This window comes from Paenibacillus caseinilyticus (genome assembly GCF_027533645.1).
Taxonomy (GTDB): Bacteria; Bacillota; Bacilli; order Paenibacillales; family NBRC-103111; genus Paenibacillus_G; species Paenibacillus_G caseinilyticus.
Map to the genome: position 1 here is coordinate 1 of NZ_JAQAGY010000029.1, position 57,671 is coordinate 57,671.

Below are 57,671 nucleotides of genomic sequence, written 5' to 3' on the forward strand. Positions count from 1 at the left end.
AAACCGTTTGGTGATGATGGCGGAAGGGAACCACGCGTACCCATCCCGAACACGAACGTTAAGCCTTCCAGCGTCGATGGTACTTGGACCGCAGGGTCCTGGGAGAGTAGAACGTCGCCAAGCGGATCTTAAGATCTACACTTATGTTGTAATATTCCCTGATAGCTCAGTTGGTAGAGCACTCGACTGTTAATCGAGTTGTCACAGGTTCGAGTCCTGTTCGGGGAGCCATTTGCTTCCATAGCTCAGTAGGTAGAGTGCATCCATGGTAAGGATGAGGTCACCGGTTCGATCCCGGTTGGAAGCTCCAGTAAGGCCCGTTGGTCAAGGGGTTAAGACACCTCCCTTTCACGGAGGTAACAGGGGTTCGAATCCCCTACGGGTCATTGTTACTTTCTAGTAACTTTAGTGTGTGGAGGCTTAGCTCAGCTGGGAGAGCATCTGCCTTACAAGCAGAGGGTCGGCGGTTCGATCCCGTCAGCCTCCACCATACGCCGCTGTAGCTCAACTGGTAGAGCAACTGACTTGTAATCAGTAGGTTGGGGGTTCAAGTCCTCTCGGCGGCACCATGATTCATTGGGGATTAGCCAAGCGGTAAGGCAACGGACTTTGACTCCGTCATGCCTAGGTTCGAATCCTAGATCCCCAGCCATTTTGTACGAGCCATTAGCTCAGTTGGTAGAGCACCTGACTTTTAATCAGGGTGTCGTAGGTTCGAGTCCTACATGGCTCACCATCTACACTCTAAGTCAGCAACTCAGATGTTTTAAATTCATGCGCGTATGGCGGAATTGGCAGACGCACCAGACTTAGGATCTGGCGGGCGACCGTGGGGGTTCAAGTCCCTCTACGCGCACCAATTCATTTTGCGGAAGTGGCTCAGCGGTAGAGCATCGCCTTGCCAAGGCGAGGGTCGCGGGTTCGATTCCCGTCTTCCGCTCCATTATTTTGTTCCCTTAGCTCAGCTGGATAGAGCGTTTGACTACGAATCAAAAGGTCGGGAGTTCGAATCTCTCAGGGAACGCCATTATTTCATCATTAGTCGGGACGTAGCTCAGCTTGGTAGAGCACCTGGTTTGGGACCAGGGGGTCGCATGTTCAAATCGTGTCGTCCCGACCATTTTTGCGGGTGTAGTTCAATGGTAGAACTCCAGCCTTCCAAGCTGGTAGCGTGGGTTCGATTCCCATCACCCGCTTCATTCTTTAACAAAGAAGCCTCGTAAGCCATAAAGCTTACGAGGCTTCTTTGTTTTATTTAATGTCACCCATGGAGCAAAGACTCGGCCCCATCAATATAGATTTCGGTTCCTGTAACATGGGAGGATTCCTCAGAGGCCAGGAATAACACCAGATCTGCAACCTGTTCAGAGGAACCGGATTCTTGTTTTAGCGGCTGGTCCCCTTCAGGGAACTCTACTGGGATCCGAATTTGTTCGACTTCTGGTTTTCGTTTCGTATTTTCATCGATATTCGTCGAAATGGCACCTGGGCAGATAGCGTTGACCCGAATTTTGAACTTTGCTAATTCCAAGGCAGCCATCTTCATAAAGGCCACCTGTCCGGCTTTGGTCGTGCTGTAGGCACTAAAGCCAAAATTGGAGAATACCCGGTTGCCGTTAATCGAGCTGGTGATAATAATGCTGCCGCCCTGCTCTTTTAGATAGGGAATAGCATATTTTACCGTAAGGAAAGTTCCTTTCAGATTTACGTCTACTACCTGCTGCCACTCCTTAACCTCCATGGCTTCAATAGAAGTCAATACTCCGTTAATTCCGGCATTCGCAAAGACGATATCCAGGCGCCCCCACTGTTCGGCAGCTTTTTTAAGGCTTTTCTCCATTTCTCCAGGGATGGAGATATCAGCCTTCAAGCTGATTACTTCACCGCCTTGCTCTTTAATGATTCCTTCAACCTCCTGCAGTTCCTCTGGATCTCTGCCAAGGATGCAGACTTTGGCTCCCTGTTCGGCCATTCGAATGGCTGCGGCTCTTCCGATACCAGATCCGCCTCCCGTAACGAGTGCTACCTTGTCTTTAAGGCGCTTAAAGCCTTGCTGGGACTCTTTATGGGTCAATGTCATCGTATATTCCTCCTAGAGTGAAATGGTTTTAGACATGCAATGTCGGCCTAAATCGTAGCCAGATAATTTTGAGCACCATGTATACGGGGATAGAGAGAAGCATGCCAAGAATACCTGCTACTTCAGCCGATACCAGCAATAAAACAACCACGGTCAAGGGATGGAGATCCATCCGTTTGCCGAATACTTGTGGAGAGACCAGGCTGTTATCCGCCACTTTGGCAATGAAGAAGATCACCAAGACCCACAAGGCCATTCCTGAAGACTCCGTAAAAGCGATCATCAGACAAGGAATCAAACCGATGATCGGCCCAATGAAAGGAATAAAGTTCATAATGAGCGCAAAGATAGCGAGCAGGAGAGGATAGGGCAGGGAGACGAGCAGAAATCCAACATACATCATCGCTCCTACAACCATACAAACCAGGATCCGGCCAATCATAAATTCGCTAAGTACCTTATCCATGTCGTCCAGCATATCGCGAATGGGAGATTGGTAACGCTCAGGGAATAACTCCAGAAATGCCTCCATCGCTTTGGGCCCATCCGAGAGCAAGTAATAAAGAATAATGGGAATAGCAGTAATGATCAGCAGGGCGCTGGTCATTACGCCGAGTGCATTCGTGAGATAGTCTGTTGCCAGATTGATGCTGGTGCTTATCCACTCCGCTAGCTTGGCAGATAGGCTCAGCGTATCGCCAGCGAAGTAGCCTGAAAGCCATCGGGTCCGCTCCATCTTCTCCACTTGTGCCGTAAGTCCCTCAAGCAGTTCGGGAATGTTTTTTAGAAAGAGGCTCATTTGGCTTTGCAGCATAGGACCTAATCCCACGACGATAAGTGCTGCCAGTGCCGCCAAAAGTATGTATAAGATCAAGGTGGCAGACGGCCGGCGTATCCCCCGGGATTCCAGCATATTGACGAGCGGGCGCAGCAGATAGTAACAGAATCCGGAGATGATAAAGGGAATCAAAATGGTCCTGGCTACAGTGAAGAGAGGAGAGAAGAGAAAGCTGACCCGAATGAATAAGTTTAATATAATGAGGATCAGCAGGATCCCGAGACAGATCCGAAAAAAACGACTTTGCGGCAAACCGACCACTCCACTCTTCCCATTACTTGATTCAAGCTCTGCGCCATCGGACAGAAAAAAGATTTGCCACCGGTTCGGCAAATCTCTCTGCGATGCCGCATGCCGGCGCCTTACCGGCTCCCCGTAGCCAGAAGGACAATCTTGCCGTCATCGAGTTCCTGTTCGAGTCGTTCGGCCTCGGCGTCAGGGACATGCAGTGCCTTCAGTTTGGCCCGCAGTTCATCCCCTTGGGAGCGGAACATGTTGGCGATACTGTTCCATATGCCCTCCTGCGATAATCCGATCTTCTCCGCATCGGAATAATCAGCTACAAGATCGGTCCTCGCCTCATCGTGAGCGAGAACATAGATCTCCTCTTTGTTGTACCCCTGGAGCACCCACAGCCGTACTTGATCGCGGGCCTCATTGGCATCATGAACAACGCTGACACGCGGTTTGGTATCCATAGCCGGACTCCTCTCTTTAGTTTTACTGGTTTCCTGAAATGTCATTACCTGTATGGTTCTGCTTTGAAACACTAGAGCCAACGATATAAAATCCGGTAGCCGAGCGGATCCAGCTTAATATTCATATTGCCGTTCTCGGGTACCACATCTTCTTGAGAAAGGGCATCTTTCCAATCGTCAGTTTCCATGGGATGAGTCAGAACGGTTTCTTCCTCGGTATTGTTCATCCAGACCGTAAAGTGCATTTTGTCGTCGATCCGTTCGTAAATAATACGGGAATCGCCGGAATCAGCTTTCAAGAAACGGAATCCGCCCTGCCGCAGCACATCATAATCTTTGCGGAGTGCAATCAAGAGCTTGTAGAAGTCATACAGCTCGTTGTCTTGGTGTTCCGGCTCCCACACCATACATTTGCGGCAATCCGGATCGCCGCCGCCTGTAAGGCCGATCTCATCACCATAGAAGATGCAGGGGGTTCCGATGTAGGTCAGCAAGAACACGACGCACAGCTTCAGGCGGCGTTTGTCTTCTCCCACGCACGTTAGCACACGGGGCGTATCGTGGCTGCACAGCAGGTTAAAGACCACCTCATTGGTCTGCTGCGGGTAGCGCATGAGCAGGAAGCCCATGCTGTTCGCGAACGTATAGCCGTCCATATAAGAGCTTGCGAAAAACTCTAGTACCTTGTTGGAGAACGGATAGTTCATAACGGAGTCGAACTGATCGCCGAGCAGCCACTTCAAGGAGTCGTTCCATACCTCGCCGACGATGTACGCTTCCGGATTGGCTGTCTTGACGATCTTGCGGAAGTCGCGCCAGAAATGGTGATCGATCTCGTTGGCCACATCGAGCCGCCAGCCGTCGATCTTAATCTCCTTGATCCAATATTCGGCTACGTCGAGCAGGTATTCTTTGACTTCCGGGTTAGAGGTGTTAAATTTAGGCATATGTTGGAAGAAACCAAACGTATCGTAAGAAGGGATTCCGTCTTTCACTTCAATAGGGAATTCACGGACATGGAACCAGTCCGCATATTTGGACTTCTCCCCATTCTTGACCACATCCTGGAAAATTCCGAAATCCTCGCTGCAGTGGTTGAACACCGCATCCAGCATCACGCGGATATCACGCGCATGACAGGCTTCCACCAATTCTTTTAGTTTGGCGTTGTCACCGAACTGGGGATCTACCTTCTTGTAATCGAGGGTATCGTACTTGTGGTTGGAGGGAGATTGGAAGACGGGTGTCAAATAGATGGCGTTGACGCCCAGGTTGACGATGTAGTCAAGTTTGTCGATAATCCCCTGCAGGTCACCGCCAAAGGTGCTTGTTGTAGTCGGCGTGCCGCCCCATGGCTCGGTCCCTTCGGGATCGTTCTCCGGGTCTCCGTTAGCGAACCGGTCCGGGAAGATCTGATAGAAGATCGCCGATTTGGCCCATTCGGGAGCGGCAAACAGATCGACTTCATGAATATAAGGAAAATCGTAGTAGCCGCCTGGCGGGTGAGGTTGTTCGTCGTAGACACCGGTCTCTACCATCCAAACCGTTTCGGTCCCGGCGGTGATCCGGAATCCATAAGTAAGGCGCTTGTATTTGGGTTTCACGGTCGCTTCCCAGTAATCAAAGTAGGCGTCGGAAGCAATGCGAAGCATAGGGTATTCCTTGTATGTACGGTCCCAGTCGTATTTATCCCCTGTTACAGCGGCAATATCGGTGACATCGTCACGCTTCGTACGGAAGCGGAGGTGGATCTTTTCTTTGGTATAAGCGTAGGCCCAGTTGCTGTTGGAAACATGATAAAAGCACTCCCGAAGCATAACGTCAGCTCCTTCATTAAGGCAGAATGTGAGACTTATCCTCCTATTAACCTTTCACTAGTTCTGGTAAACAAAAGGAAGGCGGTTACAGTAAAAAGGAAAGAAAAAGGGGAGAACAGGGGCTTTAGAAGGGGAAAGCAGAATAGTGAATGAGAAAGTGGATGCTATGATAAAGAGCTTAACGTGGCTTCTATGAACCGAGTGGAAGAAGAAGAAGAAGGGAGCAAGATAAGACCATGGGGCGAAGAGAGGTGACGGAGATGTGAGTGCACAGAAAAGGCGGATGGAGCTGAAAGGGCTAGTTGCGAGGTACGGTCAGGGAAGAGAGCGAGAGAGTAAGAGCAAAGGGAGAGCCTACGGGCAAGGATGAGGGCGAAGTGGAGAGTGGTAAAAGGGGCCAAATGAGGAGGGGAGGAAGCATAAGAGAGAGAGCATAAGGAGAAAGCATAAGAGGGGAGGAAGCATAAGAGAGAGCATAAGAGAGGGAGCATAAGAGAGGAAGTATAAGTGAGACGCTGGACAAAGGTGAGCCCAAGAAAAGAGCGGGAAGTAATATGGAGTAACACCAAGAGAGGAGGCTGAGGTAAAGGCGAGCTCTCGCAAGGAAGCCAGGATTCGGGTGGTGCGGCATGGGCGAGCGGGTTAGGGGAAATGGTGGACACACAAGGGGCGTTGCTTGAGACGGGAAACAAATACCCCCGGTTCCCATCGAGCCGGGGGTTTACATCTATCCTCGCTTAGAGGAGCTGTATATCTCCATACGGACCGGGCGGCTGTGGCTCCTGGCAATCTAAGCATCTGGTGTAAGCCAAGTTTGGAGCATAGCGATGAGCTTCGGAACATCGACGGGCTTGCTAAGGTAATCGGATGCTCCCGCATCCAGACACCGCTCCCGGTCCTCACGCATCACTTTGGCCGAGAGGGCGATGATCGGGAGCCGGCGGAACAGCGGAAGCGCACGAATACTGCGGATGGTCTGTAAGCCGTCCATTTCCGGCATCATGATATCCATGAGCACGAGATCTATATCGGGGTTGCGTTCGAGCATGTCCAAAGCTTCCTTGCCGTTCTCAGCAAAGATTACTCCAACCCCATATTTCTCGAGAATATTGGAGAGGGCAAAAACGTTGCGGATATCATCCTCTACCAGAAGCACCTGCTTGCCCTCAAACGTAAGATCCGGCAACTCGGGGGCGGCGATCGTCTCGGCATAAGCTCCGGAGCGGGCTCCCTTCTCTTCCCTAGGCTTGCTCAGCATCAGTCTCGTTTCGGCGAGAAGACGCTGCTCGAACTCCTTATCGATCCGCATGAGCCGGTCTGTATAGCTGCGCAGCAGATCTTCTTCCAGTGCGGACAAGGCCCGGTCCGTATAGAGTACGAAAGGCGTAGTCTGCGTGCTGCGCAGGCCGTCGACCCATCCCAATAACTCGGGCAGCTGCCGGCCGGCCGTATCCAGGTTGACGATCAGTCCGTCATACCGGGATTCCTCCAAGGCCCGGACAGCCTCCCCTGCACTGGCCGCAGCCAGTATGCTGACCTCTCCGCGGCCGATCAGCTCGAGGAGCTCCGCCCGGCGCAGCACATCCTTCTCTACGATCATTAGCCGCTTGGAGAGGATCTGCAGCGTAGACAGCGGCTTGGCTTCAGCAGCAGCGGCGGCTTCCCCCCGCGGGGAAGCCGTGTCAGTGATAGCGGACTCCTCGAACCGCTCAGGCAGGTATAGGGTGAAGCGGCTGCCCGCTCCCGCGGAGCTCTCTACCCGGATACTGCCGCCGAGCAGGCGGGCAAGCTCCCGGGAGATGGTGAGCCCGAGGCCGGTTCCCCCGTAACGGCGGCTGGTTGTGCCGTCTGCCTGCTGGAATGCTTCGAAGATGAGATCAAGCTTGTCTTGCGGAATCCCGATGCCCGTATCGATTACGGAGAAGGCCACGGCTGGCAATGGCGTGCCGTCTGCACTCCGAAGGACGGCATGATTCCGATCTATCCTTAGAGCGACGCTGCCTTTTGAGGTGAATTTGAATGCATTGGACAAAAAATTACGCAGAATCTGCTGAAGTCGATGGCTGTCCGTGTATATCTCTTCCGGCACGTCGGGATGCAGTGCCATGTGAAAGAGAAGCCCCTTCTTCTCCGCGAGAGGTTCAAAACTCCGCTCCACCCAGGTGAGCCAGGAACGGAGAGGAAGCACGTTTGGTTCGATTTTCATGCGACCGGCTTCCACCTTGGACAAATCCAGAATCTCGTCGATCAGCCGCAGCAGGTCGCCTCCGGAAGAATGGATCGTATGGGCGAACTCCGCCTGTTTGGCGGTTAAGTTGCCGTCCTTATTCTCAGCAAGCAGCTGGGAGAGGATCAGCATGGAGTTCAGCGGCGTCCGCAGTTCATGCGACATATTGGCGAGAAACTCGGATTTGTACTTCGAGATCGCGGCCAGCTCCTCCGTCTGCTTCTCCAAGGTAAGCTTCTGCCATTGAAGACGTTCTTCCGACTGCCTCAGCGCATCGTTCGAGTAAATAAGCTCTTCATGCTGGGAGTGAAGCTCTTCGGACTGGGCCTGCAATTCTTCGGTCTGCGTCTGGAGTTCCTCGGTCAGGACCTGGCTCTCCTGGTACAGCCGTTCCACTTCCATTCTGCCGAGGACGCTGTGCAGGGCGATGCCAAGCGTCTCACAGATGCGGCGAAGCAGCTCCGTATGCCGCTTCTCGAACGGTCCGAAGGAGGCGAGTTCAATGACGGCCTGGGTATGACCCTCGAAGGAGACGGGGAAGACGATAAGAGAACGAGGCTGGGCTTCACCCAGTCCCGAACCGGCGCGCAGGTACCCGTGAGGTAACTGATCGAAGACCATCATGCGCTGTTCGGCTGCGGCTTGACCGGCCAATCCCTCACCCGGACGGAAGGCGGCGTTGAAGTGGGCTTCCCCGAGTTCGGCGTAGGCTGCGGTGCGGACGAACTTCAGCGGATATGCTCCTTCATCCCTAATATAAAAGGCGCCGTAGGCAGCTCCAACCTGCTTAGCGAGCCAGTTCAGCGTCTCTTGGGCAAAATCCCGTACGTGGACATTCCCTTGATAAAGGGCGGCCATGTCGGCGGTGCAGGTCTTAAGCCAGTTATCTTGTTCTACATACGAAAGCAAAGCGTTCGTGGCCTCGGCCAATTCAAAAATCTCGTCATGGGTCCGAACGTCGATGCGGGTAGTCAGATGATCCTGCCCGTCCGCGATCCGCCTTATCGTACCCGTGACGAGCTCCAGCGTGTGGACAATGGAGCGGGAGAGCATCAGCAAAACAAGCAATGCTATGAGAATAGCGGCAAAGAGCAGGAGATACAATTCGGCTTTCAGCATCACATGGCCCTTGGCCAAGTCAGCGGTCCGCATGTCCGTTTGCTTCTTCTCGGTCTCGCGGAATTCGGCCAGCAGACTGCGCAGATGGTCCACTTCCTTCTTGCCCGGGTCGTCTGCGAAGAGCTGCTCCAGCTCCGCGCTGCGGTTCGACTCCTTGAGGGCGATGGCAGGCTCGCCGGCGGTTTCGATCCAATGTTCGATCGAGGTCCGAATCTGCTCCAGAAGCTGCAGCTGCTCGGACTGGTCGGCCGCGAGCCGTCTCAGCTCCAGATAGTCCCGTATCCATTGGCTCTTGCCGCTGCGGTACGGTTCCAGATAAGCGGAGTCTCCCGTAAGGAGATACCCGCGCTGTCCGGTTTCCATGTCGAGGATGCTTTTCTCTATCGCGTAGGCTTTCTCGTAGATCTCCATATCATGGGAGATGATATAATTCATTGCCTGCTGCTGGGAATAGATGCGCTGGGTCAGCACGAAGGTGGAAATTCCGAGGCAAATGAGGACTGCTGCAAATCCGGCGGCGATTTTGACTCGGATGCTGGATCGGATGAAAGAGGGCAACGGCTTCACTTCTCCTCTGTTGATGGCTTCATCTTCCAATATTGTACCCGGCTGGTCTTTAACCTTCAATGTTTATATGGATAGACGTCTTTTTTCGGCTTTAGTGCACAAAAGGATTACATGACAAGGAACCTTGTGATAAAATAGTCGATATGACCTTGCTTTGTCAGGATGGAGGAGAACCATGTCGGATTCAGTCAGTTTAGTTCACAAGAACACGTCCAACAATCTGCTTCGCCGGGATGTCCGGTTTTTGGGGCACATTTTGGGTGAAGTGTTGGTTCATCAGGGAGGCAACGCGCTTTTTACCGTCGTAGAGAAAATCAGAGAGATGAGTAAAACGCTTCGTGCCGACTACACGCCGGAAATGTATGCGGAGCTGAAGGAGACGGTGACGGGACTTGCGCCGGAAATCCGCCACCAGGTGATCCGGGCTTTTGCCGTGTACTTCCAGCTCATCAACATTGCCGAACAGAATCACCGGATCCGCCGTAAGCGCGACTACGAACGGACGGCGGGCGAGAATGTACAGCCGGGCTCGATCGAGGATTCCGTGCGCGAACTGAAAACGCTGGGGATTTCTTCGGCGGAGGTGCAGGAGATGATCCAAGGGATCTCTCTCGAACTCGTGATGACGGCTCACCCGACCGAGGCTACGCGCCGTGCAGTACTGGACATTCATCAGCGCATCGCGGGTGATGTCATGGAGCTGGACAATCCGAACCTGACCTTCAGGGAGCGGGAACAGCTTCGAGAGAAGCTCTTGGGCGAAGTCATCACGCTCTGGCAGACCGATGAGCTGCGGGACCGCAAGCCGACCGTCATCGACGAGGTCCGCAACGGGCTGTACTACTTCGATGAAACGCTGTTCGATGTGCTGCCTCAAGTCTATCAAGAGCTCGAGCGCTGTCTGGACAAGTATTACCCGGAAGAGGACTGGCACGTGCCGACCTTCCTGAAATTCGGCTCCTGGATCGGTGGAGACCGCGACGGAAACCCTTCGGTAAAGGCCACCGTTACATGGGAGACCCTTACGATGCACCGCAAGCTTGCCCTGGAGAAGTACGCAGAGGAGCTCACCGCACTTGTCGAACATATGAGCTTCAGCCGAGGCATTGTCGAAGTGACCGAAGAACTGCTCGAATCTATCGAGACCGACCGCCGCGAGATCGAGATTTCGTCGGATAACGAATGGCGCAACCTGAAAGAACCTTACCGTGTCAAAGTGAAATATATGATCGAGCGTATCCGCAATACGGGGAACCCGAATGTGGCCGCGAAGCGCAAATACAGCAATCCGGACGAATTCCGTGCCGACCTGCAGATTATCGAGCGGAGCCTGCGCAACCACTACGCGGATTTCATTGCCGATACGTACGTGGAGAAGCTGGTTCGCCAGGTGGAGCTGTTCGGTTTCCACCTCGCAGCACTGGATGTGCGGCAGCACAGCAAGGAACATGAAGCGGCGATGACCGAGATTCTTGCCAAAATGAGCATCTGCGAGAATTACGCGAACCTGCCGGAGAACGATAAGATTGAGCTGCTCACCGGGATTCTGAATGATCCGCGGCCGATTACCTCGCCTTATCTCCGGTACAGCGAGTCGACGCAGGAGTGCCTTGACGTATACCGCGTGATTCAGAAGGCCCAGGCGGAATTCGGACGCAGCTGCATCTCCAGCTATCTGATCTCGATGACGCAGGGCGCAAGCGATCTGCTCGAGGTGCTGGTATTCGGAAAAGAAGCGGGATTGTACGTCCACGAGAACGACGGCTCCGTGACATGTACGCTGCAGTCCGTGCCGCTGTTCGAGACGATCGATGATCTGCATGCGGCACCGGAGATCATGTCGACGCTCTTCCAAATCCCGGCCTACCGGAACTCGCTCGTATCGACGAATCACCTGCAGGAAATCATGCTGGGGTATTCCGACAGCAACAAAGACGGCGGCGTCATCACCGCCAACTGGGAGCTGCGGGTAGCCCTGCGCGGCATTACGGCGGCGGCGAAACCATTCGACGTCAAGCTGAAGTTCTTCCATGGCCGCGGCGGAGCGCTGGGGCGCGGCGGCATGCCGCTCAACCGCAGCATTCTGGCCCAGCCGGCTGATACCGTGGGCGGGGGCATCAAGATCACGGAGCAGGGGGAAGTATTGTCTTCCCGCTACTCGATGAAGGGGATTGCTTACCGCTCCCTGGAGCAGGCAACCTCGGCTCTGATCACAAGCGCCCTTCAGGCGCGCAACCCGCAAACGGATGCTTCCGAGCCGGAGTGGGAGTCGATCATGCGCGGCATCTCAGAACAGGCACAGACGAAGTATCAGGATCTGATCTTCCGGGACGAAGACTTCCTGACGTTCTTCAAGGAGTCCACGCCGCTGCCTGAGATCGGTGAGCTTAATATCGGTTCCCGTCCTTCCAAGCGGAAGAACAGCGACCGTTTTGAGGATCTCCGTGCGATTCCATGGGTATTCGCCTGGACGCAGAGCCGTTATCTGCTGCCGGCTTGGTATGCAGCCGGTCACGGGCTTCACAGCTTCTACGGCGGTAAACAGGAGAATCTGGCGAAGATGCAGGAGATGTACCAGAACTGGTCGTTCTTCCGCTCCTTGATCGATAATCTGCAGATGGCGCTGGCCAAAGCGGATCTTATCATTGCCAAGGAGTATGGAAGCATGATCCAGGATCAAAGCATCGCCGATCGGATCTTCGGCTTGATTCAAGAGGAATACGGCCGTACATCGGATCTCATACTGAGCATTACCGGGCAGCAGGAGATTCTGGATAACGTTCCGGTGATTCAGGAGTCGATCCGGCTGCGTAACCCTTATGTCGATCCGCTGAGCTACATGCAGGTGGGCCTGCTCTCCGAGCTGCGCGCGCTGCGTGATCAAGGCGATGAAGATGCGCTCCTGCAGCGCGAAGTGCTGCTCACGATCAACGGCATTGCCGCAGGGCTTCGGAATACGGGCTGATGCTTGAGGCTTCGCCTGCGCTAAGAAGAAACTGATTTTCACGATAGCTGTAACGTTTCTCTGCCTGGTCAGAAAACGTCACGGGAGGACCTGACGAGGATCGTCAGGTCCTTTGTGTTGTATCGCTGACCCTAAGTAGGAGAGGGCATTGGTTTACGGAGGGCCCGGCCCGCTTCTCAGCTCTGCGAAACCAACTGCGGGGAGCCAACGTAAAAAGAAAAGTCGGCTCTAGGACGATGAAGACCCGTTTCTCTGCCAGGGGGGAACCCGGAGGGGGCGGCGAAGTAGGAGGAAGGCCGGCAGACACATTGGCTTCTCCTGGGAGAAGCGCAGCCGCGGGCTGAGGCTTCACGCTGCTTGCGGAACCTGAAGTACGCAGGCAGAGGCTTGGCGTGTCCAAGCGTTGCTGCATCGCACATTCTCTTACGCGAGGCTGTACACGGAGGGCCGAGGTTTGGTATGCTTTGCATAATAACAGGGAGGTCTTCATGCAGAAGACACCGTCCTGTACAATCCGGGCCGGTTGTGCCTTGCAATGGAGGCCAAGAGGCGGACCCGGAGGTTGGAGGTAGGCTGGTGAATGAAATGGACACCCGGCTCGCGAAGCTGGCACGCGGCGGAGACCGTGCGGCGTTTGCCGAGCTTGTGGAGCTGTACAAGGATAAAATTTATCATCTGGCATACCGGATGCTGCGAAGCAGTCATGAGGCCGAGGAGATTGTCCAGGAGACTTTTCTGCGGGTATATATGAACTTGGACCGGTATGACGAGACGCAGAAGTTCTCGACATGGATCTACCGGATCGGGACGAATCTGTGCATCGATCGGCTTCGGAAACGGAAGGTGAACTATTCGCTGGATGCGGAGATGGGAGATGGGGAAGGCAGCGATTGGTATTCCACGCTCGCAAGCCAGGACCCTTCACCGGACAGCCAGGTGCTTCTTTCGGAGACCCAGATGCAGATCCGCGAATCGATCGAAACACTGCCGGAGAAATATAAAGCGATCGTGATTCTGAGGTATCTGCAGGACTTGTCCCTGCAGGAGATCAGCGATGTGCTGTCGATGCCGGTAACTACGATCAAAACCCGGCTGCACCGCGGCAGGGAATTCTTGCGTAAGAAACTGGAAAAAATTCTATGATAAACCGCCGGCAAGTTTTTGAAACATGTTGTGAGCCACTACGTATTGTATAGCACATTCCGATTATGGACAGAAGAAAGGAGCGGCTCAAGATGAATTGCAACGAAGCCCTCCCACTGCTGCATGAATATATGGACGGGGGACTACAGGGGAGCGAAGCGGTGGTGCTGAAGGAGCATTTGCTCGGATGCACCGATTGTAGAAGGCGCCTGCAGGAGTACGAGAAAGTGGAAGCTCTTGTGGCATCCTGGCCCCACCCTCCCGTGCCGGACGGTCTCACCGAGCGAATCATGGATGCACTGCCTCCGGCCAAACGCCAGAATCGTGGTTATCGCTGGATTCGCAAACATCCGGCAGCTTCCGTAGCTGCGGTGTTTTTTGCTGTGATGCTGTCTTCTTTCATGACCGCGTGGGATAACGACCAGGATCTCATCGTCAAAGGGACGGATCTGGAATCCGTCGTGATTCAAGGCCACACCGTTCACGTGCCGGCCGGCAAGAAAGTGAGCGGCGATCTCACCGTGGAAGGGGGAATCGTTCAAGTGGACGGCGATGTGGAAGGCAATGTCGTGGTCATCGACGGTTCCGTGATTCAGGCTTCCACCGCCCACATCTCCGGACAGGTGAAGCAGATCGACGAAGCTTTCAGCTGGATGTGGTATAAGATGAACCAGTGGTTCGAGTAGGTCTCGCAGTCCCCTAAATCCGCCAAGCTTTGAAATTTCCAAAAATCCTCCCCAAACCGTCTTGGAAGGGGAGGGTTTTTTGCTGTAAATATGGTATGATTTAAAAAGAGTACATACTACACTAGAGACAAACATCACCGCGGCAGGGACTTGGGGGCACTCGCGATGGATTGGATTACCGATTGGATTACAGAGATCCGGATCAAGGATATTATCGATATATTGATTGTCAGCTATGTCATCTATAAGCTTATTCTGGTCGTCCGGGGAACGCGGGCGATCCAGCTGCTGAAGGGCATACTCGTGGTCGTTGTGACCTGGGCGCTCTCTTCTTGGTTCAAGCTCAACACGCTGCAGTGGATGATGAACCAGATGTTCACGTTCGGGCTTGTCGGCGTATTCATCATCTTCCAGCCGGAACTGCGCAGGGCATTGGAGCAGCTGGGCCGGGGGACGCTGTTCTCGCGGACTAACTCCGAAGAGGACCAGGATGTGAACCGCCGTATCAATGAGGTGCTGAAGGCCGTGAACTACATGGGACAGCGAAAGATCGGGGCACTCATCGTTTTTGAGCGGGAGACCGGGCTCAACGACTATGTAGAATCGGGCATCGGCATGGAATCGAAGATATCGTCGGAACTGCTCATCAACATTTTCGTCCCGAACACGCCGCTGCACGATGGAGCCGTCATTATTCGGGGAGGGCAGCTCATGGCTGCCGGATGTTATCTGCCCCTGTCGGAGAATCCATTCATCTCCAAGGAGCTGGGGACCAGACACCGCGCCGCGATCGGCATGACGGAAGTATCTGATGCCATGTCCGTCATCGTCTCGGAAGAAACGGGACAAGTCTCGCTTGCGATGAACGGGCATGTCCTGAGGGATATCAAAGAAGACGCGCTCCTGGCGAAGCTCTTCGAAGAACTCAAACCAAAGACGAAAGAAAAAAACAGCAGCCCCCTGTGGAAATGGAGGCGGCGGTAACTTATGGATCAATGGCTGCGCAATACTAATGTCGTGAAAGTCATCGCCCTGGTCATTGGAATTCTGCTGTGGGCGGTTGTCCGCTCCTCGGATGCCGGCACGGTCTCCGGCACATCCGGCAGTGCGATTGGGGAAGAGAATATCGGGAATGTGGCGGTTACGCCAAAATATGACAAAGATAAATTCTATGTGGAACTGCTCGAGCCCGAACGGGTGACCGTGACCCTCTCCGGCCGGGATTCCGTCGTCAAGAAGGTTATGTCTTCCGGCGGTTACTCGGTCGAGGTAGACCTTACCCAGGTCGGCAAAGGAGAGTATACGCTGCCTCTCACGCCCGTCGGATTTCCCGCGAACGTATCGGTTAAGGTGACGCCCGCTACCGTAAAGGTGGGTGTCGACGAGAAGCGTAACAAATCGATGCCGGTGACGGTCAATGTGACGGGCATCCCGGGCGTCGGTCTGAAGGCAGGACAACCGGTAGCGAGGCCGGCCCAAGTGACGGTGTCGGTACCAAGCCGGTTCTATGATCAAGTCGAATCGGTGCGTACGGATGTCAGCGTGGAGAAGGCGACATCGCCGGTATCCGACCGTAAAGCGGTATTGGCCGCTTACGACAAGAACGGCAAGAAGATCGAGACGGCGACCATCTCTCCGAATGTCGTGGACGTGGAAGTGCCGATAACGAGTCCGTTCACGATGGTGCCCCTGCAGGTGAAGCTGGTGGGTGAGCCGCCGGCAGGCTATGCCGTAGCCTCCATTCGTCAAAGCGCCGACAAGGTAACGGTATACGGACCTCAGAATGTGCTGGATAAGCTGGAATTCTACGAAGGACCTCAAGTGCAGCTCAATGACTTGAAGGAAGATACGGAGTTTACCTTGGGCATCCCGCCCAAGGAGAATGTGAATCAGCTCGATCCCGACAAAGTGGTAGTCCATGTGTCGATTGTGCCTTCCGTCACGAAGACATTGGAAGATATCAAACTGTCGATCATCGGACAGAACGATATTTTTAACACCAAGGTTGTCCGTCCGGCAGGCGGCGTCGTCGATCTGAAGGTGGAGGGCGCTCCAATCCTCGTCGATAAATTAAAGCCGCAGGATGTTCAGGCGATTCTGGATGTAAGCAATCTGCCGCCGGGAACGCATGAAGTGCCCGTGACTTGGAATTTGCCGACCTTCGTGAAGAAGAGCACCGGCCAGGAGTTCAAGATGGCGGTGGAGATTACCGCGAAGACGGCGGCTCCTTCGGTTCCGCAGACCCAGACACCGGCCAAAGAGGAGCCGGCGGCTACGCCGCAGGCGAGCGCTCCCGAAGCCGGAACGCCTCAGCCGAATCCGGCGGCGCCGGCACCCGCGGACCAGGCGGCAGAGCCTTCCGTACCTGCTTCGTCGTCAGAAGCAACGCCGGCCGCCCCATCGGGGGAATCGGTGCCGGACCAGGAACAGACACCACCCGTAGGACCTCCTTCCCCTTAATGGGGGAGGGGTCCAATAGTTGGATTTGACCGGCTGTAAGGAATCCGTAATAATGAGAATAGTTTGTTACATAACTTGGGATGCCGGATAGACCGGCGGCATACAGTGAAAGTAAGCAAAGATGATCCATTCGTAATGGTCAGCAGAGGAGAGACAACAGAACTATGGGGAAATATTTTGGAACGGATGGGGTCCGTGGGGTAGCCAATCAGGGACTCACTCCGGAGCTTGCGTATCAAATCGGCCGCTGCGGCGGCTATGTCTTGGCAGGTCAGGTGGAGAAGCCGGTGGTCGTGATCGGCCAAGATACCCGGATCTCCGGTCCCATGCTGGAAGCATCGCTTGTAGCGGGACTCTTGTCGATCGGCGCCAACGTGATCCGACTGGGGGTTATTTCGACACCGGGCGTTGCTTATTTGACGCGGCTCTTGAAGGCGGATGCAGGAGTAATGATCTCGGCATCGCATAATCCCGTTGAAGATAACGGCATTAAGTTCTTTGGGGCGGACGGGTATAAGCTCACGGATGAGACCGAGTTCGAAATCGAGAGGCTGATGGATGCCGAGACGGATGAACTGCCGCGGCCTGTTGGCGGAGAGATCGGCACCGTAACGATCAATGAAGAGGCCAAGTTCTTATACATGGACTATATCCAGTCGACGGTGAAGTCTTCCTTCAAGGGCTTCCGTGTGGCGCTCGACTGTGCCAACGGCGCCGCTTATGAGCTCGCTCCCAAAGTGTTCGAAGCGCTCGGGGCGGAAGTCATCACGATCGGTGCAGAGCCTAACGGCCGCAACATCAATGACCACTGCGGATCTACCCATCCGGAGAAGCTGCAGAAGCTCGTTGTGGAGAGCGGCGCTCATATTGGTCTGGCTTTCGACGGAGATGCGGACCGGTTGATTGCTATCGATGAGAAGGGCGAAGAGATCGATGGGGATTATCTTCTCAGTATCTGCGGCCATGCGTTGAACCAAGCGGGCAAGCTTCGTGAAAGTACGATCGTCACGACGGTGATGAGCAATATCGGTTTCTTCAAGGGCATTGAAGCTGTGGGACTGAAAGCAGCCAAGACGGCCGTCGGCGACCGTTATGTTATGGAAGAAATGCGCCGCGGCGGATACAACCTGGGTGGAGAGCAGTCGGGTCATGTCATCTTCCTCGACTACAATACGACGGGCGACGGGATTCTGACGGCCCTGCAGGTCATGGATACGCTGGTGCAGTCGGGCCAAAGTCTCAGTGAGCTCAAAGGGATTATGCGCAAATATCCTCAAACACTTGTCAATGTCCGGGTAGCGGATAAGAGCAAGTTGAACAATAACGCAGCCGTAGAGGCAGCCATTCGTTCAGTGGAAGACGAGCTTGGCGACAACGGCCGGGTCTTGGTCCGTCCGTCGGGTACGGAGTCCCTGATCCGTGTCATGGCTGAAGGGCCGGATGCGGCACAGGTAGAAGCTTACGTCAAGACGATCGCCGACGTCATCGAGCGTGAGCTCGTATAAGCGAGCAAGAAGGCGAGGCAGAGCGAAACCCCCGAAGCTTCCAGCTTCCGTGGGTTTTTCGCTCTGCCTCTAAGAGAAGATGATGGGAATAGCATCATGAAAACATGGTGAAAATATCAGTTGCACTTCCCAAGGGAATTGAATAAGATGGGTATATGTCTTTACTCGGAAATAGGAAGGAGGAACGAGGTTCATTGGTTCGACAAGCGCCAGAACTGGGTCTATCATGGTCTCAAGTATGGTTTTTTGCTGCGTATCGGTCTTTGATTCTGAGTCTATGGAACTAATCCGCTGACCAGACTCCAACTTACTCCCTAGACGGCGCAGGCAAGAAAACAACGGGGAATGAATGGTTCAGTTGACGAGGTGAAGGTGTTCGAAATATTCGGCGGGGGCCTTCCGGGAGCGATCCAGACCGTGAAGTCGAAGAGCAAAACGTCCGGGCGACCGGGCCGACAAGTATTCGACAGGGATCAAAAGTCATTCAAGTATCATACAGCTTCATACTTTCAGGAGGTACGCTCTTATGTGCGGTATTGTTGGTTATGTGGGGAAACGCGATTCCCAGAATATATTGATCGAGGGATTGAAGAAACTGGAGTACCGCGGCTATGATTCGGCCGGTGTGGCTGTCTTCACGGGCGAAGGGCTGCAGGTGAAAAAATCGAAGGGGCGTCTGGCCGTACTGGAGTCGAAGCTGGAAGAAGCTCCGCTGAGCGGAACGATCGGCATCGGGCATACCCGCTGGGCTACGCACGGCAAGCCATCGGACGTGAACTCCCATCCGCACACGGATAACTCCCATAAGTTCTCCGTGGTGCATAACGGAATTATCGAGAATTATATCTCGCTGAAGGAAGAATTGGCGGCCCAAGGCCGTATATTCGTATCGGAGACGGATACGGAAGTCATCTCGCATCTGATCGCTTCGTTGTATGAAGGCGATATCGTCAAAGCGGTACAGAAAGCCGTTACCCGCATGAAGGGTGCATTCGCCCTCGGCGTCTTGACGGAATTCGAGCCGGATAAGCTGGTCGCCGTGCGTTTGGCGAGCCCGCTGATCATCGGTGTCGGCGAAGGGGAGAACTTCATCGGCTCCGACATCCCGGCCATCCTCGAATATACGCGGAACGTGTATATTCTGAACGACGGCGAAATGGCGGTGCTGACACGTGAAGGTGTCGAATTAATGACACTGGAGGGGAATTTTATTTCCCGGGAATTATTCCATGTCGATTGGGACATTGTGACGGCGGAAAAAGGCGGATACGATCACTTCATGTTGAAGGAAATCCATGAGCAGCCAAAGGCCTACCGGGATACAATGGGTGCAAGAATCGACGAAAGCGGCAAGAAGGTTCTTCTGCCGGAAATCGGCATGACAGCGGATCAAGTCCGCAGCATTCGCCAAGTGCATATCGTCGCTTGCGGAACCGCCTACCATGCCGGTCTTGTGGGTAAGACGGTGATCGAGAAGCTGGCTCGTATTCCGGTAGAAACGGACGTAGCTTCCGAGTACCGTTACCGCGCTCCGATCATTACGCCGGAGACACTCGTGATCGTCGTCAGCCAATCCGGCGAAACGGCCGATACGATGGCTGCTCTGCGGGAAGCGAAGCGCTGCGGTGCCCGCGTACTGGCCATTACGAACGTGGTCGGCAGCTCCGTATCCCGTGAGGCGGACGACGTGATCGTCACCTGGGCGGGACCGGAGATCGCGGTCGCTTCCACGAAGGCTTACACATCCCAGTTGATCGCATTCTATCTGTTGGGCCTGTATCTGGCACAAACCTTGGGTTCGCAGGACGAAGCGTACATCGCCGAGGTCATCGAAGGCCTGCAGGCGCTGCCTGAGAAAGTGGAGCAAATCCTGGCTGGCGCGGATGCGATCAAAGAAGTGGCAGAGCAGATCTCTACGCACGATAACCTGTTCTTCATCGGTCGTGGTCTCGATTATGCCGTTGCCCTCGAGGGTTCGCTGAAGCTCAAAGAAATCTCTTATATTCATTCCGAGGCTTACGCCGCGGGTGAGCTGAAGCACGGTACCTTGGCCCTGATCGAGGAAGGAATTCCGGTGATCGCGATCGCTACACAGGAGGACCTCTTCGAGAAGACGGTCAGCAATATCAAGGAAGTGACGGCGCGCGGCGCCCACGTGATCGGGATTCACAATGAGGGGGAGACCGAGCTCGGTAAAGTAGCTGAAGCCGTCTACTCCATCCCGGCTACGCTGCCCCTGCTGACACCGGCGCTGTCCGTTGTGCCTCTGCAGCTGCTGTCTTATTACGCATCGCTGGCCCGCGGCAACGATGTCGACAAGCCGCGCAACCTGGCGAAGAGCGTTACCGTAGAGTAACTCATATCAAAGCAAATCAAGTAGTTGTTGTATCAAAGCCGAGTAGATCCAGGATGATTTCCTGAGATTTGCTCGGCTTTTTTTAGAGTAAATAGAATAGGAGTGGAGGGGGAGGGAAAGCCGGAAAGCCTTGTGGAAATAAGAATGGGATGAATTGCGGGGTGGGAAAAGGGGCATGGCGAACTGATTTGCAGGATGACCCTCCCCCTGTTCCCTAAGCCTAACCGTTCTACCTGCTTGCTCTTGATTTCTTCATCAGCTCTTCCAGTCGCTCCTTCTGAGGGGACTCTACCTGCTTCAGTACCGCTAATCGGTTCTTCTCACTGCCGAATATCCGATGCAGGGCGAATTCCCGCTGGTGGTCTTTCTTGTCTTCAAGCGCCAGGATCAGAGCATCTACCAGATCCGGTGTATCTATCGCCACGCCCTTTAGAGGCTTAGCCATATCGCTGCCGCCAAGAAGGATGGAGACGAAAGTAGGCATGGTCCCGGCATTCAATCCATGACGCTCTACAAAAGCCTCGGCGTAACTATCCTGTGCGGACTGATGTTCACTATCGACCAGCTCCATATAACGGCGAATCAGCGGGAAGTAGGCATCGCTGTACAACCCAAGTCCCCAAACGGCGTACGTTCCGGGCATCACGGACTTTACGCCGCTTTCTACATCGCCATACCAAGCGAATTCCTCCATAGCCAGCTCGGCATATTCCGCAAGCAGCGGGAACAGGGCCTCATAACGAAGTGAGTTTGCAAAAAATTGATGCAGATTGGATTTGGCCAGGGTCTTCACTGGAAGCCAATGTTTCTCGGCACTCTTCAGCTTCAACTGATACGTCTTGGGAAAGCCTTCCCGCAGAAGACCGCATAGGTACTCGAGCGCTTCCCGGTAAGCCGCTTCTTCTTCGGAATGGATCCGAATCTCGATACGCTGCATAATATCGTTGGCTTTTCCTGACATCAGACTTCCTGCATAACTGGCCGCAAACTGACCGCTGCCCTTTGTCAGATAGGCTGACGCTTGTTCTGAACCGAGCTGTACGGCGAGTTCCAGATAACTTTTGCGGGTATCTGGTTCCTTGCGTCCAATGTGCAGTGCGGCATACAGAAAAAAGTCTATCTCACGCGTCTGAAGGGACGGGCGTTTGTCATCCGGCAGCAGCTGAAGATCCATCCCCCAATTCCCGGTGCGTTCAAAATAGGAGTCCAGGAACTTCTCCTCGGCCCATTCTTTAAATGCGGACACGTAAGTGTACTGCCACTTTTCCCTGTGCTTATGGTTCGTGCGAAGTTTGTCGTTCAGGCGGCGAATTAGCGGTTCGACGACGGCCGGGTCCTGCTCCATCAGGTCCGGATTCATCAGATGTCTGGCAAAGAAGAACTCGTCCCGCTCTGAAGGAAGCACCGGAAGGTCCTTCCATACCTTGGATTCTATAAATCGGTTCAGCTGCCCCTTCAACTTATTGAGCTTGCCTTCATTACAGAGATATTCCTGGTGCAGCAGCGTAGAAGTCTCTCTTTGAAACTCCAGCACAAGCTGCAGTTGATACCCGAAAAAATGCTCGCTGTATTCATCCGACGTGAAAATCTGTTCCATACGCACCCGCAGGGCAGGGAAAAACTCTTGGATCAGGATGTCATCACTTAACTCCCCCATATCAGGTTCCGCATCCAGTTTGTAGGAGTGGTCACTGAAGGAAAGGGGCTTGTAGATGTCGAGGGCAATCTGATCTGCTACGGAGTAGGAATGGCTTGGAATGAAGCTTACCTTCACATAATCCATCATCCCCGGGTGCAGCGGACTCAGCCCTTTTAGGCTATCGATCCTCTCTTTTTCTTTCTTATAAATGTGGGTCAATTGGGTCCAGATCTTATGTAATAGATTTTCGGCTGCCTTGTTCATGGTCTCCTCCTAAGGAATATGATCTCAGCACAACATATGCTTCTTGGTATAATTGATGGTTGACTATGCTCTTCTGACGTATTTCTGCAAGCGGATTCATATCAATGTTTGATTTCCTCGCGCATTCCAATGATTGGCTTCCCCGATTCAATGATAGAGTGAGCGTTTTGGATCAGCAGCCGTGCTTCATTATTGCGGCCTTGTTGATACTGCAGACGGCTCATCCCCTATTGATTGATAGTAAATCAGCTCGATTTGGTTAGCCTTGGAAGAGTCATAGAGCAGGCATTCTGCCATGTGGAAGGGCCTCCTGCACTTAGCATTCTACCCTATTCCTGCCCGGATGTCCTCTCGTAAATATGATCCGCATCATCGTAAAGGTATATAGACCTGCGTCACTTAAAATAGTGACCATCTCAGTTACCGGTGTCACTATCGGAGTGAAAGTCATCCCGTTTACACTGATACTCATGATGAATTTTCGATACGTGAGTATTGAGGCGACGGGGGATGGCAGGATGAAAAGAAAACGAAGCAGGTTATGGAAGAGGGGAACGGCGCTGCTGCTGGCCGCCACGATGGTTCTCGGTGATCTGGGAGCGGCCGCGGCCGTGGGGCCGGAGCAGACCGATCTCTCCAGTATCCACACGGCGGATACGGTCATGAACGCAGTCTACGGGCCGGAAGGCGGTGGCAGCATCAACCCGCTGCCGCCGGTGCCTTTCGTGCCGGAGCCCGTGACAGCAGGTGAACCGCTGTCCTGGAATCTGCTGACGAAGATCGACCGCAGTAAGATTCCATCGATCTATCACCCGGAAGACCAGGTGCTGAAGATGAGTGCGGACGGTCGGTATATTGCGTTCAAACGCTTGGAGCTCGTCACGGAGGAGCCCGCCCATGTGAACCAGATGATTACCGTCTATGACCGCAAGACAGGGGCGATGGACGATATCCAGTCTCCATCCAATAGCTTGCTGAACGATGAAGTGCTGTATTTTGACCTGAGCAGCGATGCCAGGTATGTGGCCTTTTCCTATAAGAACTCCACGGAGGATTGGAAGGAAAGAACGAAGGTTTATCTATACGACCGGGAGACCCGGAACCTGACGCCCATTACGACGGTGGAGGGCAGCACGGACTCCCGTGACGGCACGGACCGGGTAGCCATCAGTGCGGACGGCCGTTATGTGGCGTTTGATTCCGATGCCCCGGGTATCGTACCGGAAGATAATGACGATCTGAGGGACGTCTTCGTCTATGACCGGGAGAGGGCCGCGACCAAGCGGATCAGCACGCAGCCCGGTATGGGGGAATACGACTTAGGCGACAGCGAGGCTCCGTCCATCAGCGCGGACGGTCGCTATATCGCTTTCCAGAGCGATGCGAAATTCGTGGAGAAGGATACTTACGGCCAGCGCAATATCTATGTATATGACCGCGAAGACAGCAGTGCCAGACCTCAGTTGGCCAGCATGGGGGCAGGCGGGACCGCAGGCGAGGGGGACAGCACCCTGCCGTCCATCAGCGCGGATGGCTCGGTCATTGCTTATGAATCCCGGGCGGAGAATTTGGATCCGGGCGATACGAACGAAGTGAAGGATATCTTTGTATATCACCGCAATACCTTGGCTACCAAGCGGATTTCATTGGCGGAGGGAGGCATTCCCTTCAACCGGGAAAGCCTCAGTCCTTCCATCAGCAGAGACGGCCGCTATGTGGGCTTCCATCTGGATTATGTGTCGGTGGAGGATACAGATGACGACCATGACAATGATGAGGAGAATGACATTCCGGAGCAGGCCTATGTAGCAGATGTGGCATCCCAGACGGCGTATCAGGTAGCGGTGCCCCAGGCGCCCTACCCGCTCGTTCAACCCAGCCAATCTCCCCTTGTAGGAGATGGGGGCAAGCTCGTTGCATACCTCTCGGAGTACCTCTATTCCTATGGCAGCGGCAGCGAAGGGATTCCTTTCCCGGGAATCTTCATCGCGGAGAAGGGAGAAGCCCCGGCGTGGCCGGCAGGCAGCAAGCTGGAAGCGTCGAACCACACGAACAACAGCGTTGCGCTGAGCTGGCCGGATGCCGTGGATGCTTCGGGCGTACTCGGGTATCACGTCTACCAGGACGGCAAGAACATCGGCTATGTCGAACACCGGGGAGCGGGCAGCAGCACATTCACCGCACAGGGACTCTTGCCGGGCATCGAGTCCGAGTTCCAGGTGGAAGCGGTGAACACGGCCTATCGCGAGAGCTATGGCGGGCCGACTTACAAGCTGGGATCGGGCGGAGGAGAGAATCCCGCCGGCGGCCTGCGGGTTCAGTGGGATGTTGAAGAGATGCGCAATGGTCTGGCTTTTCCGGGCAGCAAAGTAGGCATCACGGCTTACGGCGAACCGGGCAAACAGGCAGAGGCTGCGCTGACCTACATCGCGTGGGAGAATGAGACGGAGCAGGATACACGCACCGTCCCGATCACGCTCACGGAGAGCGCACCCGGCACCTATACGGGCTGGTGGAAGATGGAGAACGGCGTCAGCCAGATGACCTCGCTGAATGTCCGGCTGACAGACCCGGCGAAGCCAGGTACTATCCTGGAGAAGCCGGCTGACGGATTCCCGGTATCGGTGGCAGGGGCTGTGAAGCTCACCTTCACGAATCCGAGCGGCGCCAGTCTGGCAGGCAGCATGCTGACCGCGTCGAGCCGCCAGTACGGCGAGCAGATCACGCTCCTCCCGAATTCGGATGCCTATGTGGTGAACGGATTGTATCCGGGCAAGGATTACAGCTTCACCCTGCGTTCCCCGGATGGCCGCCATACTTGGGGCAAGCTGGAGCAGGTACAGGCGGCAGGCGGCAAAGTCAGTACAGCCGGCATGAACATCGAGCAGCCAGCCAATATCCGGTTCCAGGTGGTGGACCCGACAGGGCAGCCCGTCAGCGGTGTAGAAGTGCAGCTGTTCGGTCCAGACCAGAGCTATATCGATGCCTCCTCCACCTATGGGGACGGCTGGACCCCTTGGACCGACTATCTGAAGGCGGGGGATTCCGTCACCGCCAAGGTGAATATCGGAGACCGGATGTATGATCAGCCTGCGAATCAGGATATCCTCCTCAAGCCCGGCACCAACGAGCCGGTCATTAAGCTTCGGGCACCGGGCGAAGGCGTTCTGGAGGGCTTCGTCAAGGGACCTGATGGCAAGGGGGTTCGCAATGCGTATGTCACCTCGACCCAGACGTTCAAGGGGCAGCCGGTGGTCCGGCGTGCGCGGACGAACCTGGAGGGGGCTTACCGTCTCTCTCTGCTGAAGGGCGAAGCCAAGATGGAAGTCGTCGAAACTTCGTATCTATACAGCACGGCTGGACCGGTTACGGCGCAGGTGACGGAAGGCGGGACCACCACACTGGATCTGGCGGTGAAGCAGCCGGGCAAGGGTGTGGTGAATACGGAGGTGCGTCTGAAGTATCTCGAGGATACGGACTTCGGACCGCCAGTTAATATGGAGGAAATGGCCTTCCTGACGCGTATTGAATCCAAACGCGGATGGATGAGCGGATACTTCCAGAACGCCCATCAATTCTATGGATCACCTGGTGATACCGTATCGGTATGTGTTACGGGCAGTATTCCAGCTTATATGACTAGCTGTACGGATGTGGTGCTGGATCAGAATAGCAATGCAACCGCCAAGCTGTTCCTGGAAGAAAAAGGGGCCCGCATTCAAGGCAAGCTGGCGCAGACCCATCACCGCTGGGTTTCGGGCGGCCTCTACAAGCTGCAGGAGCAGGGATACCGCTCGGCCTCGTCCTATCTCAGTGATAATGACTTCGAGGGAGACGGTTCCTTCCATATTAATGTGCCCGAGGCCGGCACTTATGTCATGGAGCTCAGCGGGGCGCTGCCAGGCAGCCCTCTGAAATACGAATATGCGACGGTGCAGTTTACCGTATCGGATCGGCAGATTCTGCAGGTGGGGAGCGTGTCGTTCAGCTCCAAGAGCTATTTCTCCAACTACTACGGCAATTACTATAACGCGGTGAGCTCCCGGATCGCTCCGGGGGGAACAGTTACTCTGCGGGCCGGATATAAAAACAGCAGCAGCGTGGACGCCAGTGAAGTGAAGCTGCTCATCGACATTCCGGAAGGAACGACGCCGGTGAAGGATGCAGCCGGCCGTATCGTGGTCAGCGGTGTCCAGCTGGCGGTTGATCCGGTCCTCGACGGCCAGACGCTTATCCTGCCGGTCGGCACCGTGGCGCAGAAGCAGTCCGGTACCCTCAGCTTCCAGCTGAAGGTGGACCCGGCGTTCAACAAGAGCTCGGCCAAGTCATCGGCCCGCATCCGCGCCACGATGGGAGCGGAGCCGATCGAGGAGTCGATCGGCAGTATACTGCTGGATGCTCCGCTGGTCACGCTGGAAGCGCCGGAGCGGGTCTCCCGGCCGGCGGACAGCAGCACCCCGGTGCTGAAGCTCAGCGGAGTGGCTCCGGCAGGCAGCCAGGTCAAGGTATACGATGGCAAGCTGCTGCTCGGAAGCGTAGCGGCATCGGGTACGGGCTTCTGGCTGCTGGCGGCTCAGGATCTGCCGGACCTGGGGGATCCAGGTGTGCATGCGATCCGTGCGGAAGTGGATTCGGGCGCTGTGAAGCTTCAGTCGCCTGTATCCTATGTCCACTATGACACCGTGAAGCCGCAGCTGCTCGAGCTTGCGATGGCGCAGGCGCCGGAGGGCAGATGGGTGACACTGAACCTGCGCGAGGGCATTCCGAATCTGCCGTATACGGTGGTTCCGGGCAACCCGTTCCAGTTCGAGCTGAAGTTCGACAAGCCGGATGAGGTGGAGAATGTCGAGATTTATCTCGAAGGCCAGTCCGGGGAGCCGGTGAAGGCGGTCCGGGAAGGCGGCATCTTCCGTGCTCTGACGCCGACCGATAAGGGGGCACTTGGCGCGATCTATGTGGATTATGACGTCAAGCCGAAGCCGTTCGTACTGGACGACAAGCAGCCGACGCTGGAGGAACTCCGGGAGACGCTGCCGCCGGCCATGCGTGACTTTGTGGCCGAGGTGACCTCACCGTTCGAGCTCCAGGACGGCAAGTATGCAGGTACGGTGCAGATGACCTTTCCGCAGCTGCCGGGCCTTAAGATTACGGAGAAGCTCAGCATTAGTCCGGACGCGAAATATACGGCTTCCCCGCAGGAGATCGAGCTGGCGCAGCGGTCCGGCCTGCCGATGCTGAACGGTTCGGTCCGCGTAACGGAGACGGGCGATGGGTTCAAGACCGTTACGTCAGGCTATATGCCGATGAAGCTGCTGTTCCCAAGCGGCATACCCGGAAGCCTGAAGTCTGCCCTGGCCGCCAAGGTTCGCGCTCTGGCTGCAGATGAAGGCCCCGACTTCGGTACACTTGCAGACGTTTCGGTCGAAACGTATGTGCAGTACGGCGAAGGCGGCGAGGATGCCGGTACTGTCTACAAAATCAAGAAGCAGTATGAAGACAGCATGGAGTTCGCCGAGAAAATTAACAAGATTGCTTACAAAGTGGAAGCCAGCGGAATGGATTGCATCCAGGAGCTGCCGACTACCGTCAAGCAGGCGGGTAAAGCACTGGTTGCCGTCGTAGGCGGCGAAATAGGGAAGGTCGCCCTCGGCGCTTGGACGGGAGCCATGGGTCTGACCGGACCGGGGGCGATTGCAGCCGCGGGCGCGTCGGCCGTCATAGAAGACAAGATCGATAACTATGTTGACGAGCAGATTGACTCTATCGGAACTGGGTACAACCAATGCCGCGACGAAGACGAAGACGAAAAGAAGAAACGCAAGCGCAAGAAAATCGCCCGTCTGCGCTGGATTTATGACCCAAGCGGATTTGTGTACGAGGCTGTCCCTGCCAACCGTCTGAGCGGTGTGAAGGCCACGGTACTGTATCAGCAGCCGGCCACCAAGGAGTGGGTCGTCTGGGATGCAGGCCCGTATGAGCAGGTGAATCCGCACAACACGGATGATCAGGGGAAGTATGGCTGGGACGTTCCGGAAGGCAAGTGGAAGGTAGTCTGGGAGAAGGACGGCTACGAGACGAAGTCGAGTGCCGAGCTGGATGTCCCGCCTCCGCATACCGAAGTGAATGCCGGACTCGTATCTTATGCAGCGCCCAAAGTTCAATCGGTAACCGGTGTGAGCGGGTCTGCCGGCAGCTATGTGGATATCGAGCTGAGCAAGTATGTCAAAGTAACGGATGCAGCGGCAGCGGCCCAAGCGATCACCGTGACGGGGCCGGATGGCCCGCTGGAAGGCAGTATATCCTTCGTACAGCCGGTCGATAATCCGGCGGATCCAGACGGAGCCGATCTCTCGAAGATCATCCGCTTCACTTCCAAGACCGCGCTGAAGCTTGGCGCAGGTTACGGCGTGAAGGTAACCGCCGGCTTCCAGAGCTACGCAGGAGTCTGGATGACGGATACCCATACAGGCAGCTTCGAAGTGCGGGCGCTGGACGAAGAGGGGCCAACCGCTGCTGCCGATGAAGTGAGTGCGGAAGGCGAAGGCTCGATCCTCCGCATCACATTCAACGAGAAGCTCGGCGGGATCGTGGATGCGGCGAAGTTCACGCTGAACGGGAGCAGGGACCGCATCGTGTCTGCGGTGAAGGCGTTGAAGCCGAATCCGGCAGGTGAGCAGTTGTCCGCGGATGGAGAATACGAACGAACGGTGGTTCTCACCTTGAGCGATCCGCTGGCTCCGGGAACCGAAGCCCAGCTCGGCATCTTGGCCGGAGCAGTCACGGATGCGGCTGGCAACGGAGCGGCAGAGAAGACGCTGAAGGCAGTGAATACGGCCGGCGCGTCCCGCAATGCGGCGCTCGCTTCGCTGGCTGTAGAGGAAGGTGCGCTAACACCGGCTTTTGACCCATCGGTACGGTCCTACAAGGTTCAGGTTCCTCAAGCGGCAGAGACAGTGACTCTGACAGCATCCCTGGCAGATGCGTCGGCCCGGCTGGTAATCGACGGGACGGCGGCGGCGAACGGTGCACGCAGAACGGTACAGATTCCAAGCACGGGTTCCATCGCGGTTCGGGTAACCGCAGCGGACGGTGTGACTGTGCGGGAGTACAGCGTGGAGGTTGTCCGCGGGGCCACGGATCCGCTGGGAACCGAGGCGGCCTTGTCGGCGCTGGAGGTCACGCCGGGCACGCTGTCGCCGGTGTTTGATCCGGCAGTGGAGACGTACGCCGTCGAAGTCGCGGCGAATGCCACTGAGCTGCAGGTGACAGCGACGGCCAAAGATCCGCAGGCGAAGAGTGTGAGCATCGCCGGTGAAGCCGCCGTGAGCGGCACGGCCAAGACTGTGGCCATCCCGGCGGGAGGCCAGATCGAAGTCGTGGTCACCGCCGAGGACGGCGCAGCGAAGCGGACGTATAAGATTGCGGTGAACCGCGAGACGGATACGGGCGGCGGCAGCGGAGGAGATAACAGCGGGAATGGCGGCAGTACAGGATCCTCCGGCGGAGGATCCACGCCTCCAGCCCAGCCGGTACTGACGCAGGCAGAAGCGTTCACCAGCGCGAGCGGGGGTACTGGGCTCCGCATTACGCTGCGGAGCGATGCCATTGCCTCCGCCTTGCTGGCAGGAGCGGACGGGCAAAAGCAGCTGCTCGTCGAAGTGAAAGAGCAGGCGGAGGAATATGTGCTGCAGCTCTCGGCAGACACGCTTGCGAAGCTGACGGAGAGCCATGCCGGCGTCGTCTTCCGGACGGCAGCTGGGCTGCAGGCCTCCATACCGCCGGCCCTGCTGGCCACGGTACAGCTGCCGGCAGGAGCTTATCTGAACTTCTCCCTGGGCGCGGTCTCCGCCGCCGAGCAGAAGGCAGTCTTTGCAGCAGCGGCCCGTCAGAGCGACGCGCTGCAGCCTTCCGGGCAAGCGGTGAAGGTTGCCTGGGAGATGGTGCACGAGCAGAAGGCAGCCCAGCTGGCCTTTGGTCATCCCGTGGTGGTGGAACTGCCGGTGGTGGAGAGCAGGCAGGAGGCGGTCTACCGGTATGACCCGGCAGACGCCAAGTGGGCCTTCGTCTGGAACCAGCAGCGGGTATCCGGCAGCAGGGCTGCCATCGAGGCAGCTTCCTCCGGTACGTATGCAGTCATGGCCTATGCCGATCCATTCGGCGATACTACAGGACACTGGGCGTCAACCGATATTGGCTGGATGGCCCGCCGGCTGCTCGTCAGCGGAGCGGCTCCGGGAGCGTTCCACCCAGATCGACCGGTCACCCGGGCGGAGTTCGCCGCGCTGCTCGTCCGGGCACTGGATCTGAAGCCGATAGCTGCACCAGGCTATCAAGGATTCAGCGATGTTCCGGAGGACGCATGGTATGCGGCTGATGTAAGAACAGCCGCGGAGGCAGGGCTGCTCCAGGGTGTTGCGGATCACCGCTTTGCGCCCGATGCATGGATCACCCGGGAGCAGATGGCGGTGCTGATCTGGCGGGCGAATCTGTACCTGCGGGAAGCCGCTCGGCAGCAGGAGGCAACAGCCGAAGCGCTGCAGCAGTTCAAAGACCAGGGAAGCATCTCCTCCTGGGCTGAAGCTGCCGCTGCCGCTGCGATGGAAGCCGGCCTGATCCAGGGCACCGCAGCGGATACGTTTGAGCCGCAAGGCTCAGCAACCCGTGCGCAGGCTGCCGTGATGATCAAGCGGCTGCTTCAGCTGGGGAGCGGACAATAAATAACACTGTGAAGGAATGACAGCCGGGCAGGGACATATCCCCTGCCCGGCTGTTTGTTGTTGCCTTCGCGCGGCGCAAGCTTCAAGCCGCTGTTGGAGCGGTAAGGGGCAGCGCCTATTCGTATCCTGCCGCTGCCCCGGACCAGAATATTCCCCCCCATTTGAATAAAAATGCACGTTCCAATATTTTACATAATCTATTATGATGGATAGGAACCTGCCTGAAGAGGGCAGACAGGAAAGGGGGTTACATTACAAAATTACAGAATATGAAAATTAAGGGATTGACTATGACACTAGTGTCATAGTTTACAATTCAAAAGGCAGGGATAATGAAGCGATGAAAATCAGTGAGCTGTCCGAAAAAACGGGTGTGAGTGTCCGGTGTCTGCGGCACTATGAACAAAAAGGGTTACTCACCTCGGACCGGCTGGAAAACAGGTACAGGCATTATGACGGGGCTGCCGTCGACCGTATCAAAACCATTCAATTTTACTTGAGTCTCGGGTTCACGACCGAACAGATTGCCGGGTTCCTGAACTGCGTATTGAAGCACCAGGAGGCCTTCTGTACGGAAGTTAAGCCCCTGTACGAAAAGAAGATCCAGGCGTTGACTGTGGAAATCAAGCAGCTTCTGGAGCTGAAAGCGAGACTCGAAGAACGCTTCAGCCGGCTTGAAAGTTCCTAAGCGATAGGCGCAGGATACACAGTAATATAGTACGGCACAATGGCGGTGTAGCCAAGCGGTAAGGCGAAGGACCGCAAATCCTTGACCCCTCGGTTCGAATCCAGGCACCGCCTCCATTTTCCCCCGATGCGTTGATATGCCTACGGCGGTATAGCCAAGCGGTAAGGCAAAGGACCGCAGATCCTTGACCCCTCGGTTCGAATCCAGGTACCGCCTCCAATTTTATAAACCAGAGGAGAGAAACTCCATGGAAATGGTAGAGAAGGCAAAGAAGAAAGGATACCATCGGTTTGTTGGCTCGGAAGAGGAACTCTTGGAACTGCTTCGAAAAGAAGTGGCGAGTGCGGAGCAGCAGGAGTTGGTTATCATGGCCGGCCATTTTATGCTTTTCTTGGATGAAGCTCAGGATTGTCTGGTACCCGGTGTGATGGAGGAGCAGAAAACCGACCTCATGAAGCAGCGGATCGCGAACCGGGTCGGTATATTCCCGGCTTACACGTGGACCAAAGGCGCCGAACTCGCCAAAGAGTTCAGCGAACAATTCTCGGATATCAAGTTTCTTCTCCTTATTAACGACTGGCAGTATGTTCCTGAGAAAGGGACGGCTTCCGAGCTTCGCCAGCAATTCTACGAACGATTCTCCGAACTTCCTGCGGTTTACATAGAGACATTGCAAGACCAAGGCTTCGGTTCGGAACACATGCTCTCGAGCCGAAAGCATCCCCTCGCCTTCCCTGAGACCTGGCTGAAATACAGATTCCAAAAAAGCGCCGATAAGCTCGTGAAAGACGGCAAGCTGGAAAAACGGATGGTGGCGGACCGCCCGACCCAATCCGAAGTCACATTCCTGGACGAGGAGGGAAATTACAAAACCTTGATTTCCTGCGGCATTACGGGCTGTGCGGGCGAAGTGACCGAGATGATCTCGGAAGTGCACAAAGCCGGCCATCGCCTTATGGTTGTCTTTGCTCCGGGCGAATGCTATCAACCGGTTCGTACGGGAGTGGAAATCGCTTTGAATCTCTATGGGCTCAAGGACATGAAGATCATCATCGCGGACCCGGGCGGAAGCGGGGAGATGAGCACGGAAGAAATCTACGAAAAGATGGTGAATTTCTCCGTATTCTACTCATAAGAGGAAGGGGCTGCCTACCGCAGCCCCTTCAAACCATTCGCGATTGGAGGGGAGATTCATGTCCGTCATTTATTTGGACAACTGCGCTACCACACCCTGCCGCAGGGAGATCGCGGAGGCGATGACCGCCTATTTCTGTGAGGAGTTCGGCAATCCGTCGTCCCAGCATCTCCTCGGGAAGAAGGCGAAGCATGCGGTGAACGGAGCGCTGGCCAAGGTGGCCCGTTTCATCGGCGCCGAGCCGGATGAGATCGTATTGACCTCGGGGGCGACCGAGAGCAATAACCTGGCGCTGTTCGGGGTATTCGATGTCCACGAGAAGAGCCCGGTGAATGCGGTGTTCTGTCCGACCGACCACAAGTCGAGTCTGGATATCGCGAAGGAGCTGCAGCGCCGCGGCATCGGCGCCCGGTATGCGGAAGTGCAGCGCAACGGGCGCATCTGTCTGGATTCGCTGCAGCCTCTGATCGACGAGCATACCCGGATTCTCAGCATCGCCTATGTGAATTCGGAGGTCGGTACGATCCAGGAGATCGAGAAGATCGCGCGCCTCTGTGCGGATCGCCACGTCATTCTCCATGTCGATGCCGTCCAGGCGGCAGGCAAGCTGGAGCTGAATGTGAAAGACTTGGGTATTGGGGCGCTGTCCCTCTCCGCCCACAAAATCTACGGCCCCAAAGGGATTGGGGCGCTGTACGTTGATCCTGAGGTGGCGCGGCGCATGAGGCCGATCCTCTTCGGCGGCGGGCAGAACCGGCTGCGGAGCGGAACCCTGCCGACACCGCTGATCGTAGGGCTCGGCATGGCCTGCGAGATGATCGGACGCGAGCTGGACGAGAACTATGAGGCCGCCGAACGGCTTAGGGATTACTTGGTTCATGCGCTGAGCCTGCACGTGGATGAGTTTGTACTGACGACGGACTGCACGGTGAGTGTGCCGTATATACTCAATGTGCAGTTCCCGGGCGTAAGTTCGGAGACCTTGGTAACCGGCCTTCGTGACGTCGCCCTGTCCTCGGGATCGGCGTGCAATTCGGCCAGCCTGGAGCCCTCGTATGTGCTGACGGCGATCGGACTGACGAAGGAGGAGGCGAACAGTTCTCTCCGGTTTTGTCTGCATCCCGGCCTCACCTTCGAGGATATCGACCGTGCGGTAGACAGCATCGCGCGGAAGATTCACAGCATGAAATGCATCAGTACGTTTTGAAGAAGGGAATACCCCATGACGGACTATAAAGTAAACCCGTACTTGAAATTAACGCTGGCGATGTGCATGATCGGCAGTTTCATTGTGGTCAATAAGGTGCTTAGTTCCACGGTTCCCGTCTTCCTGGCTTCGGGTATCCGCCTGTTCATCGGTGCGCTGATCTTGGGAGCCCTGCTGTGGTATAAGGAGGGCGCCTTCCCCCGGCTGTCGCGCCGGGATTTCCTGATCGTATTCACACAGTCCTTCGTCGGGGTGTTTCTGTTCAGCTTCTGCTTGCTGTACGGGCTGCGATTCACGAGCGCGGTAGAGAGCGGGATCATCACGAGCACGACGCCGGCGGTGATCGGACTGATATCGTTATTGTGCTTCAAAGAGAAACTATCCCCGCACCAGCTCAGCGGGATCTCGCTTGCCTTCGCCGGGGCCTTGGTCATCAACGTATTCGGCATCTTATCGGGCTCCCAGTGGAGCCTCTCTCTCTGGGGCAACCTGTTGATCTTCGGGGCGGTAGTCGGCGAAGCGGTATTCATGACGTTCGGCAAGCTTCTCTCGGCCGATCTCAGCCCCCTCGCTTCCGCTGCGATGACGAGCACGATCGGCTGCGTCCTGTTCCTCCCTTTTGCCGTGTACCAGGCCGCATCCTTCGATCTGCTGTCCGCCACCCCGTTGACATGGGGGCTTCTGGCCTATACGGGAGTTGGAGTCACCGTGTTCGCGGTACTTCTTCTGAACCAGGCCATGGTCCAGATTCCGGCAGGCTCGTCGGCGGTCTTCTCCGCGTTGATGCCGGTAAGCGCGGTTGTTCTCTCGTATGCCGTACTGCATGAACCGATTCATTGGTACCATCTCGTGGGGATCGTGTTCGTGCTCGGGGGAATCTTCACGATTTCACGGAAGCGGAAAGCGGCCGCGGCGGGAGAGCGGGGGCAGGAATCGGTCCCGCTGTAAAGGAGGAACTCCATGCTTCGCTTCGGGCCGGCGGCGCCTGGGTAGAGGGGACAGCCCGCGATGAAGGCAGCTGCGGGCTGCAGCTTACGTTCCAAGACCCGGACGGGAACAAATTCCAAGCATGGCAGCGGCCCCAGCCGGAGGGAGCAGGAGAGGGAAAGGCAAGGGAATGGAATATGAACGCTGCCCAAAGAGAATCCCGCTTCAGCAGCGGGTTGCAAGCGTAATCGTGCATGTAACGAAACCGCAGCAATCCCGTGTGGGACGAGGGGAAGAGGCCGTGCGCTCAAGACACGCCCTCTTCCCGGAGCAGCGGCAGGGTGATGCAGTGAATACCGCCGCCCATCTTGAAGATCTCGGAAGCGTCGACGGGGATGACGTCGATCCCGTTCTTGGACAGCAGCTCTATCGTGCGGGGAGCCGAAGAGGAGAACAGCACCCTGCCGGGGGCAACTGCCAGCGCATTGACCGTCAGCGGAGGATCTTCGGGGTCGACGGCAAGCAGGGTGATCCCCTTGTCTTGAAGCACCTTCAAGAACCAATGGGGGAGCAGCCGGGGATTCACCAGCGCTTTGTCGGTGTCGAGCATCAGGAAGGCTTCATCCAGATGGATCTTATCCGATGGCATATCAAGGGTATACAGCTCGATCTCCTGAATTTTCAGCAGATTCCGCAGCTGTGCGATCCCCTCGTCGTTCACCCGCTCGGACCGGCCGATGACGGCGGTCCGCCGGTCGAGCATGGCGAAGCTGCCGCCCTCGGCATAGCCGTGTCCGTGAATCGCGCCGAGGATGGGTATTCCGATCCGGCCGAAGGTCGCCTGCGCCATGCGGGTCTCTCCCTGACGCAGGTCGAGCGCGAAGCGGGAGAGGACGACCCCGCCCGGCAGCACCATGCCGAGATCCCGGGTGAACATCCGGTCGGGCCACAGGCCCGCGGCCGGCGGATCAAGCAGCAGCACCTCCGCTCCCGCATCCCGCAGAGCTTGGGCGATACCATCATGCTGCGCCTGCAGCAGGCCGAGGTCGGGCGGCGCCTGCCCCCGACCTCGGCTCTGGCTGCGGCCGTGCACATGACGCAAGCGAAGCGCGCCGGCCTCCACCTCGTACTGGTCCTGTGGAATGGCCAGCACCTCGTCCCCAGGACGGTGCATCAGCACCTGTCGGATAAGGCCGACAGGACAGAGCACCCCCCAGGGTTGTCCCCAGATTGCCTTCTGCAACTCTTGGTCAGAGGCCGGTTCCATGGTGAACCGGTCAGACAAGAACCGGTCCTTATCCTCCTTCATACAGATCCCCCTCCTCCGGATACGTTCAACACCGCAGCCCTTGGCTCCAGGTATGTGCCCAGTGTTCCCTGGACTTCCCGGGTTTATGTCAGGCTTCCGAAGGGAAGACAGCAACGACCAAATAGCCGCCAGAAACCGGGCGGCATCCGTAGGTCTCTCCATCCGAAACGGGAGAGAAGCTGTGGACGCTGCCGGTCTGGCGGCTATTTGTTGGGGGAGAGGACGACAGGAAGGGGTCTCTACTGTCCCGGAATCCGGACATGGAACTCGATGCAGCCGTCTTCTATCTTGACTTTGATGCTGCCTTTGTAACTCTCGACAATCCCCTTAATAATCGACAGCCCGAGACCGTGATGCTCGCCTTCCTTCGTGGAGAAGCCCGGCTTGAAGAGTTCTTCCGTTGCTTCGGGGGAAGGAGGCTGCAGGCAAGGATTCTTCACCTTAATATGGAAGTCCCCGTTCTCTACCCATCCCGTAAGATGAACCTCCCGTTCCTCAACAGGGAGCTTCTCCACCTCATCGAAGGCATTATCGACGAGATTGCCGATGACCTTGACCATGTCGACGGACTTCAAGGCATTGAGCGGCAGCCTGCAGAGATTCTGAAAATCGTGCTGGAAGCGGATCCTTCTGGAGATGGAAGCAGCGACCTTGGCTTGAACCTGGGAAGCGATAACCGGATGATTGATCTGGATAATATCGCTGATTTCGACGATTTCCTGGACGAACTGCTTCGTATACTTTTTCACTTCTTCATACTTCCCAAGCTGAACCATCGTGTGGATCGTCTGTACGTGATTGAGAAAGTCGTGACGCTGGCCGCGCACGGTGGTGAACATCCGCGAAATATCCTCGATATACTGGTCCTGCGTGAGCTGGACCGCAGACTCCTTGGCCCGGCGCGTGTAGATCACATAGAGATAGATGATGATTAAGGCCATCAGCGTAGCCAGGATAATCAGGTAGAAAGCATTACGGGCTTGCCTGTCGAGATGCGTCTGGATCGATTGATAGTCGGACACGACGCCGATGACGTAAGGGAGTTCCTGTCCGCCGATATCCTTGCCCGAGGGAACCGGAATGAAGCTCTTGATGACCTTGCATCCGGCGCTCTCTCCGCTGTAGGTGATCGTCCGGTCCTCCGCGATGGCTTGACGCACACTAGCGACATCACGGGAGTCCGGGTAGGCATAGGTTCCGAAATAGATGTCCCGGTTGCTGAGGGAGACGAACTTCGTCCCGTCGTTGTGCTTGAATTCAGGCGCTTTCTCCCCGAACAGCTTCGGATTGAAGCCGGTAATCTCCAGGATGGTGCTGTCTTTCTTCAGCGTACGCTGCACGATCTCCTCGTACCCGACGAGATTCTGGAACTCTCGGATCTGCCGGTCGTGCACATAAGGATTGATCATGTAGTTCGTACTGCCGTCATAATAATAGCCCCACTTGTCGATCGAGCCCGGATTGGAGGCGGAGTACTCCAGAGGGCCCGCCCAGTAGTTCTTGAGCTTCTGGCCCTCCGGGATGGACACGGGCTGGAGCTGGAAGAGCTGCTTCATCGCCGTGTACCAGAAGCCCCACTTCTTGGCGCTGATGCCGATTTCCTTGGGGTCCGTCGAACGGACGCCTACGATATCCTTCTCGGTGCGGCGGAATAGCGTAATGTGGGAGATGCCGAGATCCTGACTGAGCGCGACGAGCTGTTCATTGGTCACATTCTCGTAATTCGGATCCAGGGAGCGCTGAATCGCCATAGCGGCGATCCGCAGGTCCGCCCCGATGAGTTCCTCGACATACCGGACCGAGAGATGATACTGGGAGATGGAATCCGTAAGGTCGACGGCGACCATCTCGGACTCTTTCTGGAAGGTGTCCTCCAGCCGCTCCTGTGTAACCTGGTAGAATACAAAATTATTCAAAAGAATGGTGGAGAAAAAAACCACCACGAAAATGACGATAAATTTGGATCTGTTGAACCATTCCGCACGTAGCATGGCGGCCACCCCGATTATAGGCAAAGTTCCTTATATTATAGCATATTTCGACAAACAGACGGAATGGGCCTATGGGCATCGATTGTAAACCGGGATGGGCTCAAGAAGGGTAACGAAGGCCTGAGGGAAGAAGCCGCCCTGACAGGCAGGAACAAATTATTGCTCGTATTATGATATATATTGTCATTATTCGGGTCTAGTCCCAAAAAAAGAGACCGTGGTACATGCAAACTTTATCGAATCCGCCCGCCACCCTCAGGAAGAGCTTGAAGCTGCGGCATATTGTCATTCTCGGGCTCGAAAAGCCGGCAGATCAAGGATGTGCAGCAAGTCTCGTTTGCGGTACACTGGAACAATAGAAAGCGGATTCAAGAGGCCGTGGAAGCAGGGCTGAACGCCTGAAGGCAGACGAAGAGGGAGGAAATGCGCATGTACAAGGGACTGAGCCAGACGATGGCTATCCAGATGAAACCCGTCCTGACAGCGGAACTCCAGCAGTCAGTGTATATCCTGCAGCTGACCGGCACCGAGCTGCTGTCGTATCTGCAGGAGCAGGCACTGGAGAATCCGCTGCTGGAGCTGGAATGGGGCAGCGGTTCCTTGGGCCGCGCCGGCCGCAGGGGCTTCTCCCGCGCAGGCGTCTCCGAGGCGGAGGACCGGCTCGGCCGGCTGCCCGCCCGCGGCGAGACGCTGGAGCAGTCGCTGCTGAGCCAGCTGCGGATCGCGGGCCTGCCTGCAGGGCTGTACCATGCGGCTGCCTTCCTCGTCGGCTCGCTGGACGATGCGGGTTACCTGCTCCACCCGCTGGAGGATCTGGCGGCCTGCAGCGGCACCGATGTGCGGCGGATGGAGGCAGCGCTGCGTGAGGTGCAGCGGCTCGAGCCCGCCGGTATCGGGGCGCGCGGGCTCCGCGAGTGTCTTGAGCTGCAGGCGCTTCGCGACCCGCAGGCGCCGGCCGGCACACGGGAGGCGCTCAGCGAGGAAGGCTTCCCGCTCGTCGCCCGCGGCCGCTGGGAGGAGCTCGGCCGCCGGCTCGGCCTGGCGCCGGACGCCGTGCGGGAGCTTGCGCGCTATGTGCGCGGGCTGGCGCCCCGGCCGGGCGGCACCCACCCGGGCGAGCCGGCGCATTACGTCGTGCCGGACGCCGAAGTCCGCTTGGAGCAGGGGGAGCTGCTCATCCGCTGGAATGCGGAGGTGACGCCCCGGCTCACGCTGCAGGAGGGCTGCGAGCAGCTCGCCGGGGCAGACCGGGAGGCGGCAGCCTACCTGATGAGCAAGCGCAAGGGCGCCGACTGGCTGCTGCGCGCGCTGGAGCAGCGCAGCCGGACACTGAAGCGCGTGATCGCGGCAGTCTTCGAGGCGCAGCCGGACTTCTGGGTGCAGGGCATGCGCGGTCTGAGGCCGATGAACCTGCAGACGATCGCGGAGAAGCTCGGGCTGCACGAGTCCACGATCTCCCGGGCGGTCAGCGGCAAGTATGTGCGCACATGCCATGGCACGTTCGAGCTCAGGGCGTTCTTCGCCGCCGTGCCGCTCGGGGAGGACGGCGAGGGAGCCTCGAGCCCTGAGGTCAAATCCGTCATCGCGGAGCTTGTCGCCTCTGAGAACAAGGGCAAGCCGTACTCCGACGAGAAGCTGGCGCAGGAGCTGGCGAAGCGGGGGCTTCAGGTAGCACGCCGGACGGTAGCCAAGTACAGGGAAGAGCTGCACATTCTCTCTTCCTCTCTGCGCCGACGCGTGCTGTAAGCAGATGCTGCATCTCCGGGGATGTGCCGAAGGGTGTGGGGAACCATACGCTGATCTTTACGCAGTGGGTAAATAGATTCATACGATGCTTTCTATGTCCGCTGCACAAGCCGGCTGCGATGACGGGGGAGTATGCGGCGTTTTGTTTGAAACCGAACGAAGGCTTCCAGTACACTGGGGTGGCAGCGGAAGAACTGGCGGCTGTGATTATGGAGCCGATGCAGGGCGAGGGCGGATTCATTATGCCGCCGAAGCCGTTCGTGCAAGCTGCAGCAGGACATGCCGCACCTCGCCGACATCCGCGGACTCGGCGCGATGCGCGCGCGGTGCAGTTCGCCGATTTCGGCTACTGGGAATCCAGCGAAAGGGCTGGTCGCCGCAGTCACTAAGGCAGCTTACGATAGGAGTCTGATACCAGATGAAAAAACAGTTATGGATCGGCGGGCAGTGGAAAGAAGCCCGCTCTTATATGGAACTGCGTTCGCCGCATACCGGGGAACGAATTGCCGAAGTAGGGCAGGCGGAGGAGGCGGATGTGGAGGAAGCGATCGCCGCCGCACAAGCGGCCGGCAGCGCGATGCGCAGCCTGCCCGCCCATGAGCGGGCGCGCATTCTAGAGAAGACCGCCTCGCTGATGGAGCAGCGGGCGGAGGAGCTGGCGGGGCTGCTGGCCCGGGAAGCCTCGAAGCCGTTGAAGGCCGGACGCGCGGAGATCGCCCGCACCGTGCAGACATACAAGTTCGCCGCCGAGGAGGCGAAGCGGATTCACGGCGAGACGGTGCCGGTCGATGCTGCGCCTGGCGGGGAAGGGCGCCTCGCGTTCACGGTGCGCCGGCCGGTCGGGGTCGTCGGGGCGATCACCCCGTTCAACTTTCCGTTCAACCTCGTCGCGCACAAGGTCGGCCCGGCCGTGGCTGCCGGCAACACGGTCGTGCTGAAGCCGGCGGGGCAGACGCCGCTGAGCGCCTTGGCCCTCGCCGCGATCCTGCACGAAGCCGGCCTGCCGGCGGGCGCCTTGAACGTGATCCCGGGCAAGGGTTCCGTCGTCGGCGAGAAGCTCGTGCGCGACAGCCGCATTGCCGCCATCACGTTCACGGGCAGCCCGGAAGTCGGCATCGCGATGAAGAACAAGGCGGGCCTGAAGCGTGTAACGCTGGAGCTCGGCTCGAACGCCGCCGTGATCATTGACGACACGGTGGAGATTACGCAGGCGCTCATCGACCGGTGTGTGCTAGGCGCGTTCTCCTATAACGGTCAGGTGTGCATCTCGATCCAGCGAATCTATGTGCACGAGAGCCGCTACGGGGACTTCGCCCGCCGCTTCGTCGAGGCGGTGGAGCAGCTGGTCATAGGCGATCCGCTCGAGGAGTCGACCGATATCTCGGCGCTCATTGCCCGTAAGGATGTCGAGCGCATGGCGTCCTGGGTGGAGGCTGCCGTCTCCGAAGGCGCCAAGGTACTTACCGGGGGCCGCGCGGTCTCGGAGGCGGTCTACCCGCCGACTGTGCTGGCGGACGTGGCCGAGACCTCTTCGGTATCGTGCCAGGAGGTGTTCGGGCCGGTGGTGACGCTGTCGTCCTTCGGGGACGTCTCCGAGGCGATCGCCGCGGTCAACCGTTCGCGATACGGCCTGCAAGCTGGGATCTATTCGTCCAACATCCATACCGCCATGCGGGCGGCGGAGGAGCTGGAAGTCGGCGGCGTGATCATCAATGATATCCCCACGTTCCGCGTCGATAACATGCCGTACGGCGGCGTCAAGGAGAGCGGCTTCGGCCGCGAGGGCATCAAGTATGCGGTCGAAGAGATGACCGAGCTCAAGTTTATCTCTATCAAGCTGTAGCCGGGGCTGCAGCGTACGGCAAACCGCCTCTTTTTTTCCGGAAGAGGCGGTTTCTTTGTGTATGGAGGAGCAGAGGGCTGAACCGGCCGGAGCTCCTTTCGTTCGCAGGATGAGCCCTTCAGGTATTGAATATATAGGCTTGATAGGCCAGCTCCGACAGCACCAAGGCGCCGGGGGCGTTCAAGTACCACTTGTAGAACTTGCGCAGCTTCGCGATACGGATCCATTCGCTCCCCCGCAGCCGGTTGAGCAGGACCCGGACGGAGCCCATCGTCCAGTAGACGCCCCAATTGATCATGGGGAAGTAGAGAACCACGAAGAAGTAGAAGCTGCCCCGGATCTCGCCGAGACCGAAGCGCAGGAGCAGGCAGGGAATCAGTATGATCAGGAATCGTGCGAATCCATGGGGACGGATCGGTTCATCCAGCGGCCCGCTTGCCATCGTATCCATCACCTCGGCTCCATGAGATGCTCTTAGTGTAGAGGATGGCGGGAGGCTTTGTCGAGTAAGTTCCTGCGCCCAGCGTGTGGGTGAAGAGTTCAATAATGGCCGCCATCCTGCAAAATGTTCAGTCAAAGCACAATTGTTCACTAGCCGACTCTGTTTGTAAGCACTTACAATAAGGGCTGAATCTGATGCAGGGGGTGATGCGAATCCAGAGGAATAGCGGCTTACGTCGGCCGTCTCTCCGGGCAGTTCCCGCCGGACACGCACGTGCATTCAAACAAAGGAGGCTTGGTGTAACATGAAACAACGTATAGCTGCAGGTTTTCTCCGGTCTTTGTGCTTTGTGCTGATGCTGACCCTGATGCCGTATTCCGCCGGAGCGGCACCCGTGACAATCGGCAGCGGCCCCGTTTGGTACGACACCACGGGAGGAACGATTCAGGCGCACGGAGGGGGAGTCATCAAGGTAGGCTCCACCTACTACTGGATCGGAGAAGACAAGATCCATAACTCGGCTTCCTTCAAGAATGTCGTATGCTACTCGTCCAGCGACCTCAAGAATTGGAAGTGGGTGGGCTACCCGCTGCAGCCGGCCTCCGATCCCGAATTGGCGAGTTCGAAGGTGGAACGGCCGAAGGTCATCTACAACGCGTCGACGGGCAAATACGTCATGTGGATGCACTATGAGAATGCTGCCGATTATTCGCTCGGCCGGGTGGCTGTCGCTTCTTCCTCATCGGTCTGCGGCAAATACACCTACCACGGCAGCTTCCGCCCCCTCGGGTATGAATCCCGGGATATGACGGTGTTCAAGGATGACGACGGGAGCGCCTATCTTTTGTCCGCCTCGAACTCCGGCGGCGGGGCGAACGATTCGCTGGCTTCGTTCAAGCTGACAGGCGATTACCTGAACGTCGCCTCGTTCCAAGGCTGGGTGTTCCAGAACGGGCACCGGGAAGCGCCTGCCGTCGCCAAGCAGGGGGGCAAATACTTCCTGATCACCTCCGGCGCTTCGGGCTGGTATCCGAACCAAGCCATGTATGCGACCGCTTCGTCCATGGCGGGACCGTGGTCCGCCTTGGCGCCGCTCGGCAATACGTCGACGTTCTATTCGCAGTCGACGTTCATTCTGCCGGTGCAGGGCAGCTCGGCGACGTCCTATATCTACATGGGCGACCGCTGGAACCCGGGCCAGCTGGGTGACTCGCGCTATGTGTGGCTGCCGCTGACATTGAATGGCGCGGCAGGGACCGCCTCCATGGATTGGCAGAGCTCCTGGACCATTGACGCCGTGACAGGTACGGTGGCCGCTCCGTCGATGACCAACCATGCGCAGGGCAAGGTGGCAACCGCAAGCTCAACTGCATCGGGATTCGCGCCATCCCGCGTGAACGACGGCAGCTACCAGAGCGAGTGGAAGGCCGCTTCCGCCTCCTGGCCTGCGACTTGGCAGGTCGATCTGGGGGCCGCGAAGACGATCCGCGAGGTCGATATCTCCTGGTTCATGTATAAGGGGTCGGAAGCATACCATCAGTACAAGATTGAGTACAGCACGGACGGAACGAACTATACGACGATCGACCGGACATCGAACAAGACGTACGGCTTCACGACGGATGCGGTGAACTTTACTGCGCGTTATGTACGGATTGTCCTGGTGAATGCGGTGCTGTGGAACAATCCGAACAACTGGTACACGCCGACTTTGTATGAAGTAAAGCTGCTCGGGCCCTAATGGAATACCGGATAATGTGAATACGATACGGAAGAGGGATGGCCGACATGGTCATCCCTTCGTTGTTTATAGATGAATGAATTTCATAATCCCGAAGTCTTAGGTCACCACAACCACATAGAGATGAATGTCCATCGTCATCGTGGAAAGTCTCGTATCAATCTGGCGTCCGCCGCTCTGGCGCTGACCTTCACCGCCTCTCATCCCGCTCCATAGAGCCCCAAATCCACATTATTCACCCCCGTACGGTTTGTTCATCCCGCCATTCTCAGCATCGTTCACGCATTCCTTCATGCTTCACTTTCGCTCATCCGGCCCCCTCCCTATACTAAAGCCATGAGAGCCGATCAGGCCGAATATCATGAAGTGCAAGAAAGGAGTGGATGTATCATGGAATCCCATACGAGTGCCGCCGCCGAGCGGATAGGCCCCGGACTCCGGAAGGGCGCGCAGCCCCGGGACGGGAGAGAAGCGGTACGCATGACGAAGAAGAAGAGAGGCGTTCTCCATGAACTGGTCACGAACCGGATCTTGTTCCTCATGCTGCTGCCGACATTGATCTTTTTTTTCATTAATTCGTACATTCCGATGGTCGGAGTCTACTATGCCTTCACCCGCTTCGACTTTGGTACCGGGTTGTTCGACGCCCCGTTCGTCGGGCTGGAGAATTTCAAGTTTCTGTGGACCTCCGGGGTGCTGGCGAAGCTGACCGTGAACACCTTGGGCTATAACCTGGCGTTCATCGTCCTCGGCAATGCGCTCGCGATTGGCTGCGCAATCCTGCTCAGCGAGATCAAGGGCAAGTGGTTCAAGAAGGCGGCCCAATCAATTCTGTTCCTGCCGTATTTCATCTCCTTCGTGATCCTGAGCGTCATCGTGTACAATGTGTTTAACTTTGAGAGCGGTTTCCTCAATACTACCCTGAAGGGGTTCGGTCTGGACCCCGTCGATGTGTACAATACCCCTTGGATGTGGGTGCCGCTCATCATCCTGTTCTACCTGTGGAAGAACCTCGGCTACAGCATGGTGATCTACTTGGCTGCCATTACCGGCATCCCTGAAGACTACTACGAGGCTGCCAAAATCGACGGGGCGAATATACTGCAGCGGATCTGGCATATTACGGTCCCGATGCTGAAAACGACGTTCATCGTGCTGCTCCTGTTCTCGATCGGCAGCATCATGAAGGGCCAGTTCGACCTCTTCTACCAGCTCGTCGGCAACAACGGGGTGCTCTACAATGCCACGGATATTCTCGATACGTACGTGTACCGCTCGCTAAAGGTCACCTTCGATGTCGGCATGGCCACGGCCGCCGGGCTGTATCAATCGCTGTTCGGCTTCATTCTCATCATAAGCGTGAACTACATCATCCGGCGCACCAACGACGAGTACGCTCTATTCTAAGGAAGGAGGAAGACAACCCCATGCGCATTCGAGACGATAAGTATACCCCGGTCTTCCAGGCTGCCGCTTATCTGGTCATCGCGGCAGCGTCGCTGGCCTGCCTCTTCCCGTTCCTGCTCATCGTCTCGGCCTCCTTCACGCAGAACGAGTCGATCCTCAGGAATGGCTACCATCTCATTCCGCTGGACTTCTCGCTGGAGGGATACAAGACGGTATTCCGCTTCCCCGAGCAGGTGTTGAAGGCTTATGCCGTGACGATCTTCACGACGGTAGCCGGTACGGCGCTCGGCTTGTTCCTGATGACGATGGCCGGCTATGTGCTGCAGCGGAAGGATTTCAAGTACCGCAACGTGTTCTCGTTCTATATCTACTTCACGACCTTGTTCGGCGGCGGGCTCGTGCCCTGGTACATCTTGATGACGAAGTACCTGCAGCTGACCGATACGTATACGGCATTGATTTTCCCGGGACTCATGACGCCGTTCCTCATCATTCTCATGAAGACGTTCATCCGCTCGGCGGTGCCCGAGGAGCTGTTCGAATCGGCGAAGATCGACGGGGCGAACGACTTCACGATCTACTCCCGCATTGTGCTGCAGCTCTCCATGCCGGGGATTGCCACGGTCGGGCTGTTCCTCGCCCTGCATTATTGGAACGACTGGTTCGGCTCTTCGCTGTTCATCAACGACCAGAGCAAGTACCAGCTGCAGTTCTATCTCTACAATATCGTGAACGCCATGCAGTTCATTGCCCAGATGGGGGCGGGCACCGGAGTGTCGTTCGGCCAGGATATGCCTGCAGAGTCGACCAAGATGGCGATGGCGATCATCGTAACGGGACCGATCCTGTTCCTGTACCCGTTCGTGCAGCGGTACTTCGTCAAAGGGCTGACGGTCGGCGCGGTCAAAGGATAATCCGGCATTCATTTTATACACACACTTGGGGAGGCATTATTATGACACACAAGAAAAAACTCGGTTTCGGCATGCTCTCGGCGGCGCTCGCCCTCTCGGCCCTAGCAGGATGCAGCGGAGGGATGGACAGCGGGAAGCCGGGTACGACGGCCGGCGGCACGAAAGAAACGGCGGCCCCGGCCTCCGGCGCGGGAGCCGCAGGCGGGCTGGACACCTCGAAGAAGGTGGAGCTGCAGTTCTATATGCTCGGCGATGCGCCGAAAGACCTGCCGGTGATCCAGGCGGAGATCAATAAGCTGGCCGAGAAGGATCTGAATGCCACGGTGAAGTTCAACTATACGTCGTGGACGGACTGGGACCAGAAGTACAAGCTGCTTCTCTCCTCCGGCCAGCAGGTCGACCTGATCTTCACGGCGGACTGGACGCAGTACCAGTCGTACGCGAAGAAAGGCGCCTTCCAGCCGCTCGACGAGCTGCTGCCGAAGGCCGCTCCGAAGCTGAACGGGTTCGTGCCGAAGGAGATGTGGGAGGCGGTGAAGATCGACGGCAAAATCTACACCGTGCCCGCCACCTACAAGGAGTATGTCACGAACGGCTTCGTGTACCGCGAGGACCTGCGGGCGAAGTACAACCTGCCGAAGCCGACGTCGATCGAGACGTACGAGGCGTATCTGGACGGCATCAAGAAGAACGAGCCGGATCTGCTGCCGCTCGCTTCCACATCGAACCCGGTCAGCTCCTTGTCCGATCCGCTGCGCGAGCTGACGCGCGACACGGCCGGCGGGCCGCTGCCTTACGGGATCGGCATCAAGTACAACCAGCCGGTCGAGGCCTACTCCTACTGGGGGTCCCCGGAGCATCTCGAAGAGCTGCAGACGATGAAGCGCTGGATGGATAAGGGCTTCTTCCCGAAGAACGTGCTGAACAACAAGGATACGCTGACCGACCAGCTCACGAGCGGCAAGGCGGCCAGCATCTTCGGCGACAACCCGACGCGCTTCAACGACTCGGTGATCAAGATCGCTTCGACGCACCCGGATTGGAAGCTGGAGTACTATCCGTTCCCGCTCTCCCGGGGATTCGCGACACCGGTGCATCCGATCCACAACGGCTTTGCGATTCCGAAGAGCAGCAAGAACGCGGATCGGGCCCTGGCTTTCTACGAGAAGCTAGTGACCGACAAGCAGTATAACCTCCTGACCCAATACGGCATCGAAGGCAAGAACTATACCGTGGACGGCGGCTACTACAAGATGGCCGGCGACAAGAACTCCAACGGCTTCAGCCGGGAGGCGATGAACGGCTGGGCGTGGCGCAATCCCGAGTACATGCTGTTCGACAAGGGCTACGATAACGTGAAGAAGATCTTCAGCGAGCTGGACAAAATACAGAAACCGGACATCTTCACCGGGTTCGCGGAGGACTACACGAGCTATCAGGCAGAGCGGGCGGCGCTGGAGCAGGTGACGAAGCAGTATCTGTATCCGCTGCAGGCCGGTCTCGTACCGGATGTCGAGGCCGGGTTGAAGACGTTCATGGAGAAGGCCAAGCAGGCCGGGCTCGACAAGGTGCAGGGCGAGTACAAGAAGCAGTGGGCGCAGTATGTGAAAGAGAAGAATATCAAGTAAACGAAATCTCGATCTATAACGAACCCCGGCAACAGAAGGGCCGCCCTCACACTCCCGTGCGGGCGGCCCTTCTCCTGAAGCGGATTCCTCTTTAAGTTTGGCTTGCCTGCAGCTGCGCCTTGCGGAAGTCGGTCGGGGTGACGCCGAAGTTCTTTTTGAACATCCGGTACAGGTACGAAGAGGAGGTATAGCCGATCCGCTCGGCGATCTCGGCCACCGGCAGGTCCGTCTCCAGCAGCAGCCGCTTGGCGTGCTCCATCCGGGTGGTGTTGATCACGTCGACAATGGCAGCGAGTGTCTGCTGCTTGTAGACCCGCGAGAGGTGGATGGAGGAGAGGTCCAGGCTGTCGGCGATCTTATTGAGGCACAGGTTCGGGTCGGCATACTCCCGGCCGATCATGTCGTTGACCTTGCGGATGAGATCCTCCTGCTTCATGCTCCGCTTCTCGGCCTGCTTGCTGCGCAGTTCGTCGAAGAAGGCGGAGAAGGCTTCCAGGAGCTCTTGAAGGGTCTCGAAGCAGTCGAGAGACGGAACATAGGCTTCGAGCCCCCGCTCCAGCTCCACATTGCCGTTCTTGCGGAGCGCGGTCACGATAGTGCCGACCGTTGCCGTCAGGCGGGACGCGGCGAGCTGCAGCGCCTGGAACGGATGGGCGGCGGTCTCCAGCAGCATCTCGCCGAGCAGGCTCTTGGCCTCATCCGTCTTCCCTGCCATCAGGGCATCGGTCATCCGGCGCTCCTTGTCGACGGGGAAGAGGTAGTCGGGCGCTTGGCGCTGCAGCGTATCTTCGGAGGCAATCAGGCTGCCGGGGCCGCGGAAGAACCGGTGCAGGGCCGCCTCCTTGACCTGGCGGTAGCACGCGGGGAGTTCCGACGGATCGGCAGACGCCGCGCTGTACGTGAGCGAGACGCTCAGCTTCAGGTAGTCGAGCAGAGAGCGCTGGACTTCGGCCAGCAGCGCTTCGAGGACGGAGGCGTGCGGAGGCTCCCCGCCTTCGGGGGCACCGAGCAGGAGAAGCACGCCGCTCTCGCCGAGATCGACCGTCTCTGTGCGGAAGGCCGGGGCGATGATCTCCGAGGCGATATTCATGACGGCGAACTGGTAGACCGTCAGGTCGTCGCCCCGCATCTCCCGGAACTCTTGGAAGCCGTCGATCCGCAGGAGCACGAGTCGGTATTCCCGGCGAAAATCGATCGTGATCCCCGCCTCCTGCAGCTTGCCAAGGTGCGCCTCCGTCTTCAGCGGATGGGTACCCTGCACAAGCGAACGCAGCAGTCCCTGCTTGAGGGGATAAAGGCTATTGCGCTTCTCGCTCTCGAGCGTGCTGACCTTGCTCGCCATCGCATGGAACGGCCTGTAGAGGAAGCGCGAGAGAAGCCACGAAATCAGCAGACCGGCCGCCAGAATGGCTGCGGCGATGCCGATGCTGGTGGTGCGGATGCCGCTAATCTTCCCCGTGATGTGCCGGTAAGGGGTAATTCGTACGTACTGCCAACCGAGGGGGTCCGGGGAAGTGAACGATACGAGGCTCTTCGTCCCGTTCAGCTCCTTGACGAAATAACCGGACTCGCGGCTCCGGACATCGCTCTCCAGCATTGCCAGAAGCGCGGGGGCCTGGTCGGAAGGAACACCGGCCAGCAGGCCGTCTCCGGTGAGCAGCTGTCCCCGGTCGTCCAGTATGTACGAGGTCCCTGCCGCATCGGGGCCTCCCTGGCCGAGATCCTTGTTGATCCAAGAAGCGGAGATGTTGACGATGACCGCCGAATCCATCTGCGTTCCTGTCCCTATGGCTTCATAGCAGAGGTAGGTATAGACGCCCATCATCTTCGGGTCCCCGGACTGCATGCTGTACCGGCGGGGGATGGGCGTGAACGGTTTGTACTCCTGGAACCGGTCCAGCACCTCCACGATGCCGGTGTCCGCGAGCTCGCTTTTGGCGAACGTTCCGTTCTGCCCGTGGTTTGAAGCGATGTACATAAGCCCGGATTTGGCATTATACACGTAGATCGATTCGATGAACGGCATGGAGCTCAGATACCCGGCCAGCTCGCTGGACGCCGCCGTCATATCATAGATGGAAGGGGTTTCATAAAACATCAGCTTCGAGATCGTAGTATTACGGTACATCTGGAAGGAGAGGGATTGGGCGCTCTGCGTCATGCCGACGACTTCCCTGCTCGTCTGCGCCAGGCTGCCGAGGTCGGACTGGTATACCTGGTTCAGCCCGATGCGCACGTAATTCGCGTAATATATATAAGAAGAAACAAGCAGCGTCGCCGCAATGCATAACGTTGTACTGAGCAGAAGCATGCTGTATAGCTTCCGGTTCTCCTGCGTCTTGAGCAAGCTCCGTCCCATCACAATAATTCCTCCCTATGAATCGATTGCTTCCTCCGAGCGGCATAAGCAGCTCCCCGCCGGGCACAGGCCGGGTTCCAGGCAGGAACTCCGGCGCAGAGGGCGTGCATCCATTATAATCCGGCGGCGCCATTTCTTATAGTGGAACGGGTGAACTTTGGTGACGCCGGCGGAGATGTTCTAGTGAACAAACGCAACAAGTATGAACAATGGTGAAGGCCGTCTCCTTACCGTATAGGGGGCGGTATTTTTTTTGGGGGTAAGTGCCATGCAGCCTGTGTTTTTCACCAGAATTTCACTGTCCGGCGGTATGCTTCTTCTTGTAGGAACTAAGCGATCACATCTATCACATGAGCATCACCAACAAACCGAGGAGAGGTGAACCGTATGAAGAAGAAAAAAGTAGGAAGCTGGATTCTGACCGCCGGTGTCGCGATTCTGGGCTGGGAGCTGCTGCAGAAGCTGTTCTTCCATGGTCCGGGAATGCGGGAGACGGCGGGGGGAGGCCGTCACCGGGAAATGGCGGTCCAAGGGTGGGCAAGCCGCCCTCGCGGCGGGCATGCCATAGGGCATCTGCCTATCTGGGCGGAAGTGCTGCTGCTGATCGTCTTCGCGGGTCTGGCCGGCTGGGCGTTCATCCGCTACCGGAACCGCCGGGCGAAGACGGCCGGAGCCGCTCCGACCCGGACCGCCGCTGTACCTTATGCATCCTACCGGGATGTAAGCCAGCCGGAGGCAGGCCTGCTGCTCGACCAATGGGAACAACAAAATCGCAAGGAGGACAAATAACATGGGAATCTTCGGAAGAATCAAGAACATTGCGGTGGCTGACGTGAACGATTACCTGGACGGACTGGAGAATCCGGTCAGTATGGTGAAGCAGTATATCCGCGAGGTGGAAGAAGCGGCGGGAGAAGCCCAGCAGGCCTATGCGAACCAGCTGGTGGCGGAGCGCCAAGTGGAAGGCTTGATCGAGGGCGCGCAGAAGACGGTGGCGAAGCGCTCACGTCAAGCAGAGCTTGCCGTCGATCAGGGCGAGGACGGCATTGCGGCACTGGCCCTGCAGGAGAAACTCGTGCAGCAGCAGCGGCTTCAGACTTACCTTGACCAGAAGGAACTCCTCGCCGGCCAGACGGCTGTGCTCAACGAGGAGCTCAAGAAGCTGAAGGACCTGCATGCGGTACTGCAGGACAAGCTGCTCTTCCTGACCTCGCGTGCGAACGCCGCCCAGGCGATCCGGAGATCGAATGCCGCGCTGCGCTCCTTCGATACGAACCGGATCGCAGGAGGACTGTCCCGGATCGAAGCCGGCATATGGCGCAGCGAAGCGCAGGCGGCAGCGTCCCGGCATGTGCAGGGCGTGTTCAGCGGAGGCACCCCAGCGAACGCCGGGCTGCAGGCGGACGTGCAGGAAGAGCTGAAGAAGCTGAAGGCATCCCGTTCGTAGGGGTAGGCCCGGCTCCAGGCGCAAGGCCGGCGAAGCAAAATCCTCCGCCGGCTTTTCCCTGTGAATAGATTCAGCGGTCCAGACAAACGATGAAATAGAAGTGAAAGCCATACCCCTGCATATCGATGAGGAAAGAAGGAATTCCTATGCGTAAATACAGACAGCTGCACCTGTGGATCGGGCTGATCTGCTCGGTCTTTATTCTGATCGAATCGGTCACGGGGCTGGTTCTGGCCGAACCGTGGCTGATCGGGGGCGAGAGCCGCTCCGGAGGCAGACCACCTCAGGCAGCCGCCGCCGCGGCTCCCGCCGGAGCTTCTCCGGCAGTTGCCGCCGTCACAGCCGCCGCACCCGCGGAGGGGGCCGGGACGGGCCGAGGCACGCAGCCAGCGCAGCAGCGCGGAGCGGAACAGGGCAGCAGCCTGATGGGGATCATGCATCAGCTGCACGAGGGGAGAATAGGCAGCACGGACCTGCGGTGGCTGGTCGATGTGACGGCTGTAGCGATGATTATCCTTACGGCGACGGGGATCATGCTCTCGGTCCAGACCCTGCGCGCCCAGAGCCGCTCGCGGAAGCGCCGGCAGGGGGGACAGGGCCCGGAGGCGGCCTGATCCCCCTGCTGGCATAGGAGCAAAAGAGCGGAGAGGCCCCTGGCCCCTCCGCTCTTTTGCTTCGCCTGCTGGGCTTGCGCCGCCTCTCCGGCCTCTGCCAGGCCCTGCCGCTTATCGGTGCGGGCCTTGTCCAAGCACCCAAAAGGCCCGTCCGGCTACGACTTCCCGGACGGGCCTCATGCATCTATTAACTGCCTTCGTGAACGCCTTACTATGCTTGGCTTGCGGCAGCGCTGGTGGACGTGCCTGCCGAAGTGCCGATTGCAGGGGCGGTATGCTTTTGATCGATGAACGTTTTGATCCGCTCTTCTTCCTTCTGCAGCAGACTGTAGATCAGCTTCTGCTTGTCTACGCCTTTCTCAGCGGCGATCTCGCTCAGCGACTTGCCGGCTTGCAGCTCCTTCTTCAGGCCGGCCGCATCGAGTCCGAGCAGGCTTAGCAGCTCGGTGTTACTCGAGGACGTTCCATGGCCGAATCCGCCTTTGCCCTTCATGCCGGGCATGCGGTCCGCCGAAGCGGCCGGTGCCTTCTCGTTCTGAGAGGCGGATGTATCGGTACCGGCCGTCGAAGTCGTAGACTGGGCGTAGGCCCTCGCGGCTATAGCCATCAAGGCAAGAGCGACTGTCAGGGGCAGGGCTTTCTTGTTCATCAGAGAATCCCTCCAAGAGTAGGTGTAGGGCGCGCCCTCCGCTCTGGCATCCGGGCGGCCCATGCTTTAGTATAGGGAGCAACGGTGAATAATCGGTGAAATTCCGTACCACGCCCCGTCGGCTTTCACCTGAATTTCACCCTGCGGCGGTAAGCTGAAGGGGCAGAAGAAGGAGGGTCGGAACGATGAACATTTTGCTTGCGGAGGACGATGACCGGCTCGGTGAACTCGTCGCGCACATGCTGAAGAAGAAGGCGGGCTACCGCGTAGACTGGGTGATGACGGGCGGCGATGCCTACGATTACGCGATGGCCGCCCATTACGATATATTGATCCTCGATTGGATGATGCCCGGCGGGGACGGGGTGGAGGCTTGCCGCCGGCTGCGCCGCTCCGGATACAGGGGCGCGGTGCTCATGCTGACGGCCAAGGACGCGTTGGAGAACCGGATCGAAGGGCTCGATGCGGGGGCCGACGATTATCTCGTGAAGCCGTTCGAGATCGACGAGCTGCTCGCCCGGCTGCGGGCGCTCTCCCGCCGCAATTACGCGCCGCTGAAGGAAGAGACGGTAACGATCGGGGCGATTCTGCTGAACCGGACAGGCTATACGGTGCAGCTGGGGGAGGAGGCCATCCAGCTGACGCCCCGTGAATTCCAGCTGCTGGACATTCTCGCGTGCAACAAAGGTCAGGTGCTGTCGAGGGATGTGCTGCTGGACCGGATCTGGGGGTACGATGCGGAGGTGTCGGCGAAGACTGTCGATGCCACAGTGAAGCTGCTGCGTAAGAAGCTGGAGCCGCTCGGTGGACAGGAACTGGTGCAGAGCGTACGCGGAGTGGGGTACAAACTTGAAGACTAAATGGCAGGCACTGCTGGATCGATTCAAAGGAGACGATATGTTCGGCCGGACGCAGCGGCGGTTGACCTTCGTGTACAGCGGCGTGCTGATGCTGTTCTTGGCTTTGTTCATCCTAATTTTCTACGGCATTCTCTACTATATGATCTGGAAGGACCAGGAGCAGGAGACGCTCTTACTCGCAGACCAAGAGCTGCAGGCGATCGTCAAGCATGTCGAGACGTACCGGGGGATCGATGCCCGGGCGCTCGAACGGGAGGGCGTCCTGTCTGAAGCGGAGGGCCAGCTCTTCAATTATATTGTCGGTCCAGACGGAGAGCTCGTCTATGGAACGGAAGCGGACCGGCGTATGCGGACCGAGCTGCTCGCGCTCGTCCAAGGAGGGGGGAGCGGGAGGGCCGGCATGCACCAGACGTCGCTGCGCTTCTCCGGAGAGCCGGCGAATGGGGAGGGGCGTCGGCCGCCCAGGGGCTACCGGCGGGGCAAGGAGCAGAACCAGCCCCTGGAGTTCCGACTCCTGGTGGCGGAGCGGCCGATCCTGTCGGAGGGCCGGCAGCTCGGCACGCTCTATGTCGGTATGAACGTCTCGTATCACTACGAGCTGTTCTTGTGGCTGCGGCTCGTCCTCGCGGGGCTCGGCGTGCTCTTCTTCGGCGTCGCCTTATACATCAGCTGCCGGATGTCGAAGCGGGCGATGATCCCGATCCAGGCTTCCTATACGAAGCAGAGAGAGTTCGTAGCGGATGCGTCCCATGAGCTGCGGACCCCTCTCAGTGTCATGCTGTCGTCTATTGATGCGCTGGAGATGGAGCAGACCGCGGAGACGGACCCGTTCGTCCGCAAGCTGCTCACCGGGATGAAGGAAGAAGTGAAGCGGATGAGCGGACTGGTCGGTGACCTGCTTACGCTCGCCAGGTCCGATATGCCGGAATACCGGCTCCAGCGGGAAGTCTTCGATCTGGAGCCGTACGCCCGAAGCACGGCGGATTCGATGCAGAGCCTTGCGGCGGCCAAGGGAATCCGTCTGATGGCGTCACTACCCGGCCCGCTGCCGGTATATGGCGATGCCGAGCGGCTGAAGCAGCTGCTGTACATTCTGCTCGACAATGCGGTCCAGTACACGGGGGAAGGCGGGGAAATCCGCTTGATCCTGAGAGAAGAAGGAAGCGGGGAGGCACGGAAGGCGGTCATTGAGGTGCAGGATACGGGGCTCGGCATTGCCGTAGAAGAGCAGCAGCGGATCTTCGACCGCTTCTACCGGGCGGACAAAGCCAGGAACCGCCGGCACGGAGGTCACGGTCTGGGGCTGGCCATCGCCAAGTGGATCGTGGACGCACACCGGGGCACGCTGGGAGTGGACAGCGCCCCGGGCCGGGGCAGCGTCTTCACGGTCCGGCTGCCGGCGGCCCAAGAGACATAGGGCCTCGGTTCGCTTCCCGCCTGCACCCGGACAAGCCCATCTTCCGCTCTGGAAGCCAAGAAGAGGCTGTGCCAAAAGGCAATTAATGATTTTTGATCCCCCACATTGCATAGGAACTCAGCGATAAAAAATGACCTCATCCTCCACGTAACAATGGATTTTGAGGTCATTTTTGGGTTGTTCCCCTCTACTGGGAACACTTGTGGGACAGCCCCGCTGCTCACGTTCACTCGCGTTTGGCGGCCTTCGCTTGATACATATGGCGGTCGGCCGTCTTGATCAGCCCGTACAAATCCCGGGAATCATCCGGGTACAAGGAGGAGCCGATCGATATGGCGATGTGCATGCCGTACTGCTCCGACAGGCGGGCGCATTCGTCTTGGAGCCGCAGCAGCATGGCCTGCAGCCCTTCGTTGTCCTTGTACTGGCCGAGGACGACGAATTCATCGCCACCCCAGCGGGCGACGACATCGCTCTGACGGGTATGGCGGAGGAGCAGCCCGCTGATCGCGCGGAGAACTTTGTCGCCGGTGTGGTGGCTGTACCGGTCGTTGATCTCCTTGAAATTATCGCAGTCCATGACCAGGACGTACAGCTTGGCCCCGTTGCGGTTTGCCAGGGCGCCCATCTTGTCGAAGGAGGCCGTGACGAACCTGCGGTTGTACAGATTCGTTAACGAATCTTTCTCGCTGTAATATTTGGCCCGGTCATACTGCAGTCCCGCCCACCAGGCCAAAAAAAGCAGCAGGGGGTACCCCAGCAGGTCAGCGGTATCGACAATCCCGTCGCGGAAATAGTAGTAAATCAGATAAGAGGTGTGAACAAAGGCAATGATAGCCGTAGTGGTCAGCCTGCCCAAATATTTCAAGGAATCTCATCCTTTGGATTAGTTCTAAAGGCCTATGTGATGGAGCTTTTATTGTAACAGAAGAGAGAAGCTATCGCCAACTTGTCGATGGCTGGAGGAACAACGCTTCAGCTGCACGGACACCCCCTGTAAAGGTATGATCCAAACCCCTCATCCGTATACGCTCTGCCGCCGGAAAGATCAGGGAGCAGCCGCAGGCCGCTGCCCGGACGGGAAGTTCGCCTCTGCTGCCAGGCACACAGCAAAACCGGTTCCCGTTAAGCCGGGAGCCGGTTCCATGAAGGCCGTGTAAGGTAAGCGTTCAGGAAGAAAGCGGCCTATCTCCGTTCCCCTTATCCTTCTTCTTGCCGAGAGGCAGCGACAGCGCGAACTTCTTGCAGGCCGCCTTTTGTTTGCCGTTGCGGTCAAAATGCAGGGTGGCATTGATCTCCCCGCCGAGGATGATAATGATGCTCGACAGGTAGAGCCAGGTCAGCAGAACGATGATGCCGCCGATGCTGCCATATGTCTTGGTGTAGTTGCCGAAGTTGTTGACGTAGAACGAGAACAGCAGCGAGGTGACGACCCAGCCGAGCGTAGCGAATACGGCGCCGGGCATCACTTCCTTGAAGGTGAGCCTCAGGTTCGGCACATAGCTGTACAGGAGCATGAAGACGATCACCATGGTCACGAGCGGTATCACGTACTGGGCGATGCCCCAGATGACGTCGAAGGAGCCGGGCAGATGCACGAACTTGTAGATGGTCTCCCCGATCACCCGGCCGAAGATCAGCATGACGAAGGAGAAGCCAATAACGACCGCCAGCACCAGCGTGAAGGCGAGCGAGATCAGCTTTACTTTCCAGAATGGGCGGTCTTCTTCCGCGTCATACGCTTTGTTGAGCGACTTGATCACGGCGCTGACCCCGTTGGAGGCCGACCACAGCGTCGCCAGCAGCCCGATGGAGAGAAGCGAGCCGCTCTGCGATTTCTGGATTTCGGCTAAGACCTCCCGGATGGTCTGGGTCGAGAGATCCGGCAGCACCCGCGAGATGCTGTCGATGGCATCCTTAGCTGTCAGGTCGGTGAAGCTCAGGACGGCGACCAGGAAGATGAGGAACGGGAAGAAGGACAAGATGAGGTAATACGTGAGCTGAGCCCCCATCGCCGGCACCTCGTCGTCTTGGAACCGACAGTACAGGCTCTCGGCGAGCAGCCTCAGCTTCATCTTGGGGGCGGGACCCCCGATTCCCGTTCCGGTCCCGGGGGCTTCCCGGTGTTCCCCGTTATGCGAATAGCCGCTGAAGGTTCCCTGGGGCGGTTTGCGGTTCTTATGTATCGCTTTCATGGGCGGTTTCTCCTCTCAAGGCATCGGATGGTTTCGGTCAGTAAGTTACCTAGTACTTACCCGTCCGAATC

Annotated in this window: 36 protein-coding genes, 14 tRNA genes, 1 rRNA gene and 1 pseudogene; 39 read left to right on the forward strand and 13 right to left on the reverse strand. The window is 57.4% G+C overall.

Annotated features, from left to right (window positions below; translation table 11 throughout):
- The first annotated feature begins 6 nt into the window (after positions 1 to 6).
- From rrf to O9H32_RS28595, 13 genes are all read left to right on the forward strand, one after another.
- A 5S ribosomal RNA gene (gene rrf, locus O9H32_RS28535) occupies positions 7 to 123 on the forward strand.
- A gap of 32 nt (positions 124 to 155) precedes the next feature.
- Positions 156 to 231, forward strand: a tRNA-Asn gene (locus O9H32_RS28540).
- Between the two features lie 3 nt (positions 232 to 234).
- A tRNA-Thr gene (locus O9H32_RS28545) sits at positions 235 to 310 on the forward strand.
- Positions 311 to 314: 4 nt separating this feature from the next.
- Positions 315 to 386 (forward strand) — tRNA-Glu (locus tag O9H32_RS28550).
- A gap of 28 nt (positions 387 to 414) precedes the next feature.
- A tRNA-Val gene (locus tag O9H32_RS28555) sits at positions 415 to 490 on the forward strand.
- Between the two features lie 3 nt (positions 491 to 493).
- Positions 494 to 569: transfer RNA gene (locus O9H32_RS28560), tRNA-Thr, on the forward strand.
- 8 nt (positions 570 to 577) lie between these two features.
- Positions 578 to 652: transfer RNA gene (locus O9H32_RS28565), tRNA-Gln, on the forward strand.
- Between the two features lie 8 nt (positions 653 to 660).
- Positions 661 to 736 (forward strand) — tRNA-Lys (locus tag O9H32_RS28570).
- Between the two features lie 40 nt (positions 737 to 776).
- Positions 777 to 859: transfer RNA gene (locus O9H32_RS28575), tRNA-Leu, on the forward strand.
- Positions 860 to 868: 9 nt separating this feature from the next.
- Positions 869 to 943: transfer RNA gene (locus O9H32_RS28580), tRNA-Gly, on the forward strand.
- Positions 944 to 950: 7 nt separating this feature from the next.
- A tRNA-Arg gene (locus O9H32_RS28585) sits at positions 951 to 1,027 on the forward strand.
- Between the two features lie 16 nt (positions 1,028 to 1,043).
- Positions 1,044 to 1,120 (forward strand) — tRNA-Pro (locus tag O9H32_RS28590).
- Positions 1,121 to 1,125: 5 nt separating this feature from the next.
- Positions 1,126 to 1,196, forward strand: a tRNA-Gly gene (locus O9H32_RS28595).
- Positions 1,197 to 1,261: 65 nt separating this feature from the next.
- Here O9H32_RS28595 and O9H32_RS28600 read toward each other — a convergent pair.
- The 5 genes from O9H32_RS28600 to O9H32_RS28620 all read right to left on the reverse strand — a co-directional run bounded on the left by O9H32_RS28600 (position 1,262) and on the right by O9H32_RS28620 (position 9,250).
- The gene (locus tag O9H32_RS28600) at positions 1,262 to 2,080 is read right to left on the reverse strand and encodes an SDR family oxidoreductase (RefSeq protein WP_269869519.1); all 819 of its coding nucleotides are present in this window, start codon (positions 2,078 to 2,080) and stop codon (positions 1,262 to 1,264) included.
- A gap of 28 nt (positions 2,081 to 2,108) precedes the next feature.
- Entirely contained in the window at positions 2,109 to 3,251 is a 1,143-nt protein-coding gene (locus O9H32_RS28605; RefSeq protein ID WP_269869520.1) for an AI-2E family transporter, read from the reverse strand.
- A 29-nt stretch (positions 3,252 to 3,280) separates the two neighbouring features.
- The gene (locus tag O9H32_RS28610; RefSeq protein ID WP_269869521.1) at positions 3,281 to 3,616 is read right to left on the reverse strand and encodes a general stress protein; all 336 of its coding nucleotides are present in this window, start codon (positions 3,614 to 3,616) and stop codon (positions 3,281 to 3,283) included.
- A gap of 71 nt (positions 3,617 to 3,687) precedes the next feature.
- The gene (locus O9H32_RS28615) at positions 3,688 to 5,433 is read right to left on the reverse strand and encodes an alpha-glycosidase (RefSeq protein ID WP_269869522.1); all 1,746 of its coding nucleotides are present in this window, start codon (positions 5,431 to 5,433) and stop codon (positions 3,688 to 3,690) included.
- A gap of 790 nt (positions 5,434 to 6,223) precedes the next feature.
- Positions 6,224 to 9,250 carry a CHASE3 domain-containing protein gene (locus tag O9H32_RS28620; RefSeq protein WP_269869523.1) on the reverse strand — a complete coding sequence of 1,009 codons (3,027 nt, stop codon included), beginning with the start codon at positions 9,248 to 9,250 and terminating at the stop codon, positions 6,224 to 6,226.
- Positions 9,251 to 9,521: 271 nt separating this feature from the next.
- Between O9H32_RS28620 and ppc the strand changes: the two genes are divergently transcribed.
- The 7 genes from ppc (at position 9,522) to glmS (ending at position 20,461) form a co-directional block, all read left to right on the forward strand.
- The gene (gene ppc / locus O9H32_RS28625; protein WP_269869524.1) at positions 9,522 to 12,311 is read left to right on the forward strand and encodes a phosphoenolpyruvate carboxylase; all 2,790 of its coding nucleotides are present in this window, start codon (positions 9,522 to 9,524) and stop codon (positions 12,309 to 12,311) included.
- Positions 12,312 to 12,887: 576 nt separating this feature from the next.
- Entirely contained in the window at positions 12,888 to 13,454 is a 567-nt protein-coding gene (gene sigW, locus O9H32_RS28630; RefSeq protein WP_269869525.1) for an RNA polymerase sigma factor SigW, read from the forward strand.
- Positions 13,455 to 13,546: 92 nt separating this feature from the next.
- Positions 13,547 to 14,140 (forward strand): zf-HC2 domain-containing protein, encoded by a 594-nt coding sequence (locus tag O9H32_RS28635; RefSeq protein WP_269869526.1) that lies wholly within the window; start codon positions 13,547 to 13,549, stop codon positions 14,138 to 14,140.
- Between the two features lie 165 nt (positions 14,141 to 14,305).
- Positions 14,306 to 15,124: a diadenylate cyclase CdaA gene (gene cdaA / locus O9H32_RS28640; RefSeq protein WP_269869527.1), complete on the forward strand. Its 819-nt coding sequence runs from the start codon at positions 14,306 to 14,308 to the stop codon at positions 15,122 to 15,124.
- A 3-nt stretch (positions 15,125 to 15,127) separates the two neighbouring features.
- A complete protein-coding gene (locus O9H32_RS28645; protein WP_269869528.1) occupies positions 15,128 to 16,600 on the forward strand; it encodes a CdaR family protein in 1,473 nt (490 codons plus the stop codon).
- Positions 16,601 to 16,764: 164 nt separating this feature from the next.
- The gene (gene glmM / locus O9H32_RS28650; RefSeq protein ID WP_269869529.1) at positions 16,765 to 18,105 is read left to right on the forward strand and encodes a phosphoglucosamine mutase; all 1,341 of its coding nucleotides are present in this window, start codon (positions 16,765 to 16,767) and stop codon (positions 18,103 to 18,105) included.
- A 526-nt stretch (positions 18,106 to 18,631) separates the two neighbouring features.
- Positions 18,632 to 20,461 carry a glutamine--fructose-6-phosphate transaminase (isomerizing) gene (glmS, locus tag O9H32_RS28655; RefSeq protein ID WP_269869530.1) on the forward strand — a complete coding sequence of 610 codons (1,830 nt, stop codon included), beginning with the start codon at positions 18,632 to 18,634 and terminating at the stop codon, positions 20,459 to 20,461.
- A 229-nt stretch (positions 20,462 to 20,690) separates the two neighbouring features.
- Here the strand turns inward: glmS and O9H32_RS28660 are convergent, their stop codons facing one another.
- Positions 20,691 to 22,364, reverse strand: coding sequence for a DUF6138 family protein (locus tag O9H32_RS28660; protein WP_269869531.1), 1,674 nt, complete (start codon positions 22,362 to 22,364; stop codon positions 20,691 to 20,693).
- Between the two features lie 518 nt (positions 22,365 to 22,882).
- On the opposite strand from O9H32_RS28660, the gene O9H32_RS28665 reads away from it, so the two are divergent.
- The 7 genes from O9H32_RS28665 to O9H32_RS28695 all read left to right on the forward strand — a co-directional run bounded on the left by O9H32_RS28665 (position 22,883) and on the right by O9H32_RS28695 (position 35,059).
- Positions 22,883 to 31,081 (forward strand): S-layer homology domain-containing protein, encoded by an 8,199-nt coding sequence (locus O9H32_RS28665; protein ID WP_269869532.1) that lies wholly within the window; start codon positions 22,883 to 22,885, stop codon positions 31,079 to 31,081.
- 340 nt (positions 31,082 to 31,421) lie between these two features.
- A complete protein-coding gene (locus O9H32_RS28670; RefSeq protein ID WP_269869533.1) occupies positions 31,422 to 31,769 on the forward strand; it encodes a MerR family transcriptional regulator in 348 nt (115 codons plus the stop codon).
- Between the two features lie 41 nt (positions 31,770 to 31,810).
- Positions 31,811 to 31,885 (forward strand) — tRNA-Cys (locus O9H32_RS28675).
- A gap of 28 nt (positions 31,886 to 31,913) precedes the next feature.
- Positions 31,914 to 31,988 (forward strand) — tRNA-Cys (locus O9H32_RS28680).
- Between the two features lie 28 nt (positions 31,989 to 32,016).
- The gene (locus O9H32_RS28685; protein WP_269869534.1) at positions 32,017 to 32,904 is read left to right on the forward strand and encodes an LPD16 domain-containing protein; all 888 of its coding nucleotides are present in this window, start codon (positions 32,017 to 32,019) and stop codon (positions 32,902 to 32,904) included.
- 58 nt (positions 32,905 to 32,962) lie between these two features.
- Positions 32,963 to 34,111 carry a cysteine desulfurase family protein gene (locus tag O9H32_RS28690; RefSeq protein ID WP_269869535.1) on the forward strand — a complete coding sequence of 383 codons (1,149 nt, stop codon included), beginning with the start codon at positions 32,963 to 32,965 and terminating at the stop codon, positions 34,109 to 34,111.
- Between the two features lie 15 nt (positions 34,112 to 34,126).
- The gene (locus tag O9H32_RS28695; RefSeq protein WP_269869536.1) at positions 34,127 to 35,059 is read left to right on the forward strand and encodes a DMT family transporter; all 933 of its coding nucleotides are present in this window, start codon (positions 34,127 to 34,129) and stop codon (positions 35,057 to 35,059) included.
- A 286-nt stretch (positions 35,060 to 35,345) separates the two neighbouring features.
- On the opposite strand, the gene O9H32_RS28700 is transcribed toward O9H32_RS28695, so the two are convergent.
- Both O9H32_RS28700 and O9H32_RS28705 read right to left on the reverse strand, forming a co-directional pair.
- Positions 35,346 to 36,347 carry a dimethylarginine dimethylaminohydrolase family protein gene (locus O9H32_RS28700; RefSeq protein ID WP_269869537.1) on the reverse strand — a complete coding sequence of 334 codons (1,002 nt, stop codon included), beginning with the start codon at positions 36,345 to 36,347 and terminating at the stop codon, positions 35,346 to 35,348.
- A gap of 239 nt (positions 36,348 to 36,586) precedes the next feature.
- The gene (locus O9H32_RS28705) at positions 36,587 to 38,338 is read right to left on the reverse strand and encodes a sensor histidine kinase (protein WP_269869538.1); all 1,752 of its coding nucleotides are present in this window, start codon (positions 38,336 to 38,338) and stop codon (positions 36,587 to 36,589) included.
- 429 nt (positions 38,339 to 38,767) lie between these two features.
- Here O9H32_RS28705 and rpoN point away from each other — a divergent pair, with 429 nt between their 5' ends.
- The 3 genes and pseudogenes from rpoN (at position 38,768) to O9H32_RS28720 (ending at position 41,927) form a co-directional block, all read left to right on the forward strand.
- Positions 38,768 to 40,084, forward strand: a complete 1,317-nt coding sequence (gene rpoN, locus O9H32_RS28710) for an RNA polymerase factor sigma-54 (RefSeq protein ID WP_269869539.1) — start codon at positions 38,768 to 38,770, stop codon at positions 40,082 to 40,084.
- A gap of 89 nt (positions 40,085 to 40,173) precedes the next feature.
- Positions 40,174 to 40,350 (forward strand): annotated as a pseudogene (locus O9H32_RS28715) (4-aminobutyrate--2-oxoglutarate transaminase); the annotation flags it as partial.
- Between the two features lie 152 nt (positions 40,351 to 40,502).
- A complete protein-coding gene (locus O9H32_RS28720; protein WP_269869540.1) occupies positions 40,503 to 41,927 on the forward strand; it encodes an aldehyde dehydrogenase family protein in 1,425 nt (474 codons plus the stop codon).
- A 118-nt stretch (positions 41,928 to 42,045) separates the two neighbouring features.
- Here O9H32_RS28720 and O9H32_RS28725 read toward each other — a convergent pair whose 3' ends face one another.
- Complete coding sequence (locus O9H32_RS28725) at positions 42,046 to 42,378, reverse strand: hypothetical protein (RefSeq protein ID WP_269869541.1); 333 nt, start codon at positions 42,376 to 42,378, stop codon at positions 42,046 to 42,048.
- A gap of 346 nt (positions 42,379 to 42,724) precedes the next feature.
- On the opposite strand from O9H32_RS28725, the gene O9H32_RS28730 reads away from it, so the two are divergent.
- From O9H32_RS28730 to O9H32_RS28745, 4 genes are all read left to right on the forward strand, one after another.
- Positions 42,725 to 44,110, forward strand: a complete 1,386-nt coding sequence (locus tag O9H32_RS28730; protein ID WP_269869582.1) for a family 43 glycosylhydrolase — start codon at positions 42,725 to 42,727, stop codon at positions 44,108 to 44,110.
- A gap of 480 nt (positions 44,111 to 44,590) precedes the next feature.
- A complete protein-coding gene (locus tag O9H32_RS28735; RefSeq protein ID WP_269869583.1) occupies positions 44,591 to 45,517 on the forward strand; it encodes an ABC transporter permease in 927 nt (308 codons plus the stop codon).
- 20 nt (positions 45,518 to 45,537) lie between these two features.
- On the forward strand, positions 45,538 to 46,431 hold the full coding sequence (locus tag O9H32_RS28740; protein WP_269869542.1) for a carbohydrate ABC transporter permease: 894 nt from the start codon (positions 45,538 to 45,540) through the stop codon (positions 46,429 to 46,431).
- Positions 46,432 to 46,472: 41 nt separating this feature from the next.
- On the forward strand, positions 46,473 to 48,059 hold the full coding sequence (locus tag O9H32_RS28745) for an extracellular solute-binding protein (protein WP_269869543.1): 1,587 nt from the start codon (positions 46,473 to 46,475) through the stop codon (positions 48,057 to 48,059).
- Between the two features lie 91 nt (positions 48,060 to 48,150).
- On the opposite strand, the gene O9H32_RS28750 is transcribed toward O9H32_RS28745, so the two are convergent.
- Entirely contained in the window at positions 48,151 to 50,418 is a 2,268-nt protein-coding gene (locus tag O9H32_RS28750; protein ID WP_269869544.1) for an AraC family transcriptional regulator, read from the reverse strand.
- 387 nt (positions 50,419 to 50,805) lie between these two features.
- On the opposite strand from O9H32_RS28750, the gene O9H32_RS28755 reads away from it, so the two are divergent.
- From O9H32_RS28755 to O9H32_RS28765, 3 genes are all read left to right on the forward strand, one after another.
- Positions 50,806 to 51,207, forward strand: a complete 402-nt coding sequence (locus O9H32_RS28755; RefSeq protein ID WP_269869545.1) for a hypothetical protein — start codon at positions 50,806 to 50,808, stop codon at positions 51,205 to 51,207.
- 1 nt (position 51,208) lies between these two features.
- Complete coding sequence (locus O9H32_RS28760; RefSeq protein WP_269869546.1) at positions 51,209 to 51,865, forward strand: PspA/IM30 family protein; 657 nt, start codon at positions 51,209 to 51,211, stop codon at positions 51,863 to 51,865.
- A gap of 125 nt (positions 51,866 to 51,990) precedes the next feature.
- Positions 51,991 to 52,479, forward strand: coding sequence for a PepSY-associated TM helix domain-containing protein (locus tag O9H32_RS28765; RefSeq protein ID WP_406627407.1), 489 nt, complete (start codon positions 51,991 to 51,993; stop codon positions 52,477 to 52,479).
- Positions 52,480 to 52,690: 211 nt separating this feature from the next.
- Here the strand turns inward: O9H32_RS28765 and O9H32_RS28770 are convergent, their stop codons facing one another.
- On the reverse strand, positions 52,691 to 53,128 hold the full coding sequence (locus tag O9H32_RS28770) for a hypothetical protein (protein WP_269869548.1): 438 nt from the start codon (positions 53,126 to 53,128) through the stop codon (positions 52,691 to 52,693).
- 185 nt (positions 53,129 to 53,313) lie between these two features.
- Here O9H32_RS28770 and O9H32_RS28775 point away from each other — a divergent pair, with 185 nt between their 5' ends.
- A complete protein-coding gene (locus O9H32_RS28775; RefSeq protein WP_269869549.1) occupies positions 53,314 to 53,988 on the forward strand; it encodes a response regulator transcription factor in 675 nt (224 codons plus the stop codon).
- Complete coding sequence (locus O9H32_RS28780) at positions 53,978 to 55,405, forward strand: sensor histidine kinase (RefSeq protein ID WP_269869550.1); 1,428 nt, start codon at positions 53,978 to 53,980, stop codon at positions 55,403 to 55,405. Before O9H32_RS28775 ends, O9H32_RS28780 begins: the two co-directional genes overlap by 11 nt.
- A gap of 226 nt (positions 55,406 to 55,631) precedes the next feature.
- On the opposite strand, the gene O9H32_RS28785 is transcribed toward O9H32_RS28780, so the two are convergent.
- Positions 55,632 to 56,273: a GGDEF domain-containing protein gene (locus O9H32_RS28785; protein WP_269869551.1), complete on the reverse strand. Its 642-nt coding sequence runs from the start codon at positions 56,271 to 56,273 to the stop codon at positions 55,632 to 55,634.
- A 301-nt stretch (positions 56,274 to 56,574) separates the two neighbouring features.
- Entirely contained in the window at positions 56,575 to 57,600 is a 1,026-nt protein-coding gene (locus O9H32_RS28790; RefSeq protein ID WP_269869552.1) for a YihY/virulence factor BrkB family protein, read from the reverse strand.
- Between the last annotated feature and the right edge of the window lie 71 nt (positions 57,601 to 57,671).

Excerpts from the sequence above, each read along its gene's own strand:
- O9H32_RS28670 (WP_269869533.1), top strand. The coding sequence starts at position 31,422 with ATGAAAATCAGTGAGCTGTCCGAAAAAACGGGTGTGAGTGTCCGGTGT.
- O9H32_RS28600 (WP_269869519.1), bottom strand. The coding sequence starts at position 2,080 with ATGACATTGACCCATAAAGAGTCCCAGCAAGGCTTTAAGCGCCTTAAA.
- O9H32_RS28665 (WP_269869532.1), top strand. The coding sequence starts at position 22,883 with ATGAAAAGAAAACGAAGCAGGTTATGGAAGAGGGGAACGGCGCTGCTG.
- O9H32_RS28690 (WP_269869535.1), top strand. The coding sequence starts at position 32,963 with ATGTCCGTCATTTATTTGGACAACTGCGCTACCACACCCTGCCGCAGG.
- ppc (WP_269869524.1), top strand. The coding sequence starts at position 9,522 with ATGTCGGATTCAGTCAGTTTAGTTCACAAGAACACGTCCAACAATCTG.
- O9H32_RS28610 (WP_269869521.1), bottom strand. The coding sequence starts at position 3,616 with ATGGATACCAAACCGCGTGTCAGCGTTGTTCATGATGCCAATGAGGCC.
- O9H32_RS28705 (WP_269869538.1), bottom strand. The coding sequence starts at position 38,338 with ATGCTACGTGCGGAATGGTTCAACAGATCCAAATTTATCGTCATTTTC.
- O9H32_RS28775 (WP_269869549.1), top strand. The coding sequence starts at position 53,314 with ATGAACATTTTGCTTGCGGAGGACGATGACCGGCTCGGTGAACTCGTC.
- O9H32_RS28700 (WP_269869537.1), bottom strand. The coding sequence starts at position 36,347 with ATGAAGGAGGATAAGGACCGGTTCTTGTCTGACCGGTTCACCATGGAA.
- O9H32_RS28730 (WP_269869582.1), top strand. The coding sequence starts at position 42,725 with ATGCTGACCCTGATGCCGTATTCCGCCGGAGCGGCACCCGTGACAATC.
- O9H32_RS28755 (WP_269869545.1), top strand. The coding sequence starts at position 50,806 with ATGAAGAAGAAAAAAGTAGGAAGCTGGATTCTGACCGCCGGTGTCGCG.
- glmS (WP_269869530.1), top strand. The coding sequence starts at position 18,632 with ATGTGCGGTATTGTTGGTTATGTGGGGAAACGCGATTCCCAGAATATA.
- O9H32_RS28720 (WP_269869540.1), top strand. The coding sequence starts at position 40,503 with ATGAAAAAACAGTTATGGATCGGCGGGCAGTGGAAAGAAGCCCGCTCT.
- rpoN (WP_269869539.1), top strand. The coding sequence starts at position 38,768 with ATGTACAAGGGACTGAGCCAGACGATGGCTATCCAGATGAAACCCGTC.
- O9H32_RS28645 (WP_269869528.1), top strand. The coding sequence starts at position 15,128 with ATGGATCAATGGCTGCGCAATACTAATGTCGTGAAAGTCATCGCCCTG.
- cdaA (WP_269869527.1), top strand. The coding sequence starts at position 14,306 with ATGGATTGGATTACCGATTGGATTACAGAGATCCGGATCAAGGATATT.
- O9H32_RS28765 (WP_406627407.1), top strand. The coding sequence starts at position 51,991 with ATGAGGAAAGAAGGAATTCCTATGCGTAAATACAGACAGCTGCACCTG.
- glmM (WP_269869529.1), top strand. The coding sequence starts at position 16,765 with ATGGGGAAATATTTTGGAACGGATGGGGTCCGTGGGGTAGCCAATCAG.
- O9H32_RS28770 (WP_269869548.1), bottom strand. The coding sequence starts at position 53,128 with ATGAACAAGAAAGCCCTGCCCCTGACAGTCGCTCTTGCCTTGATGGCT.
- O9H32_RS28740 (WP_269869542.1), top strand. The coding sequence starts at position 45,538 with ATGCGCATTCGAGACGATAAGTATACCCCGGTCTTCCAGGCTGCCGCT.
- O9H32_RS28790 (WP_269869552.1), bottom strand. The coding sequence starts at position 57,600 with ATGAAAGCGATACATAAGAACCGCAAACCGCCCCAGGGAACCTTCAGC.
- O9H32_RS28635 (WP_269869526.1), top strand. The coding sequence starts at position 13,547 with ATGAATTGCAACGAAGCCCTCCCACTGCTGCATGAATATATGGACGGG.
- O9H32_RS28695 (WP_269869536.1), top strand. The coding sequence starts at position 34,127 with ATGACGGACTATAAAGTAAACCCGTACTTGAAATTAACGCTGGCGATG.
- O9H32_RS28615 (WP_269869522.1), bottom strand. The coding sequence starts at position 5,433 with ATGCTTCGGGAGTGCTTTTATCATGTTTCCAACAGCAACTGGGCCTAC.
- O9H32_RS28735 (WP_269869583.1), top strand. The coding sequence starts at position 44,591 with ATGACGAAGAAGAAGAGAGGCGTTCTCCATGAACTGGTCACGAACCGG.
- O9H32_RS28750 (WP_269869544.1), bottom strand. The coding sequence starts at position 50,418 with ATGGGACGGAGCTTGCTCAAGACGCAGGAGAACCGGAAGCTATACAGC.
- O9H32_RS28685 (WP_269869534.1), top strand. The coding sequence starts at position 32,017 with ATGGAAATGGTAGAGAAGGCAAAGAAGAAAGGATACCATCGGTTTGTT.
- O9H32_RS28725 (WP_269869541.1), bottom strand. The coding sequence starts at position 42,378 with ATGGATACGATGGCAAGCGGGCCGCTGGATGAACCGATCCGTCCCCAT.
- O9H32_RS28745 (WP_269869543.1), top strand. The coding sequence starts at position 46,473 with ATGACACACAAGAAAAAACTCGGTTTCGGCATGCTCTCGGCGGCGCTC.
- O9H32_RS28660 (WP_269869531.1), bottom strand. The coding sequence starts at position 22,364 with ATGAACAAGGCAGCCGAAAATCTATTACATAAGATCTGGACCCAATTG.
- O9H32_RS28760 (WP_269869546.1), top strand. The coding sequence starts at position 51,209 with ATGGGAATCTTCGGAAGAATCAAGAACATTGCGGTGGCTGACGTGAAC.